We start from the raw sequence: 53,503 nt of genomic DNA, 5'->3' as shown, positions 1-53,503 counted from the left end.
ACCTCGTGGTCGAGGCGATCCCGGAGAGCCTGGCGGCCAAGGCCGACGTCTTCACGCAGCTGGACAAGGTCACCCGGCCGGAGGTCGTGTTCGCGTCCAACACGTCCTCGCTCTCGATCACCGAGATCGGCGTGCACACCGCGCGCCCCGGCAAGGTCGTCGGCATGCACTTCTTCAACCCGGCGCCGGTGCAGAAGCTCGTCGAGATCGTGAAGACCGTGGTCACCGAGCCGGAGGTGGTCACCGACGTCGTCGCGTTCGCCGAGCGGCTGGGCAAGGTGCCGGTGGTGATCGGCGACCGGGCCGGGTTCATCGCGAACGCGCTGCTGTTCGGCTACCTGAACCACGCGGTGCGGACGTACGAGCAGCGCTACGCCACGCGCGAGGACCTCGACGCCGCGATGCGCTTCGGCTGCGGCTACCCGATGGGCCCGCTCGCGCTGCTCGACCTGATCGGGCTGGACACCGCGAACGAGATCCTCGACACGATGTACCACCAGTCCCGCAACCGGCTGCACGCGCCGGCGCCGCTGCTCAAGCAGATGATCACCGCGGGCCTGCTCGGCCGCAAGACCGGCCGCGGCTTCTACACCTACGACGCGCCGGACTCGCCGAACGTGGTCGCGGACGCCACGGCGACGTCCACTGTGGACGGTGTCGCGCCGCGGCCGGTCGCGAAGGTCGGCGTGGTCGGCACCGGCACGATGGCCACCGGCATCGCGGAGGTCTTCGCGAAGCGCGGCCTCGACGTCGTGCTGCGGGCCCGGAGCCTGGAGAAGGCCCAGGCTTCCGTGGCGAAGGTGAAGAAGTCGCTCGACAAGGCCGTGGTGAAGGGCAGGCTGTCCGAAGAGGACGCGGCGCTGGCCTTGGGGAGGATCACCCCGGTCACCGACTTCGACGCCCTGGCCGACGTCGACCTGGTCGTCGAGGCGGTGGCCGAGGAACTTTCGGTGAAGCAGGCGGTGTTCGCGGCCTTGGACGAGGTCGTCCGCCCCGGCGCCGTCCTGGCCACGACGACGTCCTCCCTGCCGGTGATCGAGTGCGCCGCGGCGACTTCGCGGCCGGGTGATGTGGTCGGTCTCCACTTCTTCAACCCGGCCCCGGTGATGAAGCTGGTGGAGGTCGTGTCGACGATCGCCACGGCCCCGGACGTCGTCGCCACGGCCAGCGCGGTCTGCCAGGCGGTCGGCAAGCACGCCGTCCACTGCGGCGACCGCGCGGGCTTCATCGTCAACGCGCTGTTGTTCCCGTACCTCAACGACGCCGTGAAGATGCTGGAGGCGCACTACGCCGGCGCCGACGACATCGACACGGCGATGAAGGTCGGCTGCGGCCTGCCGATGGGCCCGTTCGAGCTGCTGGACGTCGTCGGCCTCGACGTCTCCCTGGCCATCCAGCGGACGCTCTACAACGAGTTCCGCGAGGAAGGCTTCGCGCCCGCGCCGCTGCTGGAGCACCTGGTCACCGCCGGCCGGCTGGGGCGGAAGACCGGGAAGGGCTTCAAGGACTACTGATCAGCCACCCAGGCTGAGCGCGACGTTGCCGTCGCGCGCGTCCTGCGGCGTCACCATGGTCCGGCCGCGGTGGGCGACCTCGACCAGGTAGATCTGCTCGCCAGCGGGGACGCTCTGCGCGGACAGGGAGAACACGCAGGTGCCCATGCCCGCCGGCCGTCCGGTGCCGAGCGCGCCCCGGGAGAGCACGCTGCCGGCGGCGTCGTAGACCGTGACCGCGGCGCCACCGGCGATGTCCGCGTAGCCGCCGGAGCCGACGCACGTGCCGAAGCCGTCCCCGCCGCTGGTCAACGTGAAGGTGCCACGGAGGTCGAACGTGTCCCCGGACGGGCCCGCGGGACCGCCGGAACCGGCCAGGCCGAGGCCGGCCCACAGCGCGCCGACCAGCGCCGCGCCGCCCGTGGCCGCGAGCAGCAGACGCCACGGGCTGGTCCGGTACCCGGGCCGAGCCGGTGCGGCCGCTGGCGCGCCGGGATCCGGTTGGTACAGGTCGGTCATCGGGACACCTCCGGTCGGCACGATCGGCGGGTCCGTTCGTGCGAAGGAGGTCGTCCGGAAGATGACGCCCGTTACCTCGGGGCCCGGATCGTGCTCGGTTGGCGCAACGCTCGCCAGTGCCCGGTTCCGGGGCTGCTGGCCGCTACCGGTAGTACCCCTCGACCGGCACACGGGCCTCGTCGAACAGCGCGGGGCCGTCGAGCTTGTGACCGCCCCAGGTGACCGGCGGCCGCAGGGTGAGGAACTGCTCGGTCGACAGCGCGTAGACGACCCGGCCGAGCCCGGACCGCTCGATCGCGCCGGCGCACATCCCGCACGGCTGGGTGCTGGTGAACATCGTGGTCGTCGCCGCGACCTCCGGGGCCAGGTGCTGCGCCGCCCAGCGGGCGAGCTTCAGCTCGGGGTGCGCCGTGATGTCGTCGTCGGTGATCGAGGTGTTGCGGTCCTCGGCCAGCACGGTGCCGTCGGCGTCCGCCAGCAGGGAGCCGAACGGCGGGTTGCCGTGCACCTCACGCGCTTCGCGGGCCAGCTCGATCGCCCGCCGCAGCAGGGTTTCCTCGGTGTCGTTCACAGTTTCTCCTTCCAGGACGCGGCAATCACCGCGAGGTCTCGCCAAGCCACCTCCGGGTGGAGGGTTTCGGCCGGGTCGGCGTCGAACGGGTCGAGCACGACGGTGTCGGCACCCAGGTCCCGCAACCGCGCCAGGTCGTCGAGGACCTGGTCGAGCGTGCCCTCGCCGGCGCGCCGGTCCGGCCCGGTCACCGGCGCGTTCGTCAGCCGCAGCAGGATCCGTGGCGCGAACGCGGGCACCGGCCGGTCGCCGGCCAGGGTTGTCAAGCGCCCCAACCCTTCCCGGAACCCGGCCATGGTCAGCCGCAACGGGTGCCACGCGTCGCCGAGTTCGATCGCCCGGCGCAGCCCGGCGTCGCTGCTCCCGCCGAGCCAGAGCGGGATCGGGCCCGCGCGGTAGTCGTCGTGTTCGGCCCAGGCCGCGCGGATCGCCCGCAGGTACTCGGTGGTGAGCTTCCCGCGCTGCTCGAACGGGACGCCCAGCGCGTCGAACTCCTGCTTCGCCCAGCCGATGCCGGCGCCGAGCACGAGCCGGCCGCCGCTGAGCTGGTCGAGGTTCGCCGCCATCCGGGCGACCAGCAGGGGGTGGCGGTACGGCACGACCAGCACGGTGGTGCCCAGGCGCACCCGCGTCGTGACGCCGGCCAGCCACGACAGCGTCGTGAACGGCTCGTAGAACGGCGCCGGGTACTGCGCCGCGACGTCGGGCGTGATCGCGACGTGATCGGACACCATCAGCAGGTCGTAGCCGAGGCCTTCGACGGTCTGCGCCCACGAGCGCAGTGCGCCGGGATCCGTGCCGGGGCCGAAGTTGGGGACGTTCACGCCGATCTTCACCCACCAAGGCTAACGAGGGGAAACCCCTGATCGGAAGGGATCGGCCACGGCGTTCGCCGGCTTCGGCCGTGGATCTCGCGGTATATTCGCCGGATGATCGAGAGTCTCGATCCGACCGACTGGGCCATCCTGGTCGAGCTCCAGCGTGACGCCCGGCTGCCCCTCACCGAGCTGGGCCGCCGGGTGAACCTCAGCGCGTCCGCGACCACCGAACGCCTCCGCCGTCTCGAGGCCACCGGCGTGATCACCGGGTACCGCGCGGACATCGACCTCGGCAAGGTCGGGTACGCGGTGCTCGCCGTCGTCCGGCTCAAGTACCCGGGCAGCCGCCACGAGCCGCTGCACAAGCTGCTGGCCGAGCGCTTCGAGATCCTCGAATGCGTGCGCACCACCGGCGACGACTGCTACACGCTCAAGGTCGCCGCGGCCTCGATGGCCCACCTCGAGCGCACGATGGACGAGCTGGCCCAGTTCGGCAGCACGACTACGAGCATCGTCTACAGCCAGACGCTGCCCTACCGAGGACCGCAGGAGCCCGCCCGTGACCTCGACTCCTGACCGGATCGTCGTCTACGGCGTCACCGGCTCGGGCAAGTCGACGCTCGCCGCGCGGATCGCCGAGCGCACCGGCCTGCCGTACCACTCCGTGGACGACCTGACCTGGCAGCCGGGCTGGGTCCAGGTGCCCGACGAAGAGCAGCGCCGCCGCATCGCGGAGGTCTGCGCGGGGGAGCGCTGGGTCCTCGACGCCGCGTACAGCCGGTGGAAGGACGTGGTGCTGCCCCGCACCCAGCTCATCGTGGGTCTCGACTACCCGCGCGGGCTTTCGCTGGGCCGCCTGCTGCGCCGGACGGCCGTGCGGTCGGTGACCCGTGAGCGGATCTGCAACGGCAACGTCGAGTCGTTCCGCCAGATGTTCTCCGCCGACTCGATCATCCGCTGGCACTTCGCGTCGTTCGCGCGGAAGCGGGCGACCATCCGGGGCTGGGCCGCCGAACCGCCGTGCCCCTCGGTCCTCCGCATGACGTCCCCGCGCCAGACACGCCGCTGGCTCGAGACACTCTGACGTCAAGCACCGGGTGGCAGCAGGGGGCCACCGCTCCAGTGCTGGAACACCAGGTTCGTGTGGACGCGGGCGACCTCGTCGCGGGCGGTCAGCTCGTCGAGCACCAGCCGTTGCAGCTCGCCGGCGGAGCTGGTGGCGACGTGCGCGAGGAAGTCGTCCGGCCCGGTCAGGTGGTAGACCGCGCGCACCTCGGGCAGGGACAGCAGGTGCTCGATGAACGGGTCCACCAGCGGCCGCCGGTGCGGGCGCACCTGGACGAACAGGAACGCCTCCAGCGGCCGCCCGAGCTTCGCCGCGTCGACCGACGCGTGCTGCCCGGTGATCACGCCGGTGTCCCGCAGCCGCGCCACCCGGTCCAGGCACGTCGACGGCGCCAGGCCGACCGCGGCAGCGAGGTCCTTGTTGGTGATCCGGGCGTCGTTCTGCAGCAGGCGCAGAATGTCAAGATCAACCGGACTGAGTTCGACATTCTCGGACATCGGCGAATGATATCCGAGACTGTTGCCTTCGATCCGGTGAAAGATCGAGCATGCTCGTATGACTTCCGCCCTGCGCACCCGCGCTGTCCACGCCGGCCGTGACGACCTCACGGACCTCGGCGTGCACGCCGTGCCGCTCGACCTGTCCACGACCTACCCGTCACGGGACAGCGCCGGCGAAGCCGCCCGGATCGACGAGTTCGCCGCCGGCGGCGAGGTGGCCGGCCCGCCGATCTACGGCCGGGTGGGCAACCCGACCGTCGAGCGGTTCGAGCGGGCCCTGGCCGAGCTCGAAGGGTTCGACCACGGCGTCGCGTTCGCCAGCGGCATGGCCGCGGTGTCCGCGTGCCTGCTTTCCGCGGTGGCGCAAGGGAAACGTCACGTCGTCGCCGTGCGCCCGCTGTACGGCTGCAGTGACCACCTGCTCCAGTCGGGACTGCTCGGCACCGAGGTCACCTGGGCCGCGCCGGACGCCGTCGCCGCCGCGCTGCGGCCCGACACCGGCCTGGTGTTCGTCGAGACCCCGGCGAACCCGACGCTCGCCGAGGTCGACATCGCCGCGCTGGCTCTCGCGTGCGGGGACGTGCCGCTGGTGGTGGACAACACTTTCGCGACGCCGGTGCTGCAGCGCCCGGGCCGCCACGGCGCCCGGATCGTGCTGCACAGCGCGACGAAGTTCCTCGGCGGCCACGGCGACGTGATGGGCGGGATCGTCGCGTGCGACGCCGAGGAAGCCGCCCGGCTGCGGCAGATCCGCTTCGCCACCGGTGGCGTGCTGCACCCGCTCGCCGGATATCTGTTGCTGCGTGGGCTTTCCACGTTGCCGCTGCGGGTCGGCGCGGCGTCCGCGACGGCAGCGACGCTGGCCGAGCGGTTCGCCGCCCACCCGGCCGTGACGAAGGTGCACTACCCGCGGCTCGGCGGCCCGCTGGTGGCGTTCGAGGTCGACGGCGACCCGCACGCCCTGATCGGTGCCGTCCGGCTGATCACGCCCGCCGTCAGCCTGGGCAGCGTCGACACGCTGATCCAGCACCCGGGGTCGATCAGCCACCGGATCGTCGACGCCGGCGACCGCCACGACGCCGGCGTGTCCGAGCAGCTCGTCCGGCTCTCGGCCGGGCTCGAAGACGTCGAGGACCTCTGGCACGACCTCGACCAGGCGCTGAAGGCGCTCTGAGGCCGGTCAGCCGCAGCAGCCGCCACCACAGCACCCGCCGCCACCGGCCGGGGCCGCGGGACCACCCGCGGCTCCGGTGAGGGCGACCGTCGTGAGCAGCTTGACGGTGTCCGCGTGGCCCTCCGGGCAAGCGGCCGGCGCGCCGGACTCGCCCATCGGGCGCAGGAGCTCGAAGGTCTCGGTGCACTCGCGGCAGCGGTAGGCGTAGGTCGGCATGCGGCGATTATCGCCGGGCGGGCCCCCGGATGGGAAGGTGGGCGCGTGCAGCCCCCTTCGCTCGCCGACGTCGCGCACCTCGGCCAAGTCGTCCCATCCCTGCTCGCCGCGCTCGGGGTGCCCGGGTGCGCGAACACGCTGGACCTGCCGGCGTCGCGGAGCGCGGCGGTGCTGCTGATCGACGGGCTCGGCTGGGAACTGCTGACCGAGCACGCCGCGGACGCCCCGGTGCTGACCGAGCTCGCCCGGCGGACGTTGCGCGTGGGCTTCCCGTCGACCACCGCCGCCGGGGTGGCCGCGATCGGGACGGGCCTCGCGTCCGGTGAGCACGGGATGGTCGGCTACACCTTCGAGATGCCGGGCGTCGGCGTGCTCAACGCGTTGCGCTGGCGCAGCCACGAGGACGGCGGCGACCTTCGCGGCGCGCTCCCGCCGCGTGAGGTGCAGCCGCTGCCGACGACGTTCGAGCTCGCCGCCGCGGCCGGGATCGACGCGGCCGTCGTGTCGTCCGCGCAGTTCGCCGACTCCGCGCTGACCCGCGCCACCCAGAGCGGCGCGCGTTACGCCGGGGTGCACGCGCTCGGCGACCTCGCCGCCCGGACGTTGTCGGTGCTCGCCGGACGGGCCTTTTGCTACGCCTACCACAGTGAACTCGACCTGCTCGGGCACGTGTACGGCCCGGGTTCGAACGCGTGGCGGATGCAGCTGCGCCAGGTCGACCGGCTCGTGGAGTCCCTTGTGGACGGTCTGCCGGCCGGTGCCCTGCTCGCCGTGGTGGCCGACCACGGCATGGTCACCGTCGAGGACAAGCTCGACCTCGAGGACGTGCCGGAGCTGCTGGCGGGTGTCCGGACGTTCGGGGGCGAGGTCCGGGCCCGGCACGTCTACACCGAGCCGGGTGCCACCGCCGACGTGCTCGCCGCCTGGCGGGCGGTGGTGGGCGAGCGGGCCTGGGTGCGTTCGCGGGCGGAGGCCGTCGCCGAGGGGTGGTTCGGTCCCACCGTCAGCGACCGGGTGCTGCCGCGGATCGGCGACGTCGTCGTGGCGGCCCGCGGGCGGTTCGGGATGGTGCGCGGGCTGGCCGAGGCCGTGGAGACGTCGCTGGTCGGGCAGCACGGTTCGCTGACCACCGCCGAGCAGCTCGTGCCGCTGGCGATCGCCCAGGGGTGACGGCCGCCAGGTCGCGTACCTGGGCGGACGGCTCGCGTGCCCGGAGGGTCGGTTCGCGTACCTGGAGGGTCGACTCGCGTGCCTGGGCGGTCGGTTCGCGTGCCTGGAGGGGCGGCTCGCGTGCTTCGGCGGGAATCTCGCGTGACTGAGGGGGCATCTCGCGTGATGGGAGGGGCATCACGCGTGATCGGGGCGCCGGCACGTGTGATCGGGAGGTCGACACGGGGTGGGTGGGCGCTCACGCGGGTGCGCGGTGGTGGGTGGGGTGCGGTTACCGTTTGGGCGTGCCTCGACGCAACCGTCCCGGCCACCGCTCGGACGGTGGGCCGCCCGAGCGGGAGATCGGTGCTGCCACCGGGTGGGCCCGTGCCGAAGCCGGGAGCGACGGCGAGTGGCTGGTCCGGACGGTGCCCGGCGCGCAGGCCACGAAGTTCTACCGCTGCCCCGGCTGCGACCACGAGATCCGGCCGGGCACGCCGCACCTCGTCGTCTGGCCCGCCGACGAGACCGGCTCCGTCGCCGACCGGCGGCACTGGCACCGGCCCTGCTGGGACGCCCGCGCCCGGCGCCGCCCGCAGCGCCGCCGGTGATCCGCTTCTCTCTGGAGTTGTCAAACAACGCCCGGCTCAGCGCCGGTAGTGCCGGGACAACGCGCCTTCGTACGCTTCCTCCGTGTACTCGGTGAAGCCGAGCCGCTCGGCCACCCGCAGCGACGGCTTGTTGTCCACGTTCACACTGGCCAGCACCGGCAGGGACGCCTGCTCGCGGGCGCACCACTCCAGGACCGCGGCCCCGGCCTCGACCGCGTAACCCTTGCCCCACGCGGACGGCCGGAACCGGTAGCCGAGGTTGAGCACCTTCTCGCCGTGGAACTCGCGCAGCCGCACGCCGCACACGCCGATGACCTCCTTGCCGCCCGGTTCGGTCACCGCCAGGTAGCCGAAGCCCCGCTCGGCCCAGTGCGCCAGCCAGGCCGTGAACATCTCCGACGCCCGCGCGACGCCGGGTGGGTCGGGGTTGAAGCGGTTGGTGCGCGGGTCGGTGTGGATGTCGACCATCGCCTGCCGGTCCGCCTCGTGGAGCGGACGCAGGTGCAGCCGGTCGGTTTCGATGTCGGTGAACACGTCGGCGAAGCTAGCGCGGGGGTCCGACAAAATGACGCGCATGACCGAACTGCCGCTGGTCCTCCTCCACGCCTTTCCCCTGGACGCCCGCATGTGGAACGCGGTGCGCGAGCCTCTCGCTTCACACCTTCGGGTGATCACTCCGGACCAGCGCGGGCTCGGTCGCTCGCCGCTGCCGGAGTCCGGCCGCGAACCCAGCCTCGACGACGCCGCGCGCGACGTCGTCGCCCTGCTCGACCGGCTGGACCTGGACCGCGTGGTGCTCGGCGGCTGCTCGATGGGCGGCTACCTCGCGATGGCCGTGCTCCGGCTGGCGCCGGACCGGGTCGGCGGGCTCGTCCTCATCGACACCAAGGCCACGCCCGACACCCCCGAGGCCGCGCAGAGCCGCCTCGACGTCGCGGTGCGCGTCGAACAGGAAGGCACCGCGGGCTGGCTGGCCGAGGCGAACCTGCCGAACCTGCTGGCCGAGTCGACGCGCGAGGAGCGGCCTGACGTCGTCGAAACCGTCCGGGAGATCATCGAATCCCAGCCGCCCGCCGGGATCTCGTGGACCGCGCTGGCGTTGCGGACCCGGCCGGACTCGCTTGGCCTCCTGCGGGACGCCGGTGTCCCGGCGCTGGTCGTCGTGGGCGAGGAAGACCCCATCACACCTGTCGCGGCGGCGAGCGCGATGGTCGAGGCCATGCCCGGCTCCACGCTCGTGGTGCTGCCCGGTGCCGGCCACCTGACCCCGCTCGAGGACCCGGCGGGCGTCGTCGAAGCGATCCTCTCCTGGTACCCGGCGACTCACGAGAAGTAGGCGGCGAGTGCTTCGCGCGCTTCGGGAAGCCGGTGCGGGAACCGCTTCGCGATGATGAAGCGCCACGCGACGGCGAAGAGTTCGCGCAGCTCTGTACAAGCTTCAGTAGGGACGTCAGCCCCGCCCGGATAGGCGGCCGAATACTCCGGACCGCCTTGGCGGGCCAGGATCCCCAGGTCCCAGCCGAGCGGCCCGCGCCAGGTGTCCTCGAAGTCGAGCCAGCACGGCCCGGCCTCGGTGGCGATCAGGTTGCCGGGGTGCGCGTCGCCGTGCAGCGGCTGCACGGCGACGTCCGGCAGGGCGGCCTCGATCCGGGCGGCCTCGGCCCGCAGCCGCGGTGCCGCGCCGTCCATCATGTCGCCGTGGCGGGCGAGCATCCGTTCGAGGTCGTCGAGCGGACCGCGCCGGGGCAGTTCGCCCGGATACTCCCGCAGTGCCGCGTGCACCCGGGCGAGCGAACCCGCGACGACGTCCGGTGCGTACCGGTGGTCCGGATCGTGCGGTGTGTGGTGCCAGAGCGTGACCGGGAGGCCGTCCGCGAAATGCGGTCCGGCCGGGGGATCCGCGGCCGGTGAGACGACGAGCACACCACGTTCGGTGAGGAAGCGGGAGACGGCGACGTCGCGGGCCAGCCAGGGCGCCGGCGCCGGCCGGGCGAGCAGCGTCGTCGCCGGCACGCGCGCGACCAGCGGACCCAGCCTCACCAGCACGTTCGACCGCGCGTGCAGGACCTCCGGCGAGTGCTCCGGCAGGCCGAGCCGGGCGGTCACCGTGCGGGCCGCGCGCACCGCCGCGCGGGTGAACTCGTCGGCCATGCGCCGATCTTGCCAGCCGGTGCGCGCGACTGTCGGTAGCGAGGGCTACGATCCCCCTAAGCCGCCGGACCGGGCCTTCCCGGGCCCTGGCGGCGCGACGATGACCACCACAAGGTTTCAAGTGTTGGAGGCAGGAGTGACGGCCGTAGCCCCCAAGCCGATCGCGACGCGCCCGTATCCCGCGCGCGAGTCGGTCAAGGGTTCGTACCTGCTGCGGTTGTTCCGCACGACGGACCACAAGCAGATCGGGATCATGTACCTGGTCACGTCGTTCGCCTTCTTCATGGCGGGCGGCGCGATGGCCATGCTCATCCGTACCGAGCTGGCGCGACCCGGGCAGCAGTTCCTTTCGCAGGAGCAGTACAACCAGCTCTTCACCATGCACGGCACGGTGATGCTGCTGCTGTACGCGACGCCGATCCTCTTCGGGTTCGCGAACTTCATCCTCCCGCTGCAGATCGGTTCGCCGGACGTCGCCTTCCCGCGGCTGAACGCGTTCTCCTACTGGCTGTACCTCTTCGGCGGCCTGATCGTGCTGTCAGGCTTCCTGACGCCGGGTGGCGCCGCCGACTTCGGCTGGTTCGCCTACACCCCGCTGTCGGACGCGATCCACTCGCCGGGCGTCGGCGCGGACCTGTGGATCTCGGGCCTGGTGGTCTCCGGTCTGGGCACCATCCTCGGCGCGGTCAACATGGTCACCACCGTGGTCTGCCTGCGCGCGCCGGGCATGACGATGTACCGGATGCCGATCTTCACCTGGAACATCCTGGTGACGTCGATCCTGATCCTGCTCGCCTTCCCGATCCTGACCGCGGCCCTGATGGGCCTGCTGGCGGACCGGCATCTGGGGGCACACGTCTTCGACCCCGAAAACGGCGGCGTGATCCTCTGGCAGCACCTGTTCTGGTTCTTCGGCCATCCAGAGGTCTACATCGTCGCGCTACCGTTCTTCGGGATCGTGTCGGAGATCTTCCCGGTCTTCAGCCGCAAGCCGATGTTCGGGTACAAGAGCCTGGTGTGGGCGACGCTGGCCATCGCGGCGCTGTCGGTCGCGGTGTGGGCGCACCACATGTACGCCACCGGCGCCGTGTTGCTGCCGTTCTTCTCCTTCATGACGTTCCTGATCGCGGTCCCGACCGGCGTGAAGTTCTTCAACTGGATCGGCACGATGTGGAAGGGCCAGCTGTCCTTCGAGACGCCGATGATCTTCTCGATGGGCTTCATCGTCACGTTCCTCTTCGGCGGCCTGACCGGCATCCTGCTGGCCGCGCCGGCGATCGACTTCCACGTGTCGGACAGCTACTTCGTCGTCGCGCACTTCCACTACGTGCTCTACGGCACGATCGTGTTCGCCACCTTCGCCGGCATCTACTTCTGGTTCCCGAAGATCACGGGACGGATGATGGACGAGAAGCTCGGCAAGTGGCACTTCTGGACCACGTTCATCGGCTTCCACGGCACGTTCCTCGTCCAGCACTGGCTGGGCGCGGAAGGCATGCCGCGGCGGTACGCGGACTACCTGACCAGTGACGGCTTCACGACGCTGAACACGATTTCCACGATCGGCGCGTACATCCTCGGTGCCTCGACGCTGCCGTTCATCTGGAACGTCTTCAAGAGCTACCGGTACGGCGAGATCGTCACGGTGGACGACCCGTGGGGCTACGGCAACTCGCTCGAGTGGGCGACGTCCTGCCCGCCGCCGCGGCACAACTTCACCGAGCTGCCCCGGATCCGGTCCGAGCGGCCGGCGTTCGAGCTGCACTACCCGCACATGATCGAGCGCCTCCACAAGGAGGGCGAGATCGGCTTCTTCGGCAAGCAGAAGCTGAACAGCCACGGGTCGGCGCCGTCGCAGGTGCTCACCGAGGCCGTCATGCCGGGTGACCACAGCAAGGACAACTCGGGCGAGCAGTAAGACACCCCGAACGAGTGAGAGCGCGTGCCCGGCTTTTGTGAAGCCCGGCACGCGCTCTACTTATGTCCAAGGCCGGACCGGCAGACTGATCGTGCAGCGTTGCCGAGCGAGGGATGACCAGTGACCCAAACCCCCGTCCTGATCACGACGACCGGCCCCGACAAGCCGGGCGTCTCGTCCGTGCTGTTCGCCGTGCTGACCAGGCACGACGTCGACGTGCTCGACGTCGAGCAGGTGGTCATCCGCGGGCAGCTCGTGCTCGGGGTGCTCGCCGGGGTCTACCGTGACCCGGAGGGGCTGCAGGAGTCCGTCGAGCAGGCGCTGGCGTCGGTCGGGATGCAGGTCGAGGTCAAAATCGGGTCGGCGATCGGGGAGGACCCGTTCGCGCTCGGCCGCCGCGACTCGTCGCACGTGCTGGTGGTGCTGGGCCGCCCGGTCACCGCGCGGGGCTTCTCCGAGGTCGCGCGCCGGCTCGCGTCGCTCGGCGCGAACATCGACTCGATCCGCAGCGTCGCCGACTACCCGGTGACCGGGCTGGAGCTGTACGTCTCGGTCGACCGTGACACCCCCGACGCGGACGCCGCGTTGCGGACGGTGCTCGCCGACGCCGCCGTCCAAGCGGGCGTCGACATCGCCGTGGAGCGGGCCGGGATCACCCGGCGGGCGAAGCGGCTGGTCGTCTTCGACGTCGACTCGACGCTGATCCAGGGCGAGGTCATCGAGATGCTGGGCGCGCACGCCGGCGTCGAGCCGGAGATCCGCGAGATCACCGAGGCCGCGATGCGTGGCGAGCTGAACTTCACCGAGTCGCTGGAGCGGCGGGTCGCGCTGCTGGCCGGGCTACCGGCCACGGCGATCGACGAGGTCGCCGCGACGATCGAACTGACCCCGGGCGCGCGCACGACGATCCGCACGCTCAAGCGGATGGGGTTCAAGACCGGCGTGGTGTCCGGCGGGTTCACCCAGGTCATCGGCGGCCTGGTGGACGACCTCGGGCTGGACTTCGCGGCGGCGAACGAGCTCGAGATCGTGGACGGCAAGCTCACCGGCCGGGTGATCGGCGAGGTCGTCGACCGCGCGGGCAAGGCGAAGGTGCTTCGCCGCGTCGCCGGTGAGTACGACATTCCGCTGGAGCAGTGCGTGGCGGTCGGCGACGGCGCCAACGACATCGACATGCTGTCCGCGGCCGGCATGGGCGTCGCGTTCAACGCCAAGCCCGCGCTGCGCGAAGTCGCGGACGCCGCGCTCTCGCACCCCTACCTCGACGCCGTGCTGTTCATGCTCGGCCTCACCCGCGGCGAGGTCGAAGCGGCCGACGCCGCCGACGGGCTCGAGCTGATGCGTCCGTGAGCAGCGTTCTCGACCCGTTGGGCACCCGGTACGCCTACTGGCTCGGGTTGCCGCCCGAAGACACCTCGGACACCTCCGACGAGCTGCCGGAGGAAGTGCGGGCGATGCCGGTCGTCCTGCGCATCGAACGCGCCGAGCCGCCGGGGCGCACGCCGCTGCTGGAGGCCGCGGCGGCGGCCGCGCTGGCGGTCTGCCTGGACGAGCGGGCCGAGCCCGATGGCGAGTGGGCCGAGCCGATGCACGCGTGGCTCGACAACCGGATCCGCAAGGTCGCGCGGCGGGCGCGGGGCGCGCACTGGGCGGCGGTGCAGGAGCTGCCGGGCATCACCGTCGAGGTCGACGGCGCCGAGGCGCGGGCCCTGGTGCCGGGCCTGGTCACCGAGACGCCCAAGGAGGTGTCGCGGCTCCAGATCTCGGGCAGCGAGCTGCCGCCGGACGAGCCGGGCCCGATCCCGGACGGCGTCCCGCTGCTCCTGCTCAACCCGCAGGTCCCGATGACCGTCGGCAAGGGGGCCGCGCAGGTCGGCCACGCCACGATGATCCTCGCCGCGCTGCTGGACGACGCCCAGCTCGCCGGCTGGGCCGCGCAGGGCTACCGGACCGCGGTGCGCACGCCGAGTGTCGCGCGGTGGAAGGAACTGCACCCGGGCGACGACCCCGAGGGCGCGTGGCGGCGCGACCGCGTCATCGCCGTGCGGGACGCCGGGTTCACCGAGGTCGATCCCGGCACGATCACCGTGCTCGCCCAGTTCCCGCCCACCCACTGGACGCCGGAACAAGCGACTTCCTGAGCCGGTTGGAGCCGATATGGGACTCGAAGTACAGCGCGACGGGCAGCACAGCTTCGTCGGACGCAACGACCGCGGCGCCGAGGTCCGGCTGGGCCGGACCGATGCGGAAGGGGCGTTTTCGCCCGCCGAACTACTGCAGATCGCGGCCGCGGGCTGCAGCGCCGTGACGGCCGAAGAGCTGATCACGCGGCGGGTGGGCGAGGACGCGAAGTTCCGCGTGACCGTCTCGGCCGATCGACGTGAGGGTGCCGCGGAACTGGACGCCGTACACGTCGCGTTCGATGTCGACGTGTCGACTTTGGTGGAGGATCAGCGGGAAGCGCTCGCCGGCGCCGTGGACCGCGCGATCGAGCGGCTCTGCACAGTGAGCCGGACGCTCAAGAAGGGGATTCCGGTGACGGAGGAGTTCCCGATCTAGATCACCCGGCGAGTCTCAGCGCCTGAGCGCCTTGGTCGATCCAGCCGCCTGGGTTGGTGTCGTCTTTGGCGTATACGTAGTTTCCCGAGTTGCGCAGGACGAGGCGGCCTTGCTTGGTGACTGCTATCTCCACAGCCTGTGCTCCTTGATCGAGCCAACCGCCGGCACCCAGGTGGTCCTTGGCGTACACGTGGCTGTCGGGTGTCAGGATCACCAGCCGAGCCCCGCCGATGCGCAACTGTGTAGCGGCGGCCACTTGGTCGTACCAACCACCCGGTCCGCTGATGTCGTCCTTGGCGAACACCTCGCCGTCCACCCGGATGAACGCGACTCGGCCCGTCGGCCCTACTTCGACGTCAGTCGCGGTGTAGCAGTCGCTTTGCTGGATCCAGCCACCGGAACCGAGGTTGTCCTTGGCGTAGACGGCGCCACATGGGGTGACGATCGCGACGCGGTTCTGGCCGACGGCCACATCCGTCGCCTGAGCCGCCTGGTTCAGCCAGCCGCCCGCGCCGAGTGTGTCTTTGCCGTATACCCAGTTGTCGGGGGTGATGATGAACATCCGGCCGGTGAGGCCGACCACCACTTTGCTGGCCGCGGCTCCTTGGTCGAGCCAGCCGCCGACAGCCGTGTCGTCCTTGGCGTACACCTGCTGAGCTGAGTTGAGCAGGGCCTGACGGGGCCCACCATCGGACACCGCAGTCGCCTGGGCTCCCTGGTCGAGCCAGCCGCCACCGCCGAGCCCGTCTTTGGCGAAGACGTTGCCGGCGGGATCGAGAACGGATACCCGGTTCTGCCCGGTAGTGGCCAGATCCTTGAAATGGATGAAGTGGCTGGGCCACTGCGGGTCACCGACGGTGATCGTGCGCCAGCGGAACGGTCCTGCCGAGTAGTTGTCCTCGGAAATGACCAGGGACGTGCCGTCCCAGCCCTCGACGTAGGCGACGTGCCCGTCGGGGGAGGCGCCGCCGGATCCGGCGTCCCACTGAGCTATCGCACCAACCGCGGGAGAGGCGTTGACCGGCACCCCGTGCGCCGCAGCGCTGGAGGCCCATTGTGCTGCGGTGCCCAGTTGATAGGCGGGGGTGGCCGCACCGTTGACGGTCGACTCCAGGTAAGCGGCATAGTTGGTGCAGTTGTGGCCGCTGTAGGCGCCCCAGTACCCGTTTTGGTAGTGCTGCTCGAAACCGTGCGCGGTGTGACCGCTGTTGATGCATGTGCTGTATGAGCCGCCGGAGCAGAGTACTGTCACGCTCGCCGAGGCCGGGCCGCTCGCGATGACCGTGGCAAGCAGTGTCATGGCAAGCACCAGGAAACAACTGCTGATCTTCCGAAGTCTGTTCCGCACCGGCACACCTTCCCGGGAGTCGATGTCGAAGGGCTCGATCGCCCTCGGTAGTCGCCCCGGGTGGAGTGCTTGTTACGCAGATCAGTTCTCGCTGGATTCCCAGACCACGTAGGCCTGGTCCGCGTCCGTTGTCATGGCTTCGATGAACTTGTCGTTGTCGAAGCCCGGCAACGACTGCAGCCGCTCGATCAGGGCGTCGGCCGCCGGGTCGCCGCTCGGGACCGCTGTGCCCTTGCCGTCCGTGCCCACCAGCATGAAGAAGACGTCTTCGTTCCACGGGCCGTCGGGGATGACCCTGACCATCACCGAGGACAGGTCGGACCACGTGACGGCTTCTTCGCTGCCGTCCGCGAGGCGACGGCGCACGCCGGTGTCGTCGACACTGACAGTCCGGGACTGTGCGCTGGACGAATCCTGGGTCAACCGGTGCTCCCTTGTCGCTTCGGTTGCTTCACCGTACCGGTCGGTGTTGTGGACCGCGTCACGCGGGCGCGGCTGCGTCGAGGCGGCGCAAGGCGTCGCGCGCCACCTTCGGATCCATCGTGGGCCAGAACGGCGGCAGCGACGCACGGAGGAATCCGCCGTAGCGGGCGTTCGCGAGCCGCGAATCCAGCACCGCGACGACGCCGCGGTCGGTCACCGAGCGGTGCAGCCGGCCGGTGCCCTGCGCCAGCAGCAGCGCCGCGTGGGTGGCCGCCACGGTGAGGAACCCGTTGCCGCCGCGGGCTTCCACCGCGCGCTGGCGCGCCGACGACACCGGGTCGTCCGGGCGGGGGAACGGGATCCGGTCGACGACCACGAGCTGCAGCGACGGGCCCGGGACGTCCACGCCCTGCCACAGGCTGAGCGTGCCGAACAGACAGGTCCGGACGTCCTCGGAGAACTTCTGGACCAGCAGCGACGTGGCGTCGTCGCCCTGGCACAGCACCGGGAAGTCCAGCCGCTCACGCATTTCCTCGGCCGCCTGCTTGGCCGCGCGCATCGAGGAGAACAGGCCCAGCGTGCGCCCGCCCGCCGCCTCGATCAGCTCGGCCAGCTCGTCCATTGTGGACGACGCGAGGCCGTCACGGCCCGGCGGCGGCAGGTGCTTGGCCAGGTAGAGGATGCCGTTGCGCTGGTGGTCGAACGGCGACCCGACGTCCAGGCCGAGCCACTTCGGGCCGGTGCCGGCGTCGGACGGCGCTTCCTTGTCCGTGGCCGCGCCCGGCGCCTTTTCGACGCGAGCGCCGCCCGGCGGGAGCCCCCACTGGCGCGCCATCGTGTCGAACGTGCCGCCCAGCGTCAGCGTGGCCGACGTCAGGATCGTCGTGTGCAGGTTGAACACGCGCTCGCGCAGCAGGCCGGCGACGCCCAGCGGCGCGACCTTCAACGCCGGCGGGCGCGGGTTCGACGAGAACTTGTCGCCCGCGAGCCAGACGACGTCACGCTGGTGCGCCTGGTCTTCGTCGAACGCCTCGAGCAGCCGGACCGCGGTGTCGTGCACCTCGTCGAGCAGCGTGCGCGCCAGTTTGCGCGCGGTGGCCCCTTCGACGTCCTCCTTGCGGTCGGACCCGAGCGCGGAGATGCACGCGTGCGCGGCGTCGCGGACCGCCGGGATGGCGCCCTTCAACGCCTGCGGCAGCGCGTCCATCCGGCCGGCGGGCAGGTCGTCGACGATCAGGGCCAGCCCGTCACCCGCTTCCAGCAGGCGGTCCGCGACGTCGGCGTCGATCAGCTTGCCGCAGCGGCGGGCGGCGGCCGAGCACATCGCGCTGGTCAGCTCGCCGGTGGCGACCGAGGTGACCCGGTCGACCAGGTCGTGCGCCTCGTCGATGATCACGACGTCGTGGTCCGGCAGGACCTGGTAGCCCTGCAAGGCGTCGATGGCCAGCAGCGCGTGGTTGGTGATGATGACGTCGGCCCGGCCGGCCTCGGCGCGGGCCTTCTCGGCGAAGCAGTCCGTGCCGATCGGGCAGCGGGACGCGCCGAGGCATTCCCTTGCGGTCACGGAGACCTGGCGCCACGCCTGGTCCGTCACGCCCGGGACGAGCTCGTCGCGGTCGCCGGTTTCGGTGTCCGACGCCCACTCCCGCAGCCGCGTGACCTCCTTGCCGAGGCGCGACACCGCGAACGGGTCGAAGAGCTGGGCGTCCTCCGGCTCGTCCGGCGCGCCGGAGTCCAGGCGGTGCAGGCACATGTAGTTGCGGCGGCCCTTGAGGATCGCGAAGGTCGGTTCGCGGCCCAGCGGCTTCTTCAGCGCCTTCGCGAGCCGGGGGAGGTCGCGGTCGACGAGCTGGCGCTGCAGCGCGATGGTGGCCGTCGAGACCACGACCGTGGCTTCCTTCTGGACCGCGTGCCGGATCGCGGGGACGAGGTAGGCCAGTGACTTGCCGGTGCCGGTACCGGCCTGCACGGCGAGGTGTTCGCCGGTGCGGATGGCGCGGCCGACGGCGTCGGCCATCTCGACCTGCCCCGGCCGCTCGGCTCCGCCCACCGACTCCACCGCGTGGGTGAGGAGTTCGAGGACGCCGGGGAAGTCAGTTCGAGCGGGCACAGCGACACATTAGCCGCCGCCACCGACAGGATCGGTGATCCGTCGCGAACGGGCCACTCGCGCCGTACTGGTAAACGGCGAAGGGCCCGCCGTCGCGACGGCGGGCCCTTCGGCGAGGGACCTCAGTCTTCGGTGCGGCGCGAGACCAGCTTCCACGTGAGCGGCAGCAGGCCGGCGGCCACGACGATCTTCAGCGCGTCGCCGACCAGGAACGGCGTCACGCCCTTGGCGAACGCCGTCGACAGGTCGAACCCGGTCGAGGCCATCAGCCACGGCACGCCGAACGCGTAGATCACGACGTTGCCGAGCACCATGGTGGCGGCGGTGCGCAGCGGCGTCCGGTCACCGCCGCGGCCGGCCAGCGCGCCGACGAGGGCGCCCGCGAAGACGAACCCGACGATGTAGCCGGCGCTCGCGCCGGACAGGCCCGCGGTGCCGTTCTGGAACCACGGCACGCCCACGGCGCCGACGAGCAGGTAGACCAGCATCGACGCGGCCCCGCGCGACATGCCGAGCGAGGCGCCGACGAGCAGCGCGGCGAACGTCTGGCCGGTCATCGGCACCGGGCTGCCCGGCACCGGGATGATCAGCTGCGCGGCGGCGCCGGTGAGCACGGCACCGCCGGCGACCAGCGCGATGTCCCGGACGAGCGAGCCGGGCACGAGGTCGGCCAGCACGGGCCGCTTTCCGGCGATGGACAGCGAAGACACAGAACCTCCCACGGTGGACACACGCGACGCCCGAGGTTAACGCTCGTTACCCCCGGGAAACGCCGGAAAGTCGCGTTCCTCACCGGCCACTCGTCCGGGTGGACCCGATCAGGCGGCCCGCCACGCCTGCCGATGATCCAGAGGACGACTACGAAACGTCACGAACCGAGGAGGCCGCTGCATGCGAAACGCCAGGAAGAGGACGATCCGGTTGCTGGCCGTGACAGCGCTGGCCGGGCCGTTCCTGGTCGCCGCCGCGCCGGTGACGTCCACTGGCTGGGCGTCCGCCGGTTCGCTCGACGTGCTGATCGACAACGAGCACGTCGTCACCGGTGAGCTGGCGAAGTGCACGGCCGACGGCCCGGCCTCGGCGCGGACGGACGGCGGCGTGACCGGCGACGTCGCGTCGTTCGGCCTCGGGGAGTCCGGCTGCGGCCGCTCGGGCGAGGTGGCCATCGCGCAGGCGTCCGGGCACCGGTTCGAGGCGTCGGTCCTCAAGCGCTACGGCGGCCCGGTGATCACGGTCCGGACGTTCTCGGCGAAGTGCGCGACGAGCGCGACCGGCAGCGGCGGCGAGGTGACGATCGGCGCCGTCACCGGCATCACCGTCCCCGCCGAGATCCCGCCGAACGACCGGATCGTCATCCCCGGCGGCCCGGCGGGCACCGCGCTGGCCACGGTGGTCCTCAACGAGACCGTGACGCCGCAGCCGCCGGACGGCAGCCTGGTCACCCACGCGGTGCACATCGTGCTGTTCCCGCAGGGCGGCCCGGCGAGCGGCGACGTCTACCTCGGCACGGCCGCCTGCGACCCGTACGGCAAGAAGAAGTGACTACGCGGTCGTGAAGCGGCTGGCGGCGGCGACGAACTCGCCGGCCCGGGTCGCCAGGTCCGGGAGACTGCCGGCCGAGGTCAGCGCGTCGCCCAGCAACGGCGTCGCCGCGGCCACCGCGATCGCGCCCGACCGCAGGTAGCTCTCGACGTCGGCCAAGTGGACGCCGCCGGTCGGGACGAGCGGCACGTCCGGCAGCGGCGCCCGGACCGCGCGCAGGTAGGCGACGCCGCCGACCGCCGCGACCGGGAAGACCTTCACCGCGGCCGCGCCGAGGCGCCAGGCCTGGTCGATCTCCGTCGGCGTCAGCGCGCCGCAGATCACCGGGACGTCGAGGGCGGCCGCCCGCTCCAGGACGGCCGGGTTGACGGTCGGTGTGATCAGGTAGCGCGCACCGGCGTCGACCGCGATGTCCACATCGGACGCTTCGCGGACGCTGCCGGCGCCGATCAGCGCGTCGTCGCCCAGGGCCAGGCGCAGCGCGGTGATCGCGGCGGGCGCGCCCGGCGTCGTCAGCGTGGCTTCGAGCAGGCGGATCCCCGCCGCGTGCAGGACCATCGCCGCGTCGGCGAAGCGCGCCGCGTCCGAGGCCCGCAGGATCGCGACGAGCCGGTGTTCCGCCAGCGCGGCCCGCAGGTCCTTCATCCGACGTGCGCCTCGCCGGTGTGCGTGACGCCGGCCTCGTCGAAGTCGCGCAGCGCGCTGTCCACCGAAGCCCGGGCGATCCCGGCCGTGTGGTCGAGCAGCACACGGACGCCGAACCCGGCCCGGGCCGCGTCCAGCGCCGTCGCGCGCACGCAGTAGTCCGTGGCGATGCCGACGACGTCGACGTCGGTCACGTCGTGTTCGCGCAGCCACGCCTCCAGGGACTTGCCGTCCCCGGACGCGCCTTCGAAGCCGGAGTAGGCCGCGCTGTACTCGCCCTTCGAGAACACCGCCCCGATCGGGACGACGTCGAGGGCGGGGTGGAACGACGCGCCGGGCGTGCCGGCGACGCAGTGCGGCGGCCAGCTGGCGACGAAGTCGGGCGTCTCGCTGAAGTGGTCACCCGGGTCGACGTGGTAGTCGCGGGTGGCCACGACGTGCGAGTAGCCGCCGGTCGCGCTCAGCGCGGAGATCGCCGCCGCGGCCGCCGCGCCGCCGGCCACCGCCAGCGAGCCGCCTTCGCAGAAGTCGTTCTGCACGTCCACCACGATCAGCGCGGTCCCCATGGGCTGGCTCCGTTCAGAGGAAGAGCGTCGGGATTGCGGGCTCGCCGTGCGAGAGCTTCAGGCCCTCCCACGGCAGGCTGACCAGGCCGCGGCGCAACCGCTGCCTGGCGTCGTCCAGGGTAGGCAGATCCGGCTCGACGCGGCCGCCACGAATCAGCGGCAGCTGCAGCGGCCGGTCGTTCGGCTCCGGCTCGGGCGTGGTCCCCGCCGTCCAGACGACCTCTTCGACGGCCGTGCCGGTGCCGCGGTGGCGCCGCAGCGCGGACTTGCGCCCGCCCCGGGACTCCTTGTGCGCGCTGCGCTTGGCGACCGGCTTGCCGTCCACCTCGACCAGCTTGTAGACCATGCCGGCGGTCGGCGCGCCGGACCCGGTGACGACCGAGGTGCCGACGCCGTACGCGTCCACCGGCTCGGCCCGCAGCGCGGCGATGGCGTGCTCGTCGAGGTCGCCGGAGACGACGATCCGGGTGTCCTTCGCGCCGAGGGAGTCCAGCTGCTCGCGGGCGCGGCGGGCGAGCGGGCCGACGTCGCCGGAGTCGATCCGGATCGCGCCGAGCTCCGGACCGGCGACGCGCACCGCGGTCTCGATGCCGGCGGTGATGTCGTAGGTGTCGACCAGCAGCGTCGTGTCCGCGCCCATCTTGCCGACCTGCGAGCGGAAGGCCTCTTCCTCGCTGTCGTGCAGCAGCGTGAAGGCGTGCGCGACGGTGCCGCGGGTCGGGATGCCGTAGCGGCGGCCGGCCTCGAGGTTGGACGTCGTCGCGAAGCCGGCCAGGTAGGAGGCGCGCGCGGCCGCGACGGCGGCCCACTCGTGCGTGCGGCGCCCGCCCATCTCGATGATCGGCCGGCCGTGCGCGGCGCCCGACATGCGGGCCGCGGCCGACGCGATGGCGCTGTCGTGGTTGAGGATCGACAGCACCAGCGTCTCGAGCAGGACGCACTCGGCGAACGAGCCGGCGAGCGTGAGGATCGGCGAGCCGGGGAAGTACAGCTCACCCTCGGCGTAGCCGTCGAGGTCGCCGGCGAACTCGTAGTCCGCGAGCCAGGCCAGCGTCGTGTCGTCGACCACCGCGGTGGCCTCCAGCTGCGCCAGCTCGGCGTCGGTGAAGCGGAAGTCCGCGATCGCGTCGAGCACCCGGGCGGTGCCCGCGACGACGCCGTAACGGCGGCCGTCCGGCAAGCGCCGGGCGAACACCTCGAACACGCAGGGGCGCTCCGCCGTGCCGTCGGCGAGCGCGCTGCCCAGCATGGTCAGCTCGTAGTGGTCGGTGAGCAGCGCAGTGCTGGTCGTGGCCGGCTCCGGTGAACCCATGGGGTCAGCCTATTCACCCACATGGCCGGACCTGGCGCGGCGTGCCCTGTCGACCCCGTGACACCATGGGGTGCATGTCCACGCCTGTCGCAGCCGAGCAGACGCAGGTCGAGCCGGCCGGTGCCGAGGTCGCCGAGTCGGACACACCGTGGCGGACCGTGGTGTGGAACGACCCCGTCAACCTGATGTCGTACGTGACGTACGTCTTCCAGAAGCTGTTCGGGTACAGCCGCGACCACGCCACCAAGCTGATGCTGGACGTGCACCACAAGGGCAAGGCGATCGTGTCGTCGGGCAGCAAGGAAAAGGTGGAGGTGGACGTGGCGAAACTCCACGCGGCGGGCCTGTGGGCCACCATGGAGCAGAAGTCGTGAACGGTTGGCGGCGCAAGGGCGCGGTCATCCACGCCGGGTTCGAGCAGCAGGAGGCGGCCGTGCTGCGCGGCCTCGTCAGCCAGCTCGAGGACATGCTCACCGCGCGCGCCGAGGAGGCGCCGCAGGACGAGCTCGCCGAGCTGACCGGCATCCGCACCGGCCCGACCGAGTCGCCGGACGACCCGGTGCTCTCGCGGCTGCTGCCCGACTTCCACCGGCTCGACCCGGACAACCCGACCCGCGAGGACCTCGACTCGGCCGCGGCGATGCGCTCGCTGCACGAGCCGGAGCTGCTCGACATCAAGGTCGGCGTGGCCAAGATCGTGCTCGACACGCTGCCGCGCGACGGCGGCAACGTCCGGCTGACCGAAGAGCAGGCCGACGCCTGGCTGGGCGCGCTCAACGACGTCCGGCTGGCCCTGGGCACCGCGCTCGACGTCACCGAGGACATGCCCGACGAGCTGCCCGAGGACGACCCGCGGGCGCCGCACCTGGGCGTCTACCACTGGCTGACCTGGGTGCAGGAGACGCTGATCCAGGCACTGGCCGGATGATCACCGACGTCCCCGGCGTGCTGGTCGGGCACCACGAGCGGGTCGGGGACGGCTGGGCGACCGGGACGACGGTGGTGCTCGTGCCGGACGGCGCGGTCGGCGCCGTGGACCAGCGCGGCGGCGCGCCCGGGACCCGTGAGACGAACCTGCTGGAGCCGGAGAACCTGGTCGAGCGCGTGAACGCCGTCTGCCTCTCGGGCGGGTCGGCGTACGGGCTGGCCGCGGCCGACGGCGTCATGCGGTGGCTCGCGGAGCGGAACCTGGGCTTCCCGGTGGGCACCAAGCCGCACGAAGTCGTCCCGATCGTGCCCGCGGCGGTGCTGTTCGACCTGCCGCGCGGCGAGTGGGGCAACCGGCCCGACGCGTCCTTCGGCTACGCGGCCTGCGCCGCGGCGGCCGCGGGGCCGGTGGCGCAGGGCACGGTCGGTGCCGGTGCGGGCGCGGCCGTCGGGTCGCTGAAGGGCGGCATCGGAACGGCCAGCGAGGTCGTCGGCGAGTTCACGGTCGGGGCCGTGGCCGCGCTCAACGCGGCGGGCGAGGCCGTCGACCTCTCGACAGGCCGGGCGTACGCCGCTGACCACGGCGACTTCGGCGTGACCTGGCCTTCGCGGGCTGTTGAGCTGCCGTCGCGCCGGACCGACCTGAACACGACGATCGGCGTGGTCGCCGTCGACGCCGCGCTATCGAAGGCCGAGGCCCGGCGGCTCGCCGTCGCGGCGCAGGACGGCCTGGCGCGCGCGGTCCGCCCGGCACACACGATGTTCGACGGCGACACAGTGTTCGCGCTGGCCACGGGCGCGCGGGAGCTGCCTTCGGCGAGTCACCCCGCGGTCCGCCCGGCGGCGCTGGACGCGCTCTGCTCGGCGGCGGCCCGGGTGTTCGCGCGGGCGATGGTGCACGGCCTGCTGGCCGCGACCACGGCCGGCGGGATGCCGGCCTACCGCGAGGTCTGGCCGGAGGCGTTCGCCTAGAGGTCCGGGTGCGGGTCCTCGGGCAGGCCGTCGCGGCGCACTTCGAGGTTGGCGGCGCGGACGGCGCTCACGTACTCCTCGTCGATCTCCAGCTGCAGCTCGGCGACGGTGAGGACCGGGCCGAGCGAGGGGTGGACCTCGACCGGGCCGATCTCGGTGCGCCGCGGGAGCCGGTCGTAGACGTCCTTCGGCGTGTAGCGCCGGAAGCGGCCGCCGTAGAGCACCGTGATGCTTCGGTCGGTGACGACGACGAAGAACGCGGCCCGGGTGCGGATCCCGCGGATGTAGAGCGAGATGCCCGGGATCAGGTACTGGATCCGCTCGCCGTCCTCGAGGAACTCGCGGCAGCGTTCACGGGCTTTCGCCGGCAATGGCACCCTGGAAGTGTCCCAGGAACCTCTGATGAGCGGTAGATCTCAGAGTCTGGACAGCTTGTGTCCACCACCTAAGATGACGGTGTGCTCCGGATCCGCCGTGAACTCGTCGACGAGATCGTCGCCCATGCCCGCCGTGACCATCCCGACGAGGCGTGCGGGGTGATCGCCGGTGCGGAGGGGTCCGATGTGCCCGAGCGGTTCATCCCGATGCTCAACGCGGCGCGGTCCCCGACGTTCTACGAGTTCGACTCGGGTGACCTGCTGAAGCTCTACCGCGAGATGGGCGCCAACGACGAAGAGCCGGTGGTGATCTACCACTCGCACACCGCGACCGAGGCGTACCCGTCGCGGACCGACGCGTCGATCGCGGCCGAGCCCGGCGCGCACTACGTGCTCGTCTCGACCCGGGACCCCGAAGTGCACGAGTTCCGGTCGTACCGGATCGTGGACGCCGAGATCACCGAGGAGCCGGTCGAGATCGTCGGCTGAGCTGTTCGGAACAAACCGCGCGCCGCAGGCGTCTGCGTGTAGGAACCCACCGGAGGTAAGAACCCATGGCCGTGACCGTCTCCATCCCGACGATCCTGCGCACCCACACCGGCGGCGAGAAGTCCGTCGAGGCGAAGGGCGCGACCGTCCTGCAGGTCATCGACGACGTCGAGTCCCGGCACGCCGGTCTCAAGGCGCGCCTGGTCAAGGAGGAGAAGCTGCACCGCTTCATCAACGTCTACGTCAACGACGAGGACGTGCGCTTCGCCGGCGGGCTCGAGGCCGAGGTCAAGGACGGCGACACCCTGACCATCCTCCCCGCCGTGGCCGGTGGCTGATCGATGGCTCGCTTCGAGTCCCTGCTCGACGCGCTCGGCGGCACCCCGCTGGTCGGGTTGCCCCGGCTCTCGCCGACGCACGACGTGCGCCTGTGGGCGAAGCTGGAGGACCGCAACCCGACCGGCTCGATCAAGGACCGCCCCGCGCTGGCCATGATCGAAGCCGCCGAGCGTGAAGGCAAGCTGCGGCGCGGCTCCACGATCCTGGAGCCGACGTCCGGCAACACCGGCATCTCGCTGGCCATGGCCGCCAAGCTCAAGGGCTACGGGCTGGTCTGCGTGATGCCGGAGAACACCTCGACCGAGCGCAAGCAGCTGCTGCAGGCCTACGGCGCGCGGATCGTGTTCTCCCCGGCCGCGGGCGGCTCGAACGAGGCCGTCCGGCGGGCGAAGGAGCTGTCCGCGGCGAACCCCGAGTGGGTGATGCTGTACCAGTACGGCAACCCGGCCAACGCCGAGGCGCACTACCGCGGCACCGGCCCCGAGCTGCTCAAGGACCTGCCGACGCTGACGCACTTCGTCGGCGGCCTCGGCACCACCGGCACGCTCGTCGGCTGCGGGCGGTACCTGCACGAGGCGAAGCCGGACGTCCAGATCATCGCGGCCGAACCGCGCTACGGCGAGCTGGTCTACGGCCTGCGCAACCTCGACGAGGGGTTCGTGCCGGAGCTGTACGACCCCAGCGTGCTCAACGGCCGGTACTCCGTCGGCGCGTACGACGCGCTGCGCCGCACGCGGGAGCTGCTGGAGCACGAAGGCATCTTCGCGGGCATCTCGACGGGCGCGGTGCTGCACGCGGCCCTGGCCGTCGCCGAGAAGGCCGTGGCCGCCGGCAAGCCCGCCGACGTGGCGTTCGTCGTCGCCGACGCCGGCTGGAAGTACCTGTCGACGGGGGCTTACGCGGGCTCGCTGGACGAGGCCGCCGAGCGGCTCGACGGGCAGCTCTGGGCCTGAGTCACTCGGTCTTCCAGAGCTCCGGCAGAGCCAGGTCGACGTCGTCTTCGGCGGCGAGCCGCTTGAACGTGGCCATCGTCGTGGCCAGGTCGTCGACCAGCTTCGGGAGCAGCTTCAACGGCTTGGACAGCGGCCGCCAGAAGGCGTCCCAGTGCACCGGGCGGACGACCTTCGGCCCGAGCACGCCGACCGTCTCGCGCCAGTACTCCTCCCGCCACGCCTCGGACTGCTTCCCGGCCGCTCCGGCGCCGAGGTAGACGACGTCCGCCGCGTAGCCGGCCAGGGCGCCCGGCACGAAGTTCGCCGACGGGTGGACCAGGACGTTCCCGGCGGGGTGCGCGACGTGGAACGAGTAGCAGCGCCCGGTCTTGAACGCGCTCGCCTTCGCCGGTACGCGGACCGGCTCGGTGATCTCACCCGGTACCCGGTCGCCGTCGCTGTGCCGGGCGTCGACGCCGGTCACCGTGAACTCGCCGAACTTCACCGGCTCGCCCGGCACCAGCTCGTGGAACGGCTCGGCGGCGAGGCCGTAGCCCTCCTGGACCCGGCGCGTCGACGGTGAGCCGCAGAGCGTGGCGCCGGTCCGCTGGGCGACCACCGGCGCGTCCAGGACGTGGTCCACGTGGGAGTGCGCCACCAGGACCGCGTCCAGCTTCGTGACTTCCAGCCGGCGCAGGCACTCGTCGATCCGGCTTCGGGACGGCGAGACCCGGGTGGCCAGCTTCAGCAGCGACGGCCGCGAGAAGAAGCCGTCGACGAGGATGGCCGACGTCCCGTCGCTGATCAGGACGTTGGACACGCCGGCGAACGTGGTGCGGACTCTCGTTTCGGGCATGCTGAACAGCATGAAGGTCATCGGGCTGCTGGGCGGGATGAGCTGGGAGTCGTCCATCGAGTACTACCGACTGGTAAACGAACGGGTGAAGGACGTTCTCGGTGGCTTCCACTCCGCGCACACCGTGCTGTATTCGGTGGACTTCGCCGCGATCGAGGCGATGCAGGCCGAGGGCCGCTGGGACGACGCGGGTGCGGAGCTGAACCGCGCGGCTCGCGCGCTCGAGGCGGCCGGTGCCGACTTCGTCGTGCTCTGCACCAACACCATGCACAAGGTCGCCGAGCGGCTGACCGACGGCCTGGGCATCCCGCTGCTGCACCTCGCCGACGCGACGGCGGCCGCCGTCCGGGCCGCCGGGATCCGCCGGGTCGGCCTGCTCGGGACCGGGTTCACCATGAGCCAGCCGTTCTACCGCGACCGGCTCGCCGCACACGGCCTTGACGTGCTCGTGCCCAGCGCCGAGGACCGCGACCTGGTGCACCGCGTGATCTACGACGAACTGGTGCTCGGCGTCGTGAAGCCGGAGTCGCGCGAGGCCTACCGGGGCGTGATCGCGCGGCTCGTCGAGGCCGGTGCCGAAGGCGTCATCTACGGCTGCACGGAGATCGAGCTGCTGGTGGGTCCCGAGGACAGCGCGGTGCCGACGTTCCCGACGACCCGGCTGCACGCCGAGGCCGCCGTCGACTACGCCCTCGGCAAGGCCCCGCTGCCCGCTTGAGTCACACGGCGACCACCGGCCCGCCGCTCACGTGGGCCTCGTGCTGGGCGACGACGACGCGCCACAACCGGTCGCGCTCCTCGGCCGTGAAAGCCGCCGACGGGATCCCGAAGATGTCGCCCGCCGCCGTCCACCAGGCTTCGGGTGACTCGACGAGTTCCTTGGCGCCGTGGCGGTTCAGCGTCAGCGCGCGCAGGGTGTCGACGCCCGCCGCGTCCCGCCGCTGGATGACGCAGACCCGCACGAACCCCGACTCCGGTGCCGTCGACAGCCACGCGTGCTTCTCGGCGAAGTCGGCCATCTCGGCGACGCCCGGCGCGAAGTCGAAGCCGGCGAAGCTGCCCGACGGGTCGTGGTCGAACCGCCAGCCGCCCGGCGCCACCTCCGACGGCCGCAGCCGGTAGGTGTGCGGACCCTGCGTGTAGGTGCCTTCCCGTAGGGGGAGCGGCTCGTGGATGCCGTCACCCAGCCCGGCGTCCACCAGCCACGTGGCCGACGGGTCCTCCGGCAGGCCCGTGACGGTCAGCGCCAGGTGGTTCCGGTCCACGTTCGGCGCGTCCGCCGCGCCGCCCTGCACCCCGCCCAAGTGCCGCGTGACGGCGTAGCCGAGTTCGCGCAGCAGCGCCGAAACGCGCCGTTGAGGTGGTAGCAGTAGCCGCCGCGGCCGCGCAGGATCCGCGCGAGCGACGCCGACGGCTCCAGCGGCGTCGGCCGGCCGAGGGTGATCTCCAGCGCCTCGTACGGCACGCGCTCGACGTGCGCCGCGTGCAGCCGCCCCAGCGCGGCCACGCCCGGCGGCTCCGCGTCGAGGCCGAGCCGCTCCAGATATCCGGTGACATCCATGGCGCGAACGCTAGCGGCAGGCACCGACAAAACCGGCGATCCGGCCGCACCGGCGATCATCGCGGGCGGCGACAAACCCCCGGATCAGGGATTTCACCCGAGGCGGACCCGCCGGGCCCTGACGTAGCGTCGAGGACGTGAGCACCTTGCCTGTGACCCCGGACCCGGAAACCGACGCCCGCAAGCGCGTGCTGCCGCCGAAACCGAAGGCGGCCGCGCTCGTCGCGTTGTCCTTCACCCTGCTGCTCTACCTGGTCGAGCTGGCCGACGTGATCCTGCCCGGCGACCTGGACCAGGGCGGCATCCACTCGCGTGAGCTGTCCGGCCTGGACGGCGTGCTGTTCGCGCCCGTGCTGCACGCCGGCTGGTCGCACCTGTTCGCCAACACGGTGCCGGTGCTGCTGTTCTCCTTCCTCGCGATGGCCGCCGGGATCGGCCGGTTCGCGCTGGTCACGGGCATCATCTGGCTGGTGTCCGGGCTCGGCGTCTGGCTGATCGGGCCGGCCAACACCGTCACGGTCGGGGCGTCCGGGCTGGCCTTCGGCTGGCTCGCCTACCTGCTGGTCCGCGGCATCTTCAACCGCGCGGCCGGGCAGATCCTGGTCGCCGTCGTGCTGCTGGGCATCTGGAGCGGGATGCTGCTGGGCCTGCTGCCGGGCAACACCGGCGTCTCCTGGCAGGGGCACGTCTTCGGCGCGCTGGCCGGCGTCCTGGCGGCGTGGCTGACCGGCCGCACGGGGAAGTCCCGCAAACCCGCTCCGGCGGCCACGGGTAGCCTCGACGTGTGACCCTGCCGCTCGCTGATGCCCCGATCGGTGTGTTCGATTCCGGCGTCGGCGGGTTGACGGTCGCGCGGGCGATCCTCGAGCAGCTGCCCGCCGAACAGCTCCGCTACGTCGGCGACACGGCGCACAACCCGTACGGCCCGCTCCCGATCGCCACCGCCCGCAGCTACGCGCTCGCGGCGCTCGACGAGATCGTCGAGAGCGGCGTGAAGGCCTTGGTGATCGCCTGCAACACGGCGTCCGCGGCCTGCCTGCGCGACGCCCGCGAGCGCTACGACGTCCCGGTCATCGAGGTCGTCCTGCCCGCCGCCCGCCGCGCGGTCATCGCGACGCACACCGGGCGGGTCGGCGTGATCGGCACCGAGGGCACCGTGCGGTCGCGGGCCTACGAAGACGCCTTCGCCGCGGCGCCGGGCATCACGCTCACCAGCGTCGCCTGCCCGCGGTTCGTGGACTTCGTCGAGCGCGGCATCACCTCCGGGCGGCAGGTGCTCGGGCTGGCCCAGGGCTACCTGGAGCCGTTGCTGGACGCCGAGGTCGACACGCTCGTGCTCGGCTGCACGCACTACCCGCTGCTGCAGGGCGTGCTGCAGATCGTCATGGGCCAGGAGGTCACCCTGGTGAGCAGCGCCGACGAGACCGCGAAGGACCTCGTCCGCGTGCTCACCGAGCGGGACCTGCTGACGACCAGGGAGACCGCGCCCCGGCACGAGTTCCTGGCCACCGGCTCGGCCGAGCCGTTCACCCGGCTCGCCCAGCGGTTCATGGGTTTTGCCCCGGGTGTCCTCGCTCCCACCACCGCGTGATCACACCTTCGGGCGCTTAGGGTGGCGAAGTGCGACTGACCATCCTCGGGTGCTCCGGCAGCATCCCCGGGCCGAACGCGGCCGCGTCCGGTTACCTGGTCGAGGCCGAGGGCTTCCTGCTCGGCCTCGAACTGGGCAACGGCACGCTGGCGCAGCTGCAGGCCGTGGCCGATCCGTTCGACCTCGGCGCGCTCGTGCTCACCCACCTGCATCCCGATCACTGCGCCGACGTCAGCGCGCTCACCGTCCTGCGCCGCTACCACCCGGCGCCGCCGTACCCGGCCCGCCCGCGCCTGCTGCCGCTGTACGCGCCGGACGACGCGCCGGTCCGGCTCGCGAACGCGTACGCGCCCAACGAGACCGAGCGGGCCGGCACGGACCTCTCCGACGTCTACGCCTTCCACCCGCTGCGCTCCGAGCCGTTCCGGATCGGGCCGTTCGAGGTGGTCGCGGTCGAGGTCGACCACCCGACCCCGGCGTTCGGCCTGCGCATCTCCTACGGCGGCCGGATCCTCGCCTTCACCGGCGACACCGGCCCGTGCCGGGCGCTGAACGAGCTCGCCGACGGCGTCGACCTGCTGCTCGCCGAGGCGTCCTGGACGGACTCGGCGGAGCGCCCGGCCGGGGTGCACCTGTCCGGCAAGCAGGCGGGCGAGCTGGCGCGCGACGCCGGTGTCGGACGCCTGCTGCTGACGCACATCGCGCCGTGGACGGACCCCGGTGCCGTGCTGGCCGAGGCCGCGGCCGAGTTCGCCGGGGCCGAGGTCGTCAAGCAGGGTGCCGTCTACGACGTGTGAGCGGCGCGGTCCTAGAGTGCTCTTCGTGGCTCGAAAAGATGGCAGGAACGACGACCAGCTCCGCGACATCAAGATCACCCGGGGGTTCCAGCAGTGGCCCGCGGGGTCGGTGTTGATCGAATTCGGCAACACGCGGGTGCTGTGCGCCGCGAGTGTCACCGAAGGGGTGCCGCGCTGGCGGGCCGGTTCCGGCCTCGGCTGGGTGACGGCCGAGTACGCGATGCTGCCGTCCGCGACGAACACGCGCGGCGACCGTGAATCGGTCAAGGGCCGCATCGGCGGGCGCACGCACGAGATCTCGCGGCTGATCGGCCGTTCGCTGCGGGCCTGCATCGACCTGGCCGCGCTGGGCGAGAACACGATCGTCATCGACTGCGACGTCATCCAGGCCGACGGCGGCACCCGCACGGCCGCGGTGACCGGTGGTTACGTGGCCCTCGCGGACGCGATCACCTGGCTGGCCGCGGCGAACCGGCTCAACGACCCGCAGCCGCTGTCGTCCTCGGTGGCCGCGGTGAGCGTCGGCGTCGTCGACGGCCGGGTGCGCCTCGACCTGCCGTACGAAGAGGACTCGCGCGCCGAGGTCGACATGAACGTGGTGGCCACGGACGCGGGCACGCTGGTCGAGGTCCAAGGCACCGGCGAGGGCGCCACCTTCGCGCGGTCCACTTTGGACAAGATGCTGGACCTGGCGCAGGCCGGCTGCGAGGAGCTGACCCGCCTGCAGAACGAGGCGCTGGCGCTCCCGTACCCGGGCGAGCTGCCGGAGCCGCGTCCGGACAAGAAGAAGGGTTCGAAGTGACGAAGCTGCTTCTCGCCACGCGCAACGCGAAGAAGCTCGGCGAGCTTCGCCGGATCCTGCTCGCCGAGGGCATCTCCGGCATCGAGGTGCTCGGTCTCGCGGACGTCGAGCCGTTCCCGGAGGCGCCCGAAACCGCGCCGGACTTCGAGGGCAACGCCGTCGCGAAGGCACGTGACGCCGTGGCGGCTTGTGGTCTGCCCGCGATCGCGGACGACTCGGGCATCGCGATCGACGCGTTGAACGGCATGCCGGGTGTGCTCTCGGCCCGCTGGTCGGGCGGCCACGGCGACGACGATGCCAACCTGAACCTGGTGCTGGCCCAGCTCGGCGACGTCCCGGACGAGCGCCGCGGAGCGCAGTTCGTCTGCGCGGCGGCGTTGGTTTTGACGTCGGGTGAGGAGACGGTGGTCCGCGGCGAGTGGCGCGGCACCATGGTCCGGGAACGCCGTGGCACCAACGGTTTCGGCTACGACCCGATCTTCCGCCCGGACGGCGGGACCCGGACGTCGGCGGAGATGGAACCGTCCGAAAAGGACGCCGTCTCCCACCGCGGCCGCGCCCTTCGCTCCCTGCTGCCGGCGCTGCGGGACCTCGCGGAGAGCTAGCCGCCAGTCGCTTGTGGACGGTCGTCGTCGCCCGGCGGGCAGACGGTCTCCAGGTGCCACGCCTCGCGGAAGGCGCTGATGGTGAGCCAGGCGAGCCGGGCGTTCACCGGGAACAGCTGGCGCACCGAAGTGAGGGTGTCGAAGGACGTGTCACCTTCGGTGCGGCCGAGGTCGAGGGACCGCGGGCTGAAGGCGGGCCCGAAGACCTCCAGGATCGTGCCCAGGTAGTAGAGGTACCCCAGGGTTTCGAGCTGCAGCCGGTGCAGCTCGGCCGTTTCCGGTGTCCGCCCGGCCGCGACCGGCGGGTGCGCGGCCGCGTGCAGCAGTTTCGCCGGCTCGGCGACGGCGTGCGCGTCGATGTGGCGGACCAGGTCGCTGACGAGGACCTCGTCGTACGCGCCGCGGGTCACGACCGTGCGCAGGGCGCCGCGTTTCTCCAGGAGGTCCTGCTCGACGAGCCGGCGCGTGACGCGGTCGAGGGAACCGCTGTCGCCGACCACCTGCCGCGCGACGCGGATGAGCTCCCGCGGCAGCCCGCCGGCCAGGCAGTGGCACAGGCAGATGAACGGCTCGGGCAGGCCGAGGACGCGGCCGGTCAGCACCTGCCGCGCGTCGCCCAGCTTGAGGTACTCCACGCGGAAGATGACGTCGAAGGCGCTGTCGAACGCGTCCCGCACCGGCAGGCCCCGCCGCTCGAACGAGGCCAGGGCGTCCTCCGACACGGAGACGAGGAGCAGGAAGCCCGGGACGTCGAGGGTCAGCAGCGCCTTCACCTCGTTGACGAAGTCCTGGGCCGCGTCGGGGGCGACGATCTTGTCCAGCTCGTCGAGGATGATGACCACCGCCGGCCGCGAGACCTCCGGCTCCCGGGCGACGCACGTGATCGTCAGGTCGAGGAAGTCGCGGAACCCGCGGATGATCTCCGGGTACGTGCGCGGCTGCCGGGTCGTCTCCCGCGACCTGGTGGTGGTCGCCTCGACGCCGATCGGCAGGCCGGCCTTGCCCGACCAGCCCGCGGTGTGCTTCTGCTGGAACTCGATCTCGGCGAGCCGGTGGGTGGCGATCGTCCGCAGCTCGGCCAGGCTGCCGGGCCGCGTCCCGGCGTGCTCGGCCGGCGGTGTGGTGGCGGCCGAGCCGGGACGGCGGCGGGCGGCGATCGCGGCGAGCCCGGCCACCGCGACCACGGACACCACCGGCCACCACATCGAGGTGAGCCACACCCGGAAGTCGAACTTCGGGTCGCGCAGGGCGAACGTGCCGGCGAGGCCCAGCCCGAGCCACGCCGCCACCACCGCGGCGAACGGCCACAGCCGGCGAAGCCGGGCACGGCGGGCCGGCCAGGCGCTGGGCGGCTTCGGGCTCGTCGTGGCCCGCCCGGCGCAGAAGTCGATCACCGCCGCGCACATCCGGGCGTAGAGGTACAGCGTGAACTCGCGGACGTCGTAGCGCACCGGGACGCTCTCGAGGAGCGCGACGTGCACACCGCCGGTCTTCAGGAGCTGCCCGGCCTGGTAGGCCTCCAGCAGGGTGGACTTCCCGACGCCGCGCGGCCCGGCCATGCCGACCGCGCCGCCGCTGATCCCCGCCAGGAGCGACTTCAGCCGGACACCGGCCGCCGTGTCCGTGACCACCCGGTCGCCGGCCCGCATCTGGCCGAGCGAGCCGCGCTCGAGCTCCGGCAGCACCGTGCTGAACGGCGGCTCCAGGACGGCGTTGAGGTGGTGCCGCACGCTGCGCTCGACGGGTGCTGCGGCCGCCTCCGACCACGCCTGGTCGGCGGCCTCCTGCAGGTTCCGTAGCTCGTCGCGGCGCCGTTCCCACGCCCGGCTGCCGTACCGCGCGACGTCGTCCGACAAGGCGAGCGGTGCCAGGAGCGACAGCGGTCCGCCGAGCGTCGTCCCCGCGAGCAGGAGCGCGTCCAGCGCAAGCCAGATGACCCACGCGGGCCATGGCACCGGGACGAGGCCGGTCAGCACCGGAGCCAGGAGCACGGCCACGACGACCGTGACGAGCAGCTCCCGGCGGACGACGGCCACCGCCAGGCAGCTCGCCTGCGGCTTTCTCTTGGCGGGCTGGTTGACGACGGCGTAGAGGACGAAGACCACGAACCAGACCAGCAGCGCCACGACGAACCAGACCACGACCGCCAGGACCGGGCCCATGCCCTCGGCCGACGACGTCCAGAGCCGCCAGAGGGACAGCGCGTACGTCGTGGGAACACCGAGCACGAGCAGCCAGCCGCCGCCGTCGGAGACCGTCTCGCCGGTGAGCCTTCGCCCGGCTCGCACCACGACCCGGCCGGCCGGCCACATCAGGAGGACGCCGGCCACCACGACCGCCACCGAGGTCCAGACGTGCCCGGACGTGCTCATCGGCGCCTGGAGCAGCTGCCAGAAGACCAGGGGGACGAGCACGCCGGTGCCGAAGACCAGGCCCAGACCGGCGTGGGCGCGTTTGTCCCGTGCGTCCGGCAGCCGCGGGGCCGAGGGAGCCGGCCGCCGTTCGTGCGCGGCCAGGTCCCGGCGGGCCTGGCGCAACCGGGAGATCTGCTCGTTGGTTTCGCTGAGGAAGGTCGCCGCGTCCTCGGTCACGCGGTCTTTGATCTTCGTGCGCGCCGTTTCACGATCGGCGGCGTGGCTGATACCTCTGTCCAGCCGATCCTCGAACCTGACCAGCACCTGCTCGGCCAGGCCCGGGATCCGGGCGTACAGCTCTTCGACCAGCTCGTCGGGGCCCTGATCCGCCGGGACGGTGAGCTCGGCGACGTCGGCGGGGATCTCGCTCGGCACGGACACGGGACGAAAGCCTATCGGGATGTCACACGGCCGAATGGGCGAACTCTACTTGTCACTCGGGCCGAGGATCGAGACTTCGCAGTCGTGCTCGATCTTGTCCGCGTTCGGCGGTTGGGTGTCGCTTCCGTAGGTCCACGGGGACTCGTCGTTGTCCGGGGTTTCCACCACGTGCATGCCCTTGTCGTTCATGCACTGCACCCACTTGTGCATGTTGTCCTGGTACGCCGGGTTGTCGCGGTCCATGCCCCACGGCAGCAGCGGCAGCTTCGCGCGGCACGCGTCGCCCGCGGCTTTGTGGTCCGCGCTCCACTTCTCCGCGCCCTCGATGCTGTTCGGCTGCGTGTCGACGTCCGCGTCGTGGTCCTTCATGCACGTGCGCCACGGCTCGATCAGCCGCTGGGACTCCTCCGCCGTCTCGTCGACGCGGTGGCGGGGGCGGCCGCCGTCCGCGTCCGTCGACGGCGGTGCGGAAGTCGCCGGCGAAGACGCGGGCGTGGAAAGCGAAGCCACCTGAGGAGCCGCGGGTGGCGGGGACGAGCACGCGGCCAAGCCGAGGAGCAAAGCGAGACCAGCGAGGAAACGAAGTGCCATGAGCAGAGCATGACCGGCGCTTTTCAGGAACTCGTCAGGACGGCGTGAGCGACTCACGCCAGCGCCTGCGTCGGCGGCATCCGGGCGGCGCGCAGCGACGGGTGCAGGCCCGCCGCCACGCCGACGACCAGCGCGCCGAGCACCCCGCCCACCACGGACAACGGCGGGATCACCGGCGGCCAGCCTTGGTACGTCGCGTATCCCAGCGTGACCAGCACGCCCACCGACGTCCCGGCGATGCCGCCGAGCCCGGACAACGCCACCGCCTCGGTCAGGAACTGGTCGCGGATCTGGCCGCGCGTCGCCCCCAACGCGCGGCGCAGGCCGATCTCGCGACGGCGTTCCAGCACCGAGATGAACATCGTGTTGGCCACGCCGACCCCGCCGACCAGCAGCGCGACCCCGGCCAACCCCAGGAACAACGCGGAGAACGCCGTCTGCGTCGCCTGTTTCGCCGCCAGCGCGTCCGACGGCCGGGACACCTGGACCAGGCCGGGCAGCTCCGGGTTCAACGTCGCCGGCAGCACCGCACGAACGTCGCCGATCGCGTCCTCGCGGGACTTCACGTAGATCACGGTCGGGTGGCCGTCGAAGGCCAGGAACCGTTTCGCCGAGCCCCAGCCGACGAGGACCGCGCGTTCGACGTCCGGCGCCAGCGGCATCGGCGCGAGCACTCCCGTGACCGTGTACCAGGTCGTCCCGATCATCACGACCGGCGGCGCCTGACCCGGGACCAGGGAGGGGATGCCGAGCCGGGACGCGGCCACGTACCCCAGCGTCACCACGGGCAGGTCCGAAGTCTCGAACCGTCCTGATTGGACACTCCCGTTCAACGCCGCCAGCAACCCCGGCGACGCGGCCAGCACCGAAAGGCCCGAGCCGTCCTGCGGGTCCGTGCGGTCGGACCGGCGGACGACGGCGTGGGTGTTCGCGACGGCCGCCGCCGTGGTCACCGGGCCGATCCGCCCGACGCTGCCCAGCGCGGACTCCGGCAGCACCACCGGCGGCGTCTGGTTCGGCTGCGGCTCGGCGCGGAGCGTGTTCGTGCCCAGCGCCGTCAGCTTGTCCAGCAACGCCGCCTGGCTCGACGCCGGGATGCCGGTCACCACGGTCATCGTCGCGATGCCCAGCGCGATCCCGAGCGCGGACAACGCCGCCCGCAGCCGCCGCGTCCGGATGCCGAGCAGGCCCAGGGAAAGCACGTCCACCAAGGAAAGCCGCGCCGGTTTCACGCCGAGTCCCGCACGATCCGGCCGTCACGGAACTCGACGCGCCGGGGCAGCCGAGCCGCGATGTCCCGGTCGTGCGTGATGACGGCGATCGTGGTGCCGTCGGCGTGCAGGCCGGTCAGCAGGTCCAGCACGGCCTCGCCGTTGGCGGTGTCCAGCGCGCCGGTCGGCTCGTCGGCCAGCACCAGCGCCGGGTCGTTGACGACGGCGCGGGCGATCGCGACGCGCTGGCGTTCGCCGCCGGACAGCTCGTGCGGCCGGTGCTCGACGCGGTGCGCGAGCCCGACCCGGCCGAGCGCGTCCAGCGCCAGCGGACGACGACGCCGGCGGGGGACGCCCGCGTACAGCAGGCCGGTCGCCACGTTGTCCACAGCGGACAGTCCGTCGGTCAGGTGGAACTGCTGGAACACGAACCCCAGCCGCCGTCCGCGCAACGCCGACAGCTGCCGGTCGCTCAGCCGCGTGACGTCTTCGCCGTCGAGTTCGACCGTTCCCGACGTCGGCAGGTCGAGCGTCCCGGCGATGTGCAGCAACGTCGACTTGCCGGAGCCGGACGGCCCGGCGATGGCCAGGAGTTCGCCGTCGGACACCGTCAGCGTGACGTCGTCGAGCGCGACGACGTCCCCGGGATAACGCTTGCTCACCCCGCGCAGGGCCAGCACCGGCGTCACGACGTCGTCACCACGTTCATGCCTTCGGTGACGCCCGCACCGCGGACCTCGACGAGGTCGCGCGCGAACATCCCGGTCTCGACGGCCTTCAGCGTCCCGTCCGGCAGCTGCACGGCGTACCCGCCTTCGCGCAACGCGATCAGCGCGCCGACCGGGACCGCGAGCACCCCCGCGTGGGTCTCGGTCGCGATCCGCACCTGCACCGCCGCGGAGTCGAGATCCGCGACGGACTGCGGGTCGTCGGGGGTGACCATGACGTTCACCTTGGGCGGTCCCTGTCCCTCCGCGACGTCCGTGCTGACCGACGTCACCTTCGCCGGGACGGCCTTGCCGTCGGGGCGGACCACCGAGACAGCGGCGCCGGTCTTGATCGCCGCGACGTCCGAGGCGTCCACCGGCGCGACGACCACCTTCGTCGTGGACGTCACCGTGAGCAGGGGTTCCGCGACCGGGTCGCCGGGCTGCGCGGTCACCGAGTTGACCCGCACCGGGCCGGTCAGCACCGCGACCTGGCCGACGTCGAGCGTGCCGGTCTCGTCGAGCCCGGCCTTCTTCTGCCACTTCTTCAGGACATCGGCGAACGTGAACGTCTTCGGGTGCCCGACCTTGTACCCCAGCGCGGCCAGGTTGGCGGCGACCATCGTGACGTCCGGCCCGGCGAGGTCCGGGTTGTCGAGCTTGCGGAACAACGGCGTGTCGCCGAAGAACACCGGCACCGGGCGACCGTCCACGGAGTACAGCGCCCGGCCGCGCTGGGCGACGTCCCCGATCGCGGGCAGCTTCGTCACGGTCCCGGCGCCGGTGCCCTTCAACGGCTGTGGCGTGCCGAAACCGAGGGTGCCGGTGAAGGACTGCGTGTTCGCCAGGTCCGTCTTGCGGACGGCGACGGTCGTCACCGCGGGCGGCGGCGCGGCGGTGGCGGCGGTGCCGCGCCCGTGCTCGACCACGAGGAACGCCGTGGCGCCCAGCAGGACCACGACGACGGCGGTGACAACCAGCCACACCCACCGGCGCCGGCCACCCGATCGGGTTGTGCTCATGGCGTCAGCCTCACAGCGGAATGTCAGGGACCCATGAGGAAACCGTGGTCTTCCGGTAGCCGCGCTTATGCTCGGGACCATGTGCGCCCACATCGTGCTGGCCGAGGACGACGCCAAGCAGGCCGAGCTCGTCCGGCGCTACCTCGAGCGGGAGCGGCACACCGTGGTCGTCGTCGGGGACGGCACCGCCGCGCTGGACCTGGTCCGCCGGCACCCGCCGGACCTGCTGGTGCTCGACGTGATGCTGCCCGGGATGGACGGCCTCGAGATCTGCCGCACGCTGCGCGCCGAGACCGATCTGCCGGTGCTGATGCTCACCGCACGCTCCACAGAGGACGATCTGCTCGCCGGCCTCGACCTCGGGGCCGACGACTACGTCACCAAGCCGTTCAGCCCGCGCGAGCTGATGGCGCGGATCCGGACGCTACTGCGCCGCGCCGCCCCCGCGCGTCCCGGCGGGACGACCCGCGTGGGCGCGCTGATCGTGGATCCGCTGCGCCACGAGGTGACCGTCGACGGTCACGCGATCGAGTGCACTCCCGGCGAGTTCCGCCTGCTGGAGCTGATGGCCGCCCAGCCGGACCGGGTGTTCACGCGCGGTCAGCTGCTGGAGCACCTGCACGGTTTCGACCGCTACATCACGCAACGCGCGATCGACGTGCACGTGATGAACCTGCGCAAGAAGATCGAGGCCGACCCGCGGCGCCCGGCGCGGCTCGTCACGGTCTACGGCGTCGGCTACAAGCTGACCGCGGGCGCCGATGCGCCGTAGCCTCCTCCTGCGGTTGTTCGTGCTCTCGGCGCTGGTCGCGGTGGCTTCGATCGCCGCGACCGCGTGGCTCGCCGCGCGCACGACGTCCGGCGCGATCCAGCAGGAGCAGGGCCAGGCGCTCGCCGACGACGGCAACATCTACCGCGGCCTGCTGAAGTACGCCGCGACCCACCCGAACTGGCGCGACGTCGCCGCCGAGGTGCGCGGCACCGCGTCGATCACCGGCCGCCGCATCGCGCTGACGCTCACCGACGGCACGCCCGTCTTCGACTCGGCCACCGACGGCCGGCCGCTGCCGCTGCGGCCCTCGATCGTCGTCGACCCGCTGCAGGTCGACTCCGGGCTGGGGCAGGAGACGACCGCCGACCGGATCGACCCGGACGCCGTCGGCCCGTACGCGTTGTCCGACGCCGACCGCACCCGCCTCGGCGCGCTCGCCCAGCGCGTCCTGCGGTGCGTGCAGACGCGCTCCGGCGCCGGCACCGTCGTGACGTCGCCGGGTGGGCACCCGCGGATCGACGGCGCCGACCCGTTCGTCTTGTCGTCGTGCAACGGCAGCACGCTCAGCCTGCCGGCGAAGTCCGAGCAGGCCGCGCTGGACCAGCTGTCGACGCTGGTCAGCGCGTGCCTGAACCGCGGGCCCGAGCCCAAGCCGCTCGCCCAGGTGCAGGTGCTGCTCGACTTCACCTGGGTGCAGAAGGGCGTGGTGCGCAGCGCCGAGTCGAACCAGGCCGTGCAGTCGTGCCTGAGCGCCGCGCGGCGGGAGCAGCTGACGCCGTTCGTCGCGCCCGCCGCGTCGCTCTACCTCACCGCGCCAGGCGGCGAAGCGCCCACGGGGTTCACGCTGTCGCCGGAGAACAAAGTCCGCCTTTTCGAGGTGGCCGGCGCGATCCTGTTGCTGACGCTGGCCGTCACCGTGCTCGGCGGGATCCGGCTGATCCGGCCGCTGCGCGCGCTCACCGGTGCGGCGAAGCGGATGGAAGGCGGCGAGAGCGGCGCCCAGGTCAAGGTGCGCGGGCGTGACGAGATCGCGCGGCTCGGGACCGCGTTCAACGCCATGTCCGCCAGCCGCGAACGGCTCGAACAGACGCGCAAGGCGATGGTCAGCGACATCGCGCACGAGCTGCGGACGCCGCTGAGCAACATCCGCGGCTGGCTGGAGGCGACGCAGGACGGCATCAGCCGGCTCGACGACGAACTGGTCGACTCGCTGCTCGAAGAAGCCGTCCACCTGCAGCACATCGTCAACGACCTGCAGGATCTGGCGCTCGCCGACGCGGGCGCGCTGCGGCTGCACCCGGAGCCGGTGGACGCGGCGCACCTGCTGGCCCAGGTCGCGGCGGCGCAGCGCCCGGCGGGCATCGCGCTCTCGGTCGAGACGCCCGCCGCCCTCGAAGTGACCGCCGATCCGGTGCGGCTGCGCCAGGCCGTCGGCAACCTGGTGTCGAACGCCGTCCGGCACACACCTGCGGGCGGTTCGGTGGTGCTGCGCGGCCGGCGGGACGGCGACGACGTCGTCATCGAAGTCGCCGACACCGGCACCGGGATCTCCGCCGACGACCTGCCGCACGTGTTCGACCGGTTCTGGCGCGCCGACAAGGCGCGCACCAGGGGGACCGGCGCTAGCGGTCTTTCGGGGGCTCCGGGTGGCGGAGCCCCCGGCCCGGAGCGAAGCTCCGGTTTTCACAGCGGGCTGGGGCTGGCCATCGTCCGGAAACTGGCGGAGGCGCACGGCGGCACGGTCACCGCGGCCTCCGTTCCCGGCCAGGGTGCGACGTTCACGCTGCGGCTGCCCGCTGGTACAGCGGCTGGGTGACGGCTGTCGTGAACTGCGGCCCGAACAGGTAGCGCGTGCAGTCCGGCGTCTGGTCGAGGCAGAGCGAGCCGTCGGCGTGCAGGTACCAGGCCTCGGTGTCGACGCCGACGACCACGCCGTAGCCGGTAGTCCCGGAGAACGCCGTCAGCCGCGGCCCGCCACTGGCGCCGCCGCCCATGTCGCACGGCACGCCCCACTGACCGCGCGGCATCGGGACGTCGGCGTTGCCCGGGTTCTCCTTCGGCGCGCCCCAGCAGCGCGCGACGCGCTGGCCGGTGAACTCCGGACGCCCTTGGTGGCCGGGCGTTTTCGCGGCGCGCGGGTAGCCGAACTCTTGCGCCGGCAGCGTGCCGGGCAGCCCGATGCCGAGGGGCTGGGCGGTCTGGGTGACGTCGGCGGCGCGGCGGCCGTGGCCGTCGGGGTTCAGCACCAGGAACGCCTGGTCGTGGCCGGACTGCTGGTCGTCGGTCACCCAGGTCGTGTCGGCGAAGGCCGCGCGGGCGACGAACTCGCCGTACGGGCGGGTGTTGTCCCGGAACCCTGGCACGAACAGGAGTTTGTCCGTCCACTGTGGATCATTGCCGATCAGGTCCATGGTGTGGACGCAGTGCCCGCCGGTCACGACGGTGCTGCGATTGGCCGCGGCGACGAGCGTCGCGGTGCAGCTCTCATCCTCGCCACGATCGACGAAGAACAACCGCCCGACGGTGCGGTCGACGGCGGTCCCGGTGCGGAATCCGGCGCCGTCCGGGCCGTCGTGCGGTGGCGCTTGGCCGGTGACGGGCCCGGTCGGCATCGCCGCGATGCGTTGGGGCGTCCAGTAATCGAGCACGGCTTGCCGCTGCACGGCCGTCACGGCGAGGTCGTGCTGCACGACGGCATCGGCGGCGTGCGCGGGTGTAGCGCCGAGCGTCGTCGCGACCAAGACGGCCGCGGCGAGCATGGGGATCTTCGCTGCCATGTGGGTGTCCTCCCTTTCGTAACCCGGGCAGCGTCCCGAAAGGGTGTGTGGAACCGATGAGCGAGCGGTCAGCCGCCGATCAGGCGGCTCACCGGTGCGGCTTCACGAAAGGGCTGGGCGGCATGCCGATGGCGCGCCGCGCTCGCGCCGTTGTGCCGGAGTTTCGAACGTGGCGACGCCGCGGGCTCCGCAGAGCATGACCAGCGTTTGCCCGGGTTCGGGGATGCCCGGCAGCTGCGTCCGGTGCCAGTACTCGCCGAGCACCGGATGTATCGCCACCGGATCGATGTGGATCACGGTGCTGGGCAGTTCGGCGCGCGATTACGCGCCGCTCGCGAGTACGTGAAGCTGAGCCTCGCCGAGATGGCGGCGGCTGCGAACTTTTCGAAGTCCTACCTCGGGCAGGTGGAGACCGGGGTCCGGCCGGTTACCCTCGATGTGGTGACCGCGTACGAGAAGGTGCTGGGGAATGGCATGAAGCGCAAGGACATCACCCACCCGAAGCTCAGGAAGATCGAGGACGGCGAGCACCTGGCCGCCGTCAAGGCCGCGGTCGAAGCCGGTGATCCCGGCATCTTCGCCGAAGGGCCGACGTCGAGCACGATCGACGCGGCGGTCGCTCCCGTCGTCAGCGCGGCGGGCGTCGAGAACTTCCGCCGGTGGGCGGTCACCGGGAAGACGTCGACGTTGCGGGCCAACGCCGTGTCCATCATCGGGTTCCTGCCGGGCCGCGAAAACGCCGATCTCGTCGCTCGGGTGCTCGACACCGACGATCGGGTCCGTGAGTTGTGCCTCGCGTCCGAGGTGTCGCGGCTCATGCAGTGGGACTGGGCGACGTCGAAGGCCGTCGCGGCTGATCCGGTCACCGCGCCGGATCCGCGGAAGCTGGCCGCGAAGCTCGCCAAGGAAGCCGTTTGCGAGGACTCCGAGGCGCGCTGGTGTGCCGGTTGGCTGCTTCAGCGGCTCGCGCCGGCGTTGGCCGGCTGACGGCGTGAGCTGCCCGGCCCCGTGACCGGGCAGCTCCGCGGTGATCAGGCGGCCAGGCCGAGGTCCCGGATCAGCTTCGCGACGTGACCGGTCGCGCGGACGTTGTAGAAGGCCTGCGCGATCTTGCCTTCCGGGTCGACGACGAACGTCGAGCGGATGACGCCCAGGTACGTCTTGCCGTAGTTCTTCTTCTCGCCGTACGCGCCCCACGCCTCGATCACGGTCTTGTCCGGGTCGCCCAGCAGCGGGAACGTCAGCTCTTCGTTCGCGACGAACTTCGCGAGCTTCGCCTGCGTGTCCGGTGAGATGCCGATGACCTGGTAGCCGGCGTCGTTCAGCTCGGCGAGGTTGTCGCGGAAGTCGCAGGCCTGCTTGGTGCAGCCCGGCGTGCTCGCGGCCGGGTAGAAGTACACGACGACGGACTTGCCGCGGAACTCGCGCAGCGACACTTCCTTGCCCTCGCTGTCGGGCAGTGCGAAGTCCGGGGCGTCGTCACCGGGGGAAAGGCGCTCGGTCATGCCGCCGAGCGTAACGGGCGCCGGCTCAGGCGGGTCCGCAGTAGGTGACCACGGCTTCTTCGGTCGTGCTCGGCCTGAACCGCAGCCGGAGCTGCGTCGGGTCCTGCGGCACCGCGAAGGCCAGGGTGACGTGCACCGAGCGGCCCGGCAGCACGTCCTTGCCCGCGTCGGCGATGCCGGTGAAGCCCTGCGTCGTGTCGACGACCTGCTTGACCGCCGCGCCGGCCGTGGTGGCCGTGACCGCGAGGCCCGAAAGCTTGTACGTCGTGGTGCCGTTGTTGGTCAGCAGGACGTCGAAGGCCGCGCCGCGCGGGCTCTGCGGGTACGCCGACGGGCTGGGCTGGAACGACTGGGGCGAGCCGACCGAGATGGTGACGCCGCTGGCGAACCGGTGGTCGGCGCCGAACTTCAGGTCGTTGCCCGCCTGGGCCGCCGCGGCACCCGCGGGTGCGGGGGAGCCGGCGCCGAGCGCGGCGGTGCCTTCCTGCGCCGGGACCCCGCACGCCACCGCCAGGCACAACAGCCCTGAGGTGAAAATGATCTTGCACGTGCGCGCGAGCGCCATCGCGGGTACTCCAGTCGGCGGGTCGGGGGTGCCGTCGGCATCGGGGTGTGCCGGGCGAACCCGCTCCACTCTGGTCGTGATCGCGCGGGGTTACGAGGCGCCACGGGGGGTTGTCGCGCACCTGGTGCCGCCCCGTGGCCAATCCGTGACCGGAACGGCACGGGTGGTGACAATCACCATCCACGTGCCACTTAAACCGCGAGGGCGAACAACAGGATGAAGATCGCCACTCCGGCGACCCAGGCGGCCATCAGCCAGCCGAAATCGCGGACCGGGTCGACCGCACGGCTCTCCTCGCCGGGCACGTAGACGCCGCGTCCTTCGAACCAGTCCGCCCAGCGGGCGAACCAGCCCAGGGGGTTGCGCGACGCCATGGCTCACCTCCGGGTACCGGCTTCCCCGTCACCCTACGGGTTCGGCGCCGGAGACCGGAAGGCGCGTGATGATCAGGAGTTTCGTCCCGAACCGGGCACAGCGCGCCGCTCGTTCGAGCGGGTTCGACGTCTTCGACCGGCCGTCGCGGTGGGCGGTGGGCGGAGGCCGTGCCACCCCGGGTGGTCCGGTCGCCCGCCGGCCGCCGTCCGGCCGGCTCCGTTCGGTGACGCCGGCACGTCGCGGTCCGTGGTCGTCTCACTGGCTGCGATGTGATACGCCACGGCCGAGTGAACGTCGGCGTCACCCGTGTAGAGCTTTCCGCGACGGTCGGAGGACGCCGTTGCGCTGCAGGATCGACACGGCACGCACGGTGGCGTAGCCGCGCCATTCGAGGGCCGCGGCGGGCGAGAAGCTCGCGAAGTCGACGCGCCAGCCGCCGTCGTCCTGCTGCTCCCCGGCGAGCCGGCGCAGCTCGGCGTCGATCACGTCCTGCTTGAACAACGCGCGCGCCGGGCGGTCCGGCAGCGGCGCGAAGTCCAGGGCGCGCAGGGTTTCGCCCTCGGAGCCGCCGGCCACCGCGGCCAGGCCGTCGGCCGGGACGAACGCGCCGAGGTGGTCCAGTAGCTCGCTGGCCTCGGGGTGAATGTCGTGGGCCGCGTCGGCGAACTGCACCGCGAAGGACAGCACGATCGCGTGCGGGGCTTCGGAGAGCTCTTCGATGGCGCGGAAGCAGTACTGCGTCGCGCCGGCCAGCCACGGGTGGTCGCGCACGGCGCGGTCGTGCCGCGCGACGCGCAGCGCGACGGCGGCCGCGAACGCCGTGCTCTGCAGGGTGGCCTCTTCGGGATCGGCCTGGACCCAGAACGGCGCGCAGCCCGCGGGGTCGGCCACCGGCAGCGCGAAGGGCAGGCCACCGTCGGGGCGGGACGCGCCGGCCAGCCAGTCGCAGAGCTTCGCCGCGTGCGGCGCGGTGCCGGGGGCGATGTCTTCGAACACCTCGAACGCGTGCAAGGCGCCGCCGGGCTGGCTTTCCGGGGCGCGCAGGTCCGGCTCGAGGCCCCAGCCGTAGCCGCCGTCGGTATTGCGATAGCCGTCGACGGCGGCGAGCACGGCGGCGGCGTCGGTCTCGCCGAGAAGCAGTTCGAAGCGGCGGCGGTCGAGGAGACGGGCGTGCGTGGCCAGGAAGGACGCCGCCGCGGAGAGGTTCGCAGTCACCGGTTCAGGGTCGCACCGGCGCGGCCGGCGGTCTTGAACGGATCGGCGGTCAGGGCAGCTGCGCCGCCGGCGCCGCGGCCTCGCGCAGGCGCGCCGCGTCCTGGCCGGGCGGCGCCCCGAACAACCGCCGGTACTCGCGGTTGAACTGCGACGGGCTGTCGTACCCCACGAGGTGCCCCACCCCCGCGATGTCGCCCGCGCCGGCGACCAGCAGGGATCGCGCTTCCTGCAAGCGGATGCGCTTCTGGAACTGCAGCGGGCTCATCGCCGTCACCGCGCGGAAGTGGCGGTGGAACGCCGACGGGCTCATGCCGGTCAGCCGCGCCAGCTCGTCGACGCGCATCGGCTCGGCGTAGTTGCCGCGGATCCAGCGGATCGCCCGGCTGACGTGCGACAGGCTGCTGTCGGCCAGGCCGATCTGGCGCAGCAGGCCGCCGTGCGGGCCGGTGAGCAGCCGCCACAGGATCTCGCGCTCGATCAGCGGCGCGAGCACCGGCGCGTCCGCCGGGTGGTCGAGCAGGCGCAGCAGCCGCGCGGTGGCGTCCAGCAGGTCGGCGCCGGCGTCGCCGATCGCGATCGGCGACGTGTCGCGCGAGCGCGTCGGCGGTGTCTCCAGCAGGAGCGGCGCGATGGCCGCGGGCCGCAGGGCGAGGCCCATGCCCAACGCCGGCGTCCGCGGCGACGCGCCCACGAAGTGGCCGGTCACCGGCAGGTCCGTGGTGACCAGGAGGTACTGCCCGGCCGTGTACTCGTGCACCTGCTCGCCCAGCAGCAACCGCTTGCCGCCCTGCGCCATGACGACCAGCAGCGGCTCCGTCAGCGAATGGTGCGGCTCCGCGGAGTCCACTTTGGACAACAGCAGGCCCGGTACGCGGGTGCGCAGGTCCGCGTGGGCGTGCGCCGCGATGAGGTCGCGGATTTCGGCGAGGAGCATGCCTCAAGGGAACCAAGGTCGGCAGGATCGTGCAAGAGGCCGCGTGGATCGATCTACCGCTGAGCTGGCATTTCGCGTTTTCTGGTGACAGGCAATCCGACACGCAAGGAGCGTTTCATGTCACTCGACCACTACGTCACCCTCGGCCGGTCCGGACTGCGCGTCAGCCCGTTCGCGCTCGGCGCGATGACCTTCGGCGAGGACCCGGGCGGCGCCGGCTGCAGCGTCGAGGAGTCCGAGAAGATCCTGGCGTCCTACCTGGACCTGGGCGGGAACTTCGTCGACACGGCCAACTTCTACACCAACGGCCACTCGGAGAAGATCCTCGGCGACTTCTTCGCCGCGCGGCCCGGCCGCCGGCAGCACGTCGTGCTGGCGTCCAAGTTCTTCGGCAACATGTTCCCCGGCGACCCGAACGGCGGCGGCGCGGGCCGCGCGTCGATCATCGCCCAGCTCGACCAGACCCTCCGCCGCCTGCGGACCGACTACCTCGACCTGTACTGGCTGCACAACTGGGACCGCAACACCCCGATCGAGGAGACCCTACGGACCCTCGACGACCTGGTCCGCGCGGGCAAGATCCGCTACGTCGGCTTCTCCAACACCCCGGCGTGGGTCACCGCGCAGGCCCAGACGACCGCGCAGCTGCGGGGCTGGACGCCGCTGATCGCGCTGCAGGTCGAGTACTCGCTGCTGGCCCGCACCGTCGAGGGCGAGCTCGCCCCGTTCGCGCTCGACCAGGGGATCGCGCTGACGCCGTGGAGCCCGCTGAAGAACGGCTTCCTGTCCGGCAAGTACCGCCGCGGCGCCGGCACCCCCGAGTCGGCCCGCACGGCGTACGTCGGCGGCCCGAGCGAAGCGAAGTTCGACGTCGTCGAGGCCGTCGCGGCGATCGCGGATGAGCTGGGCACGACGTCCGCCGCGGTGTCCCTGGCCTGGCTGCGCGCCCGCCCGGGCACGGTCGTCCCGATCGTCGGCGCCCGCCGCCTGGAGCACCTGACCGGCAACCTCGCGGCGCTGGAGATCGCCCTTTCGGCGGACCAGCTCGCCCGGCTGGACGACGTCTCGGCGCCGACGCTGGACTACCCGGCCCCGATGCGCGGCGCCCAGCGCGCGATGCTGCAGTTCGCGGGCACGACGGTCGACGGGGAGCCGTCGGAGGTCTACCCGCCGCTGCTGCAGAGCGACGTTCGCTACTGACCGCGGAACGTCCGGCGGTAGGCGTCCGGGGCCACGCCGACCGTGCGGTGGAAGTGCCGGCGCAACGTCGTGGCCGTGCCCATACCGACCGCCTCCGCGATGGCGTCCACGCTGCTCTTCGACGTCTCCAGCAGCTCCTGCGCGCGGCGGATGCGCTGGGTCAGCAGCCACTGCAACGGCGTCGTGCCGGTGACCGTCCGGAAGTGGCGGGTCAGGGTGCGGGTGCTCATGCCGGCCCGCCGCGCCAGATCGTCCACCGACAGCGGCCGGTCCAGGCGTCCGGCCGCCCAGGGGAACAGCTCGGTGAGCGGGTGGTCGTCCCGGGCGGGCACCGGCGCGGGGACGAACTGGGCCTGGCCGCCGTCGCGGTGCGGCGGCACGACCAGGCGGCGGGCGATCGTGTTGGCGACGGCCGAGCCGTGGTCGGTGCGGACCAGGTGCAAGCACAGGTCCATCGCCGCGGCCTTGCCCGCCGATGTCAGGACGCTCCCGTTGTCGACGTAGAGCACGTCGGGGTCGACGGTCACCGCCGGGTAGCGCTCGGCCAGCACATCGGTGTGGGCCCAGTGGGTCGTCGCGCGCAGGCCGTCGAGCAGGCCGGCGGCGGCCAGCACGAACGCGCCGGTGCAGAGGGACGCCACCCGCGCGCCCCGCGCGTGGGCCTCGCGCACGGCGTCGAGCAGGTCGGCCGGCGGGGCGACGTCGACGTCCGCCCAGCCCGGCACGAGGACCGTGTCGGCGCGCGCCAGCCGGTCGAACCCGTGCTCCGGCTCCAGCCGGAACCGGCCGACCAGCACGGGCGCCGAGCCGCAGACGGCGAAGTCGTACCGCGGGTTCTCGCCGAAGACCTCCGACGCGATGGCCAGCTCGAACGACAGCATCCCGTCGGTCGCGGCCAGCGCCACAGTCTTCATGTCCGGAATTGTACGCATGATGGCGTTCCGGACACTGTCAGCGCGGCGCCGCGCTCGTCAGGATGGCTGCATGACATCGGTACTGGTTTACGGCGCCTACGGGCACACCGGGCGTTTCGTGGTGGCTGAGCTGCGCGCACGCGGCTTCGAGCCGATCCTCTCCGGCCGCGACGCGGCACGCTTGCCCGGCGGCCGGCCCGCGTCGGTCGACGACCCGGCGTCGCTCGACCGAGCACTGGCGGGCGTGGCCGCGGTGATCAACACCGCGGGTCCCTTCGCGGAGACCGCCACCCCGGTCATCGAGGCGGCGCAGCGGGCGGGCGTGCCCTACGTGGATGTCGCGGCCGAGCTGGAGGCCAACCTCGACACCTTCGCGCGCTTCGCGGACGCGGACACCGTGGTCGTCCCGGCGATGGCGTTCTACGGCGGTCTCGGCGACCTGCTGGCCACGGCGGCGATGGGCGACTGGACGGGCGCGGACGAGATCCACGTCGCGTACGGCCTGAGCGGCTGGCACCCGACAGCGGGAACACTCGCCGCGGGCCGCGTCTCCCGCACGCGGCGCGGCGGCAAGCGCATCCGGTTCGCGGACGGTCGCCTGGAGCACCACGACGACGCGCTGCCGAAGCTGTCGTGGCCGTTCCCCGAGCCGCTGGGCGCGCAGCCGGTGCTCGGCGAGTTCACGATGGCCGACGTCGTGACGATCCCCAGCCACCTGAAGGTCCCGTCGGTGACGACGTACATGACGTCGGTGGCGGCCGAGGGCCTGTCGGCGGCTCAAAAGCGGGCCGGGAGCCCGGAGACGTTCGTGGTCGACGTCGTGGTGCGGTCCGACGGCGAGGTGCGCCGGATGGCGGCGCGGGGTCAGGACATCTACGCGGTCACGGCGCCGCTCGCGGTGGAGGCGGTGGAGCGGATCCTGACGGGCCGCACCAGGACGAAGGGCGTCGCCTCGGCAGGCGAGCTGTTCGACGCCCCGGACTTCCTGCGGGCGCTGGCACCGCACGTCACGCTCGGCTGAGCTTCAGGGGAGCCGGGGGCGAGGTCAGCGGGCGGTGTCGAGGTCGAGAATCGCGCTCGCCACCTCCGAGCGAAGCAGCGTCGACCAGATGACCTCGCCGGGCGCCGGTTCCATCTCCGCGAGCGGAGACGGCTCAGGCTGCCAGTCGTCCGGCGTGACGCCGGGAACACAGTCGAGGAGCAGGGCGAAGATCGCCGGGTCGGGAATGCCTTCGGCGATGATCGCCAGGTAGGCCTCGTGGTCCTCGTCGAGACGCACCAGAGCTTTGACGCGATGGCACACGCTGAGCTATGTCGGCAGGCCACCGAGGTTGTCGATCTCGGCGGCACTGAATCCGGTCATCAGGGAGATGGCGGCGGCGTCGGAGTTGAGCCGGCCGAGCGCGGCTTTGATGCCCGCGTTGATCTCGTCGCGGTGAGCATCGACGTACTCCCGCACGGCGGCGTCCACCTTGATCGGAGCCGTCGTGGCCATGGCCGAACTCCTCTCCAGGCGATACGAAGCGAGGACGCAGCCGAAGATCGGCGGAAGGCGTCGATGTGAACTCGAGAGCCGATCGGTTCGTCACGCTCGGCTGAGCGAGCGGGGGATTCGAGTGGGCCCGGAGAGACTCGAACTCTCACTGGCACGGACCTAAACCGTGTGCCTCTGCCAATTGGGCTACGGGCCCTGCGCATCCGGAAGCGTAGCGTGCTGCGGCCTTCGCCACGCCGGGCCGTGGCCGGTGCGGGGTTCCGGGGGCGGGCCAGCTAACGTTGGCCACCAGCAGTCCCTTGCGGCGAGGAGGACCCGTGGCCCGCGATCCCGAGACGATCGAGCGTGAGATCGAGCAGGCTCGAACCGCCCTGGCGGCGACGCTCGACCAGCTGACCGTCAAGGCCGACCCGAAGAAGCTCGCGGACGCGGCCAAGAACGGCGTGCGCGCCAAGCTGGACAACCCCAAGGTCAAGTACCCGCTGATCGGTGCGGGTGTCCTGGTGGTCGCCCTGCTGGTGCGCAAGCTCCTCAAGTAGCTCAGGCGCGGGCCGGCTTGGCCGGGGTCTTCGTTTCGACCTCGGGGGCCGGCTCGGCCACCGGCTTGGGCTCCTCGACTTCCTTGGGGAGCTGCTTGCCCGTCGGCAGCACCGGCTTCTTCTCGGCCGGCTTCTCGACCTTCTCGACGACCTTCTCGGCGGTCTGCTGCTTCGGCACGCTGCCGGGCGGCGGGACCTCGAGCGGCGGGAGCTTCGGGAGCGTCAGCCGGGCGGTCATGTAGGCGCTGGTGAAGTCCAGCGCACTGCCGTTGATCAGGTGCACCACCGTGGTCCGGCCGCCGCCGGCCAGCTGTTCGACCAGCTGGTCCGCGCGGTCCCGCGCGGCGATGATGCCCGGTGCCCGGGCGGTCAGCTCCTTGCCCTGGCCGCTGACCGTGATCGCCCAGTCCGCGTCCTGTTGGACGTACGTCGCCGTGATCGCTTCCACCATCTGCCTCACGCCCCTCTCCCTCTCAAGCATGCCCTCACGCGTACGTGACCCGGTTGCCACGCCCTTATGACGTGGTTCCCGCCACCCTGTTCACGACCGCGCGAAGCCCAGCACACTTTTGTACCGTGTCATCGATACCGTAGAGCAACTCTGTGTCACAAGACACGGAGCGCAAAGTGCGCTGAGTAACGACCGAATGGCCTAATGCACGAGCAGATTACCGTGCACGACCTCGAAGTCCAGCCCAGAGGACGTCCATAGCGTACCCGGTGGCCATTTCGGGGGTCACTTCTTCGTGGCGTTCGCACCAGATAGCGAGCCGCTCGCAGGCTCCGACGACGAATTCCGCGGCCGCTTCGGCTTGCAGGTCGTCGTCTCCGGTGAAATAGCCGCTCATCAGTGCGGCGATGAGGTCGGTCTGCTGCCGGCGGGTCTCTTCGACCTCTTCGGCGGCCGGCGTGCCGATCAACGCCATCTCGTGCCGCAGCAGTGACCAGGCCTGCCGCCGCTCCCGGATGAACACGAAGAACGCCAGCAGGCCGCGCCGCAGGGCGTCCTCGGCGCTGGTCGCGCCGACCATCGCCTGCTCGGTGACCTCCCGCAGGACCGCGCGCGACTCCTGGATGCAGGCCAGGAGCAGGCCTTCCTTCGAGTTGAAGTACTCGTAGAGCATCGGCTTCGAGACGCCGACCAGCTCGGCGATCTCGTCCATGGACGCCGCCGCGTAGCCGCGTGCCGAAAAGACCTGCTCGGCGACGTCGATCATCTGCCGCATCCGCTCGGCCCGGGGCATGCGCTTGCGCTTGGCGGTGGTCACGGGCAACACTCTACCGGTAGTAACCTACTCTGAGTAAGCTGGACGACGGGTAACAGGAAACCGGGAGGCTGGTCATGGGCAACCGCACGGAGACCGGGGTCGTCATCGTCGGAACCGGGTTCTCCGGTCTCGGCATGGCGATCCAGCTGCGCAAGGAGGGGCGCGACGACTTCGTCATCCTCGAGAAGGCGCACGACGTCGGCGGCACGTGGCGCGACAACAGCTACCCGGGGTGCGCCTGCGACATCCCGTCGCACATGTACTCGTTCTCCTTCGAGCAGAACCCGGGCTGGTCGCGGGCGTATTCGCCGCAGCCGGAGATCTGGCGCTACATGCGCGAGGTGGCCGACAAGCACGACCTGCGCCGGTTCATCCGCTTCGGCCAGGAGATGACCGGGGCCCGCTGGGACGGCGAGGAGAACCGCTGGCACGTCGCCACGAGGGGCGGCGACGAGTTCGCGGGTCAGGCGCTGGTCGCGGGCGTCGGGGCGCTGCACCTGCCGCAGATCCCGGAGCTGCCGGGCATCGAGAACTTCGCGGGCCCGGCGTTCCACTCCGCGCGGTGGCGCCACGACGTCGACCTCGCCGGCAAGCGGGTCGCGGTGATCGGCACCGGTGCCAGCGCCGTCCAGTTCGTGCCGCGGATCGCGCCGGAGGTCGGGGAGCTGACGCTGTTCCA

At 71.9% G+C, this 53,503-nt stretch carries 63 protein-coding genes, 1 tRNA gene and 1 pseudogene (2 of these 65 running past the window's edge); 31 read left to right on the top strand and 34 right to left on the bottom strand.

The window, feature by feature from the left end; genetic code table 11:
- Positions 1-1,514: the 3' portion of a 3-hydroxyacyl-CoA dehydrogenase family protein gene (locus OHS58_RS28775; protein ID WP_328644637.1), read on the top strand. It extends 256 nt beyond the left edge of the window; only the last 1,514 of its 1,770 coding nucleotides appear in the window; its start codon lies beyond the left edge, outside the window; it ends in the stop codon at positions 1,512-1,514.
- Here the strand turns inward: OHS58_RS28775 and OHS58_RS28770 are convergent, their stop codons facing one another.
- The 3 genes from OHS58_RS28770 to OHS58_RS28760 all read right to left on the bottom strand — a co-directional run bounded on the left by OHS58_RS28770 (position 1,515) and on the right by OHS58_RS28760 (position 3,419).
- Positions 1,515-2,012, bottom strand: coding sequence for a hypothetical protein (locus tag OHS58_RS28770; RefSeq protein ID WP_328644636.1), 498 nt, complete (start codon positions 2,010-2,012; stop codon positions 1,515-1,517). It abuts the gene before it with no gap.
- Positions 2,013-2,154: 142 nt separating this feature from the next.
- Positions 2,155-2,583, bottom strand: coding sequence for a nucleoside deaminase (locus OHS58_RS28765; protein ID WP_328644635.1), 429 nt, complete (start codon positions 2,581-2,583; stop codon positions 2,155-2,157).
- A complete protein-coding gene (locus OHS58_RS28760) occupies positions 2,580-3,419 on the bottom strand; it encodes an LLM class flavin-dependent oxidoreductase (protein ID WP_328644634.1) in 840 nt (279 codons plus the stop codon). The genes OHS58_RS28765 and OHS58_RS28760 overlap by 4 nt, the downstream gene beginning before the upstream one ends.
- Before the next feature lie 93 nt (positions 3,420-3,512).
- Between OHS58_RS28760 and OHS58_RS28755 the strand changes: the two genes are divergently transcribed.
- Together OHS58_RS28755 and OHS58_RS28750 are read left to right on the top strand one after the other, a co-directional pair.
- Positions 3,513-3,977 (top strand): Lrp/AsnC family transcriptional regulator, encoded by a 465-nt coding sequence (locus OHS58_RS28755; protein WP_328644633.1) that lies wholly within the window; start codon positions 3,513-3,515, stop codon positions 3,975-3,977.
- Positions 3,961-4,485, top strand: a complete 525-nt coding sequence (locus OHS58_RS28750; RefSeq protein WP_328644632.1) for an adenylate kinase — start codon at positions 3,961-3,963, stop codon at positions 4,483-4,485. Before OHS58_RS28755 ends, OHS58_RS28750 begins: the two co-directional genes overlap by 17 nt.
- Positions 4,486-4,487: 2 nt before the next feature.
- On the opposite strand, the gene OHS58_RS28745 is transcribed toward OHS58_RS28750, so the two are convergent.
- Positions 4,488-4,964, bottom strand: a complete 477-nt coding sequence (locus OHS58_RS28745) for an Lrp/AsnC family transcriptional regulator (protein ID WP_326944101.1) — start codon at positions 4,962-4,964, stop codon at positions 4,488-4,490.
- Positions 4,965-5,022: 58 nt separating this feature from the next.
- On the opposite strand from OHS58_RS28745, the gene OHS58_RS28740 reads away from it, so the two are divergent.
- A complete protein-coding gene (locus tag OHS58_RS28740; RefSeq protein WP_328644631.1) occupies positions 5,023-6,141 on the top strand; it encodes a trans-sulfuration enzyme family protein in 1,119 nt (372 codons plus the stop codon).
- A 6-nt stretch (positions 6,142-6,147) separates the two neighbouring features.
- Here the strand turns inward: OHS58_RS28740 and OHS58_RS28735 are convergent, their stop codons facing one another.
- The gene (locus OHS58_RS28735; RefSeq protein WP_328644630.1) at positions 6,148-6,357 is read right to left on the bottom strand and encodes an FmdB family zinc ribbon protein; all 210 of its coding nucleotides are present in this window, start codon (positions 6,355-6,357) and stop codon (positions 6,148-6,150) included.
- Positions 6,358-6,402: 45 nt separating this feature from the next.
- Here OHS58_RS28735 and OHS58_RS28730 point away from each other — a divergent pair, with 45 nt between their 5' ends.
- Both OHS58_RS28730 and OHS58_RS28725 read left to right on the top strand, forming a co-directional pair.
- Positions 6,403-7,527, top strand: coding sequence for an alkaline phosphatase family protein (locus OHS58_RS28730; protein ID WP_328644629.1), 1,125 nt, complete (start codon positions 6,403-6,405; stop codon positions 7,525-7,527).
- A 284-nt stretch (positions 7,528-7,811) separates the two neighbouring features.
- Positions 7,812-8,117: a hypothetical protein gene (locus tag OHS58_RS28725; protein WP_247057039.1), complete on the top strand. Its 306-nt coding sequence runs from the start codon at positions 7,812-7,814 to the stop codon at positions 8,115-8,117.
- A 36-nt stretch (positions 8,118-8,153) separates the two neighbouring features.
- Here OHS58_RS28725 and OHS58_RS28720 read toward each other — a convergent pair whose 3' ends face one another.
- Entirely contained in the window at positions 8,154-8,693 is a 540-nt protein-coding gene (locus OHS58_RS28720; RefSeq protein WP_328644628.1) for a GNAT family N-acetyltransferase, read from the bottom strand.
- Here OHS58_RS28720 and OHS58_RS28715 point away from each other — a divergent pair.
- On the top strand, positions 8,692-9,453 hold the full coding sequence (locus tag OHS58_RS28715; RefSeq protein ID WP_328644627.1) for an alpha/beta fold hydrolase: 762 nt from the start codon (positions 8,692-8,694) through the stop codon (positions 9,451-9,453). The genes OHS58_RS28720 and OHS58_RS28715 overlap by 2 nt on opposite strands.
- Here the strand turns inward: OHS58_RS28715 and OHS58_RS28710 are convergent.
- Positions 9,441-10,268: a phosphotransferase gene (locus OHS58_RS28710; protein WP_328644626.1), complete on the bottom strand. Its 828-nt coding sequence runs from the start codon at positions 10,266-10,268 to the stop codon at positions 9,441-9,443. The two genes, OHS58_RS28715 and OHS58_RS28710, sit on opposite strands and share 13 nt — an antisense overlap.
- A gap of 136 nt (positions 10,269-10,404) precedes the next feature.
- On the opposite strand from OHS58_RS28710, the gene ctaD reads away from it, so the two are divergent.
- From ctaD to OHS58_RS28690, 4 genes are all read left to right on the top strand, one after another.
- A complete protein-coding gene (gene ctaD, locus OHS58_RS28705; RefSeq protein WP_247057030.1) occupies positions 10,405-12,186 on the top strand; it encodes an aa3-type cytochrome oxidase subunit I in 1,782 nt (593 codons plus the stop codon).
- A gap of 120 nt (positions 12,187-12,306) precedes the next feature.
- Positions 12,307-13,536 (top strand): phosphoserine phosphatase SerB, encoded by a 1,230-nt coding sequence (gene serB, locus OHS58_RS28700; RefSeq protein ID WP_247057028.1) that lies wholly within the window; start codon positions 12,307-12,309, stop codon positions 13,534-13,536.
- Positions 13,533-14,327: a peptidyl-tRNA hydrolase gene (locus OHS58_RS28695; protein WP_328644625.1), complete on the top strand. Its 795-nt coding sequence runs from the start codon at positions 13,533-13,535 to the stop codon at positions 14,325-14,327. Before serB ends, OHS58_RS28695 begins: the two co-directional genes overlap by 4 nt.
- A gap of 16 nt (positions 14,328-14,343) precedes the next feature.
- Positions 14,344-14,745 carry an OsmC family protein gene (locus OHS58_RS28690; RefSeq protein WP_328644624.1) on the top strand — a complete coding sequence of 134 codons (402 nt, stop codon included), beginning with the start codon at positions 14,344-14,346 and terminating at the stop codon, positions 14,743-14,745.
- Position 14,746: 1 nt separating this feature from the next.
- Here OHS58_RS28690 and OHS58_RS28685 read toward each other — a convergent pair whose 3' ends face one another.
- From OHS58_RS28685 to OHS58_RS28670, 4 genes are all read right to left on the bottom strand, one after another.
- Positions 14,747-16,045, bottom strand: a complete 1,299-nt coding sequence (locus OHS58_RS28685; protein ID WP_328644623.1) for a CHAP domain-containing protein — start codon at positions 16,043-16,045, stop codon at positions 14,747-14,749.
- Positions 16,046-16,174: 129 nt separating this feature from the next.
- The gene (locus OHS58_RS28680; RefSeq protein ID WP_247057022.1) at positions 16,175-16,516 is read right to left on the bottom strand and encodes a hypothetical protein; all 342 of its coding nucleotides are present in this window, start codon (positions 16,514-16,516) and stop codon (positions 16,175-16,177) included.
- A 58-nt stretch (positions 16,517-16,574) separates the two neighbouring features.
- A complete protein-coding gene (locus OHS58_RS28675) occupies positions 16,575-18,626 on the bottom strand; it encodes an ATP-dependent DNA helicase (RefSeq protein ID WP_326958257.1) in 2,052 nt (683 codons plus the stop codon).
- 122 nt (positions 18,627-18,748) lie between these two features.
- Positions 18,749-19,336 carry a biotin transporter BioY gene (locus tag OHS58_RS28670; protein WP_247057017.1) on the bottom strand — a complete coding sequence of 196 codons (588 nt, stop codon included), beginning with the start codon at positions 19,334-19,336 and terminating at the stop codon, positions 18,749-18,751.
- A 211-nt stretch (positions 19,337-19,547) separates the two neighbouring features.
- On the opposite strand from OHS58_RS28670, the gene OHS58_RS28665 reads away from it, so the two are divergent.
- Entirely contained in the window at positions 19,548-20,168 is a 621-nt protein-coding gene (locus OHS58_RS28665) for a choice-of-anchor P family protein (RefSeq protein ID WP_326951647.1), read from the top strand.
- On the opposite strand, the gene OHS58_RS28660 is transcribed toward OHS58_RS28665, so the two are convergent.
- From OHS58_RS28660 to OHS58_RS28650, 3 genes are read right to left on the bottom strand one after another with little or no spacing between them, the layout of a single operon-like run.
- On the bottom strand, positions 20,169-20,813 hold the full coding sequence (locus OHS58_RS28660; protein WP_326944093.1) for a bifunctional 4-hydroxy-2-oxoglutarate aldolase/2-dehydro-3-deoxy-phosphogluconate aldolase: 645 nt from the start codon (positions 20,811-20,813) through the stop codon (positions 20,169-20,171).
- Positions 20,810-21,379, bottom strand: coding sequence for an isochorismatase family protein (locus OHS58_RS28655; protein WP_247057013.1), 570 nt, complete (start codon positions 21,377-21,379; stop codon positions 20,810-20,812). Before OHS58_RS28655 ends, OHS58_RS28660 begins: the two co-directional genes overlap by 4 nt.
- 13 nt (positions 21,380-21,392) lie before the next feature.
- Positions 21,393-22,691, bottom strand: a complete 1,299-nt coding sequence (locus OHS58_RS28650; protein WP_247057011.1) for a nicotinate phosphoribosyltransferase — start codon at positions 22,689-22,691, stop codon at positions 21,393-21,395.
- A gap of 74 nt (positions 22,692-22,765) precedes the next feature.
- On the opposite strand from OHS58_RS28650, the gene clpS reads away from it, so the two are divergent.
- Genes clpS through OHS58_RS28635 form a run of 3 tightly spaced genes read left to right on the top strand, consistent with a single transcriptional unit; the run spans position 22,766 to position 24,590 of the window.
- Positions 22,766-23,065 (top strand): ATP-dependent Clp protease adapter ClpS, encoded by a 300-nt coding sequence (gene clpS / locus OHS58_RS28645; RefSeq protein ID WP_247057009.1) that lies wholly within the window; start codon positions 22,766-22,768, stop codon positions 23,063-23,065.
- The gene (locus OHS58_RS28640; RefSeq protein ID WP_247057007.1) at positions 23,062-23,619 is read left to right on the top strand and encodes a DUF2017 domain-containing protein; all 558 of its coding nucleotides are present in this window, start codon (positions 23,062-23,064) and stop codon (positions 23,617-23,619) included. Before clpS ends, OHS58_RS28640 begins: the two co-directional genes overlap by 4 nt.
- A complete protein-coding gene (locus OHS58_RS28635; protein WP_328644622.1) occupies positions 23,616-24,590 on the top strand; it encodes a P1 family peptidase in 975 nt (324 codons plus the stop codon). The genes OHS58_RS28640 and OHS58_RS28635 overlap by 4 nt, the downstream gene beginning before the upstream one ends.
- On the opposite strand, the gene OHS58_RS28630 is transcribed toward OHS58_RS28635, so the two are convergent.
- Positions 24,587-24,967 (bottom strand): hypothetical protein, encoded by a 381-nt coding sequence (locus OHS58_RS28630; protein WP_326944090.1) that lies wholly within the window; start codon positions 24,965-24,967, stop codon positions 24,587-24,589. The two genes, OHS58_RS28635 and OHS58_RS28630, sit on opposite strands and share 4 nt — an antisense overlap.
- Positions 24,968-25,048: 81 nt before the next feature.
- On the opposite strand from OHS58_RS28630, the gene OHS58_RS28625 reads away from it, so the two are divergent.
- The 3 genes from OHS58_RS28625 to OHS58_RS28615 all read left to right on the top strand — a co-directional run bounded on the left by OHS58_RS28625 (position 25,049) and on the right by OHS58_RS28615 (position 26,748).
- Complete coding sequence (locus OHS58_RS28625) at positions 25,049-25,456, top strand: M67 family metallopeptidase (RefSeq protein WP_326944089.1); 408 nt, start codon at positions 25,049-25,051, stop codon at positions 25,454-25,456.
- 65 nt (positions 25,457-25,521) lie between these two features.
- Positions 25,522-25,794 (top strand): MoaD/ThiS family protein, encoded by a 273-nt coding sequence (locus tag OHS58_RS28620; RefSeq protein ID WP_247056999.1) that lies wholly within the window; start codon positions 25,522-25,524, stop codon positions 25,792-25,794.
- A 3-nt stretch (positions 25,795-25,797) separates the two neighbouring features.
- The gene (locus tag OHS58_RS28615) at positions 25,798-26,748 is read left to right on the top strand and encodes a PLP-dependent cysteine synthase family protein (RefSeq protein ID WP_247056997.1); all 951 of its coding nucleotides are present in this window, start codon (positions 25,798-25,800) and stop codon (positions 26,746-26,748) included.
- 1 nt (position 26,749) lies between these two features.
- On the opposite strand, the gene OHS58_RS28610 is transcribed toward OHS58_RS28615, so the two are convergent.
- The gene (locus tag OHS58_RS28610; RefSeq protein ID WP_328644621.1) at positions 26,750-27,583 is read right to left on the bottom strand and encodes an MBL fold metallo-hydrolase; all 834 of its coding nucleotides are present in this window, start codon (positions 27,581-27,583) and stop codon (positions 26,750-26,752) included.
- Between the two features lie 10 nt (positions 27,584-27,593).
- Here OHS58_RS28610 and OHS58_RS28605 point away from each other — a divergent pair, with 10 nt between their 5' ends.
- Complete coding sequence (locus OHS58_RS28605; protein ID WP_326951646.1) at positions 27,594-28,301, top strand: aspartate/glutamate racemase family protein; 708 nt, start codon at positions 27,594-27,596, stop codon at positions 28,299-28,301.
- Between the two features lies 1 nt (position 28,302).
- Here OHS58_RS28605 and OHS58_RS28600 read toward each other — a convergent pair.
- A pseudogene (locus OHS58_RS28600) lies at positions 28,303-29,144 on the bottom strand (arylamine N-acetyltransferase family protein).
- 137 nt (positions 29,145-29,281) lie between these two features.
- Here OHS58_RS28600 and OHS58_RS28595 point away from each other — a divergent pair.
- The 5 genes from OHS58_RS28595 to rdgB are packed head-to-tail and all read left to right on the top strand — an operon-like array spanning position 29,282 to position 32,939.
- Positions 29,282-29,932: a rhomboid family intramembrane serine protease gene (locus OHS58_RS28595; RefSeq protein ID WP_326958272.1), complete on the top strand. Its 651-nt coding sequence runs from the start codon at positions 29,282-29,284 to the stop codon at positions 29,930-29,932.
- On the top strand, positions 29,929-30,735 hold the full coding sequence (murI, locus tag OHS58_RS28590; RefSeq protein ID WP_247056991.1) for a glutamate racemase: 807 nt from the start codon (positions 29,929-29,931) through the stop codon (positions 30,733-30,735). The genes OHS58_RS28595 and murI overlap by 4 nt, the downstream gene beginning before the upstream one ends.
- 29 nt (positions 30,736-30,764) lie before the next feature.
- A complete protein-coding gene (locus OHS58_RS28585) occupies positions 30,765-31,532 on the top strand; it encodes an MBL fold metallo-hydrolase (protein ID WP_247056990.1) in 768 nt (255 codons plus the stop codon).
- A gap of 25 nt (positions 31,533-31,557) precedes the next feature.
- Positions 31,558-32,334 carry a ribonuclease PH gene (gene rph / locus OHS58_RS28580; RefSeq protein ID WP_247056988.1) on the top strand — a complete coding sequence of 259 codons (777 nt, stop codon included), beginning with the start codon at positions 31,558-31,560 and terminating at the stop codon, positions 32,332-32,334.
- The gene (gene rdgB / locus OHS58_RS28575; protein WP_326958276.1) at positions 32,331-32,939 is read left to right on the top strand and encodes an RdgB/HAM1 family non-canonical purine NTP pyrophosphatase; all 609 of its coding nucleotides are present in this window, start codon (positions 32,331-32,333) and stop codon (positions 32,937-32,939) included. Before rph ends, rdgB begins: the two co-directional genes overlap by 4 nt.
- Here the strand turns inward: rdgB and OHS58_RS28570 are convergent.
- The 5 genes from OHS58_RS28570 to OHS58_RS28550 form a co-directional block, all read right to left on the bottom strand.
- Positions 32,936-35,734, bottom strand: coding sequence for a transcriptional regulator (locus OHS58_RS28570; RefSeq protein WP_328644620.1), 2,799 nt, complete (start codon positions 35,732-35,734; stop codon positions 32,936-32,938). The genes rdgB and OHS58_RS28570 overlap by 4 nt on opposite strands.
- A gap of 45 nt (positions 35,735-35,779) precedes the next feature.
- Positions 35,780-36,244 (bottom strand): hypothetical protein, encoded by a 465-nt coding sequence (locus OHS58_RS28565; protein ID WP_328644619.1) that lies wholly within the window; start codon positions 36,242-36,244, stop codon positions 35,780-35,782.
- 134 nt (positions 36,245-36,378) lie between these two features.
- Positions 36,379-37,533 carry an ABC transporter permease gene (locus OHS58_RS28560; RefSeq protein ID WP_328644618.1) on the bottom strand — a complete coding sequence of 385 codons (1,155 nt, stop codon included), beginning with the start codon at positions 37,531-37,533 and terminating at the stop codon, positions 36,379-36,381.
- Between the two features lie 20 nt (positions 37,534-37,553).
- Positions 37,554-38,225 carry an ABC transporter ATP-binding protein gene (locus OHS58_RS28555; RefSeq protein WP_328644617.1) on the bottom strand — a complete coding sequence of 224 codons (672 nt, stop codon included), beginning with the start codon at positions 38,223-38,225 and terminating at the stop codon, positions 37,554-37,556.
- Positions 38,222-39,265, bottom strand: coding sequence for an HlyD family efflux transporter periplasmic adaptor subunit (locus tag OHS58_RS28550; protein WP_328644616.1), 1,044 nt, complete (start codon positions 39,263-39,265; stop codon positions 38,222-38,224). The genes OHS58_RS28555 and OHS58_RS28550 overlap by 4 nt, the downstream gene beginning before the upstream one ends.
- 79 nt (positions 39,266-39,344) lie before the next feature.
- Here OHS58_RS28550 and OHS58_RS28545 point away from each other — a divergent pair, with 79 nt between their 5' ends.
- Both OHS58_RS28545 and OHS58_RS28540 read left to right on the top strand, forming a co-directional pair.
- A complete protein-coding gene (locus tag OHS58_RS28545) occupies positions 39,345-40,037 on the top strand; it encodes a response regulator transcription factor (RefSeq protein ID WP_328644615.1) in 693 nt (230 codons plus the stop codon).
- Entirely contained in the window at positions 40,027-41,853 is a 1,827-nt protein-coding gene (locus tag OHS58_RS28540) for a HAMP domain-containing sensor histidine kinase (protein ID WP_328644614.1), read from the top strand. The genes OHS58_RS28545 and OHS58_RS28540 overlap by 11 nt, the downstream gene beginning before the upstream one ends.
- Here the strand turns inward: OHS58_RS28540 and OHS58_RS28535 are convergent.
- A complete protein-coding gene (locus OHS58_RS28535; protein WP_328644613.1) occupies positions 41,816-42,814 on the bottom strand; it encodes a trypsin-like serine peptidase in 999 nt (332 codons plus the stop codon). The genes OHS58_RS28540 and OHS58_RS28535 overlap by 38 nt on opposite strands.
- A 243-nt stretch (positions 42,815-43,057) precedes the next feature.
- On the opposite strand from OHS58_RS28535, the gene OHS58_RS28530 reads away from it, so the two are divergent.
- Positions 43,058-43,801: a helix-turn-helix domain-containing protein gene (locus OHS58_RS28530; protein ID WP_328644612.1), complete on the top strand. Its 744-nt coding sequence runs from the start codon at positions 43,058-43,060 to the stop codon at positions 43,799-43,801.
- A 44-nt stretch (positions 43,802-43,845) separates the two neighbouring features.
- On the opposite strand, the gene bcp is transcribed toward OHS58_RS28530, so the two are convergent.
- From bcp to OHS58_RS28505, 5 genes are all read right to left on the bottom strand, one after another.
- Positions 43,846-44,319 (bottom strand): thioredoxin-dependent thiol peroxidase, encoded by a 474-nt coding sequence (gene bcp, locus OHS58_RS28525; protein WP_247056978.1) that lies wholly within the window; start codon positions 44,317-44,319, stop codon positions 43,846-43,848.
- A gap of 25 nt (positions 44,320-44,344) precedes the next feature.
- Positions 44,345-44,884: a hypothetical protein gene (locus tag OHS58_RS28520; RefSeq protein WP_328644611.1), complete on the bottom strand. Its 540-nt coding sequence runs from the start codon at positions 44,882-44,884 to the stop codon at positions 44,345-44,347.
- 191 nt (positions 44,885-45,075) lie between these two features.
- Positions 45,076-45,258 carry a hypothetical protein gene (locus tag OHS58_RS28515; protein ID WP_247056974.1) on the bottom strand — a complete coding sequence of 61 codons (183 nt, stop codon included), beginning with the start codon at positions 45,256-45,258 and terminating at the stop codon, positions 45,076-45,078.
- A 301-nt stretch (positions 45,259-45,559) separates the two neighbouring features.
- Complete coding sequence (locus OHS58_RS28510) at positions 45,560-46,474, bottom strand: hypothetical protein (RefSeq protein ID WP_328644610.1); 915 nt, start codon at positions 46,472-46,474, stop codon at positions 45,560-45,562.
- 49 nt (positions 46,475-46,523) lie between these two features.
- A complete protein-coding gene (locus OHS58_RS28505; protein WP_328644609.1) occupies positions 46,524-47,408 on the bottom strand; it encodes an AraC family transcriptional regulator in 885 nt (294 codons plus the stop codon).
- 117 nt (positions 47,409-47,525) lie between these two features.
- On the opposite strand from OHS58_RS28505, the gene OHS58_RS28500 reads away from it, so the two are divergent.
- A complete protein-coding gene (locus tag OHS58_RS28500; RefSeq protein ID WP_328644608.1) occupies positions 47,526-48,608 on the top strand; it encodes an aldo/keto reductase in 1,083 nt (360 codons plus the stop codon).
- Here OHS58_RS28500 and OHS58_RS28495 read toward each other — a convergent pair.
- Positions 48,602-49,522, bottom strand: a complete 921-nt coding sequence (locus tag OHS58_RS28495; RefSeq protein ID WP_328644607.1) for a helix-turn-helix domain-containing protein — start codon at positions 49,520-49,522, stop codon at positions 48,602-48,604. The genes OHS58_RS28500 and OHS58_RS28495 overlap by 7 nt on opposite strands.
- A 70-nt stretch (positions 49,523-49,592) precedes the next feature.
- Here OHS58_RS28495 and OHS58_RS28490 point away from each other — a divergent pair, with 70 nt between their 5' ends.
- On the top strand, positions 49,593-50,543 hold the full coding sequence (locus OHS58_RS28490; protein ID WP_328644606.1) for an NAD(P)H-binding protein: 951 nt from the start codon (positions 49,593-49,595) through the stop codon (positions 50,541-50,543).
- A 24-nt stretch (positions 50,544-50,567) separates the two neighbouring features.
- Here the strand turns inward: OHS58_RS28490 and OHS58_RS28485 are convergent, their stop codons facing one another.
- From OHS58_RS28485 to OHS58_RS28475, 3 genes are all read right to left on the bottom strand, one after another.
- A complete protein-coding gene (locus tag OHS58_RS28485) occupies positions 50,568-50,801 on the bottom strand; it encodes a hypothetical protein (RefSeq protein WP_328644605.1) in 234 nt (77 codons plus the stop codon).
- A 30-nt stretch (positions 50,802-50,831) separates the two neighbouring features.
- On the bottom strand, positions 50,832-51,017 hold the full coding sequence (locus OHS58_RS28480) for a hypothetical protein (protein WP_326958308.1): 186 nt from the start codon (positions 51,015-51,017) through the stop codon (positions 50,832-50,834).
- Positions 51,018-51,139: 122 nt separating this feature from the next.
- Positions 51,140-51,213 (bottom strand) — tRNA-Leu (locus OHS58_RS28475).
- Positions 51,214-51,334: 121 nt separating this feature from the next.
- On the opposite strand from OHS58_RS28475, the gene OHS58_RS28470 reads away from it, so the two are divergent.
- Positions 51,335-51,556 carry a DUF3618 domain-containing protein gene (locus OHS58_RS28470; protein WP_326944064.1) on the top strand — a complete coding sequence of 74 codons (222 nt, stop codon included), beginning with the start codon at positions 51,335-51,337 and terminating at the stop codon, positions 51,554-51,556.
- Position 51,557: 1 nt separating this feature from the next.
- On the opposite strand, the gene OHS58_RS28465 is transcribed toward OHS58_RS28470, so the two are convergent.
- Both OHS58_RS28465 and OHS58_RS28460 read right to left on the bottom strand, forming a co-directional pair.
- Positions 51,558-52,007, bottom strand: a complete 450-nt coding sequence (locus tag OHS58_RS28465; RefSeq protein WP_326960094.1) for a hypothetical protein — start codon at positions 52,005-52,007, stop codon at positions 51,558-51,560.
- Between the two features lie 217 nt (positions 52,008-52,224).
- Positions 52,225-52,782: a TetR/AcrR family transcriptional regulator gene (locus tag OHS58_RS28460; protein ID WP_328649873.1), complete on the bottom strand. Its 558-nt coding sequence runs from the start codon at positions 52,780-52,782 to the stop codon at positions 52,225-52,227.
- 116 nt (positions 52,783-52,898) lie between these two features.
- Between OHS58_RS28460 and OHS58_RS28455 the strand changes: the two genes are divergently transcribed.
- Positions 52,899-53,503: the 5' portion of a flavin-containing monooxygenase gene (locus OHS58_RS28455; RefSeq protein WP_328644604.1), read on the top strand. Its footprint extends 853 nt past the window's final position; only the first 605 of its 1,458 coding nucleotides appear in the window; the start codon lies at positions 52,899-52,901; the stop codon falls past the right edge of the window.

The sequence above is a fragment of the Amycolatopsis sp. NBC_00348 genome, assembly GCF_036114655.1.
Classification (GTDB): Bacteria; Actinomycetota; Actinomycetes; order Mycobacteriales; family Pseudonocardiaceae; genus Amycolatopsis.
Note: the sequence above shows the minus strand (reverse complement) of the source record. Positions and strands in the feature narration are given on the sequence as shown.

Bases quoted from the DNA above. Each gene is read 5' to 3' on its own strand.
- OHS58_RS28770 (WP_328644636.1), bottom strand. From the start codon at position 2,012: ATGACCGACCTGTACCAACCGGATCCCGGCGCGCCAGCGGCCGCACCG.
- OHS58_RS28755 (WP_328644633.1), top strand. From the start codon at position 3,513: ATGATCGAGAGTCTCGATCCGACCGACTGGGCCATCCTGGTCGAGCTC.
- OHS58_RS28745 (WP_326944101.1), bottom strand. From the start codon at position 4,964: ATGTCCGAGAATGTCGAACTCAGTCCGGTTGATCTTGACATTCTGCGC.
- OHS58_RS28740 (WP_328644631.1), top strand. From the start codon at position 5,023: ATGACTTCCGCCCTGCGCACCCGCGCTGTCCACGCCGGCCGTGACGAC.
- OHS58_RS28735 (WP_328644630.1), bottom strand. From the start codon at position 6,357: ATGCCGACCTACGCCTACCGCTGCCGCGAGTGCACCGAGACCTTCGAG.
- OHS58_RS28715 (WP_328644627.1), top strand. From the start codon at position 8,692: ATGACCGAACTGCCGCTGGTCCTCCTCCACGCCTTTCCCCTGGACGCC.
- OHS58_RS28720 (WP_328644628.1), bottom strand. From the start codon at position 8,693: ATGCGCGTCATTTTGTCGGACCCCCGCGCTAGCTTCGCCGACGTGTTC.
- OHS58_RS28710 (WP_328644626.1), bottom strand. From the start codon at position 10,268: ATGGCCGACGAGTTCACCCGCGCGGCGGTGCGCGCGGCCCGCACGGTG.
- OHS58_RS28690 (WP_328644624.1), top strand. From the start codon at position 14,344: ATGGGACTCGAAGTACAGCGCGACGGGCAGCACAGCTTCGTCGGACGC.
- OHS58_RS28685 (WP_328644623.1), bottom strand. From the start codon at position 16,045: ATGACACTGCTTGCCACGGTCATCGCGAGCGGCCCGGCCTCGGCGAGC.
- OHS58_RS28660 (WP_326944093.1), bottom strand. From the start codon at position 20,813: ATGAAGGACCTGCGGGCCGCGCTGGCGGAACACCGGCTCGTCGCGATC.
- OHS58_RS28655 (WP_247057013.1), bottom strand. From the start codon at position 21,379: ATGGGGACCGCGCTGATCGTGGTGGACGTGCAGAACGACTTCTGCGAA.
- OHS58_RS28650 (WP_247057011.1), bottom strand. From the start codon at position 22,691: ATGGGTTCACCGGAGCCGGCCACGACCAGCACTGCGCTGCTCACCGAC.
- clpS (WP_247057009.1), top strand. From the start codon at position 22,766: ATGTCCACGCCTGTCGCAGCCGAGCAGACGCAGGTCGAGCCGGCCGGT.
- OHS58_RS28635 (WP_328644622.1), top strand. From the start codon at position 23,616: ATGATCACCGACGTCCCCGGCGTGCTGGTCGGGCACCACGAGCGGGTC.
- OHS58_RS28620 (WP_247056999.1), top strand. From the start codon at position 25,522: ATGGCCGTGACCGTCTCCATCCCGACGATCCTGCGCACCCACACCGGC.
- OHS58_RS28615 (WP_247056997.1), top strand. From the start codon at position 25,798: ATGGCTCGCTTCGAGTCCCTGCTCGACGCGCTCGGCGGCACCCCGCTG.
- OHS58_RS28610 (WP_328644621.1), bottom strand. From the start codon at position 27,583: ATGCCCGAAACGAGAGTCCGCACCACGTTCGCCGGCGTGTCCAACGTC.
- OHS58_RS28605 (WP_326951646.1), top strand. From the start codon at position 27,594: ATGAAGGTCATCGGGCTGCTGGGCGGGATGAGCTGGGAGTCGTCCATC.
- OHS58_RS28550 (WP_328644616.1), bottom strand. From the start codon at position 39,265: ATGAGCACAACCCGATCGGGTGGCCGGCGCCGGTGGGTGTGGCTGGTT.
- OHS58_RS28545 (WP_328644615.1), top strand. From the start codon at position 39,345: ATGTGCGCCCACATCGTGCTGGCCGAGGACGACGCCAAGCAGGCCGAG.
- OHS58_RS28540 (WP_328644614.1), top strand. From the start codon at position 40,027: ATGCGCCGTAGCCTCCTCCTGCGGTTGTTCGTGCTCTCGGCGCTGGTC.
- OHS58_RS28535 (WP_328644613.1), bottom strand. From the start codon at position 42,814: ATGGCAGCGAAGATCCCCATGCTCGCCGCGGCCGTCTTGGTCGCGACG.
- bcp (WP_247056978.1), bottom strand. From the start codon at position 44,319: ATGACCGAGCGCCTTTCCCCCGGTGACGACGCCCCGGACTTCGCACTG.
- OHS58_RS28520 (WP_328644611.1), bottom strand. From the start codon at position 44,884: ATGGCGCTCGCGCGCACGTGCAAGATCATTTTCACCTCAGGGCTGTTG.
- OHS58_RS28515 (WP_247056974.1), bottom strand. From the start codon at position 45,258: ATGGCGTCGCGCAACCCCCTGGGCTGGTTCGCCCGCTGGGCGGACTGG.
- OHS58_RS28505 (WP_328644609.1), bottom strand. From the start codon at position 47,408: ATGCTCCTCGCCGAAATCCGCGACCTCATCGCGGCGCACGCCCACGCG.
- OHS58_RS28500 (WP_328644608.1), top strand. From the start codon at position 47,526: ATGTCACTCGACCACTACGTCACCCTCGGCCGGTCCGGACTGCGCGTC.
- OHS58_RS28495 (WP_328644607.1), bottom strand. From the start codon at position 49,522: ATGAAGACTGTGGCGCTGGCCGCGACCGACGGGATGCTGTCGTTCGAG.
- OHS58_RS28490 (WP_328644606.1), top strand. From the start codon at position 49,593: ATGACATCGGTACTGGTTTACGGCGCCTACGGGCACACCGGGCGTTTC.
- OHS58_RS28480 (WP_326958308.1), bottom strand. From the start codon at position 51,017: ATGGCCACGACGGCTCCGATCAAGGTGGACGCCGCCGTGCGGGAGTAC.
- OHS58_RS28465 (WP_326960094.1), bottom strand. From the start codon at position 52,007: ATGGTGGAAGCGATCACGGCGACGTACGTCCAACAGGACGCGGACTGG.
- OHS58_RS28460 (WP_328649873.1), bottom strand. From the start codon at position 52,782: ATGCGGCAGATGATCGACGTCGCCGAGCAGGTCTTTTCGGCACGCGGC.